Source organism: Serratia sp. MF1(2023), from assembly GCF_030954545.1.
In the GTDB taxonomy this organism is placed as follows: domain Bacteria; phylum Pseudomonadota; class Gammaproteobacteria; order Enterobacterales; family Enterobacteriaceae; genus Serratia; species Serratia sarumanii.
The window spans coordinates 57,672-114,489 of sequence record NZ_JAVHUX010000022.1 but is presented as its reverse complement, the minus strand read 5'-3'; the positions used below and the strand labels follow the sequence as shown (position 1 = coordinate 114,489).

General features: G+C 59.4%; 53 protein-coding genes (1 of these 53 running past the window's edge). 26 read left to right on the top strand and 27 right to left on the bottom strand.

Annotated features, from left to right (window positions below; genetic code table 11):
• The first annotated feature begins 188 nt into the window (after positions 1-188).
• The 4 genes from ydgH (at position 189) to REA38_RS13600 (ending at position 3,914) form a co-directional block, all read left to right on the top strand.
• On the top strand, positions 189-1,139 hold the full coding sequence (ydgH, locus tag REA38_RS13615) for a DUF1471 family protein YdgH (RefSeq protein ID WP_004938291.1): 951 nt from the start codon (positions 189-191) through the stop codon (positions 1,137-1,139).
• Between the two features lie 244 nt (positions 1,140-1,383).
• A complete protein-coding gene (locus REA38_RS13610) occupies positions 1,384-2,775 on the top strand; it encodes an amino acid permease (RefSeq protein WP_060430315.1) in 1,392 nt (463 codons plus the stop codon).
• A gap of 224 nt (positions 2,776-2,999) precedes the next feature.
• Complete coding sequence (locus REA38_RS13605; protein ID WP_033634651.1) at positions 3,000-3,485, top strand: hypothetical protein; 486 nt, start codon at positions 3,000-3,002, stop codon at positions 3,483-3,485.
• Positions 3,486-3,518: 33 nt separating this feature from the next.
• On the top strand, positions 3,519-3,914 hold the full coding sequence (locus REA38_RS13600) for a pyridoxamine 5'-phosphate oxidase family protein (protein WP_033653069.1): 396 nt from the start codon (positions 3,519-3,521) through the stop codon (positions 3,912-3,914).
• Positions 3,915-4,013: 99 nt separating this feature from the next.
• Here the strand turns inward: REA38_RS13600 and REA38_RS13595 are convergent, their stop codons facing one another.
• The gene (locus tag REA38_RS13595) at positions 4,014-4,424 is read right to left on the bottom strand and encodes a hypothetical protein (RefSeq protein WP_033648426.1); all 411 of its coding nucleotides are present in this window, start codon (positions 4,422-4,424) and stop codon (positions 4,014-4,016) included.
• Positions 4,425-4,608: 184 nt separating this feature from the next.
• Between REA38_RS13595 and folM the strand changes: the two genes are divergently transcribed.
• From folM to REA38_RS13575, 4 genes are all read left to right on the top strand, one after another.
• Positions 4,609-5,331, top strand: a complete 723-nt coding sequence (folM, locus tag REA38_RS13590; protein ID WP_033634654.1) for a dihydromonapterin reductase — start codon at positions 4,609-4,611, stop codon at positions 5,329-5,331.
• A gap of 75 nt (positions 5,332-5,406) precedes the next feature.
• A complete protein-coding gene (gene rstA, locus REA38_RS13585; protein WP_047567293.1) occupies positions 5,407-6,132 on the top strand; it encodes a two-component system response regulator RstA in 726 nt (241 codons plus the stop codon).
• A complete protein-coding gene (rstB, locus tag REA38_RS13580) occupies positions 6,129-7,433 on the top strand; it encodes a two-component system sensor histidine kinase RstB (protein WP_033648428.1) in 1,305 nt (434 codons plus the stop codon). Before rstA ends, rstB begins: the two co-directional genes overlap by 4 nt.
• A 34-nt stretch (positions 7,434-7,467) precedes the next feature.
• Entirely contained in the window at positions 7,468-8,967 is a 1,500-nt protein-coding gene (locus REA38_RS13575) for a carboxypeptidase M32 (RefSeq protein WP_033648429.1), read from the top strand.
• 169 nt (positions 8,968-9,136) lie between these two features.
• Here the strand turns inward: REA38_RS13575 and REA38_RS13570 are convergent, their stop codons facing one another.
• Complete coding sequence (locus tag REA38_RS13570) at positions 9,137-10,042, bottom strand: alpha/beta fold hydrolase (RefSeq protein WP_033648430.1); 906 nt, start codon at positions 10,040-10,042, stop codon at positions 9,137-9,139.
• A 185-nt stretch (positions 10,043-10,227) separates the two neighbouring features.
• On the opposite strand from REA38_RS13570, the gene asr reads away from it, so the two are divergent.
• Both asr and REA38_RS13560 read left to right on the top strand, forming a co-directional pair.
• Positions 10,228-10,503, top strand: coding sequence for an acid resistance repetitive basic protein Asr (asr, locus tag REA38_RS13565; protein WP_033648431.1), 276 nt, complete (start codon positions 10,228-10,230; stop codon positions 10,501-10,503).
• 293 nt (positions 10,504-10,796) lie between these two features.
• Complete coding sequence (locus REA38_RS13560; protein ID WP_033634660.1) at positions 10,797-11,609, top strand: serine protease; 813 nt, start codon at positions 10,797-10,799, stop codon at positions 11,607-11,609.
• Between the two features lie 293 nt (positions 11,610-11,902).
• Here REA38_RS13560 and REA38_RS13555 read toward each other — a convergent pair whose 3' ends face one another.
• Positions 11,903-13,399 (bottom strand): aldehyde dehydrogenase family protein, encoded by a 1,497-nt coding sequence (locus tag REA38_RS13555; protein ID WP_200761765.1) that lies wholly within the window; start codon positions 13,397-13,399, stop codon positions 11,903-11,905.
• A 608-nt stretch (positions 13,400-14,007) separates the two neighbouring features.
• A complete protein-coding gene (locus REA38_RS13550) occupies positions 14,008-14,673 on the bottom strand; it encodes a DUF3313 domain-containing protein (protein WP_060420917.1) in 666 nt (221 codons plus the stop codon).
• Between the two features lie 243 nt (positions 14,674-14,916).
• Here REA38_RS13550 and REA38_RS13545 point away from each other — a divergent pair, with 243 nt between their 5' ends.
• Entirely contained in the window at positions 14,917-15,540 is a 624-nt protein-coding gene (locus REA38_RS13545) for a TetR/AcrR family transcriptional regulator (protein ID WP_308333351.1), read from the top strand.
• 362 nt (positions 15,541-15,902) lie between these two features.
• Here REA38_RS13545 and hrpA read toward each other — a convergent pair whose 3' ends face one another.
• On the bottom strand, positions 15,903-19,790 hold the full coding sequence (gene hrpA, locus REA38_RS13540) for an ATP-dependent RNA helicase HrpA (protein ID WP_308886041.1): 3,888 nt from the start codon (positions 19,788-19,790) through the stop codon (positions 15,903-15,905).
• A gap of 269 nt (positions 19,791-20,059) precedes the next feature.
• On the opposite strand from hrpA, the gene azoR reads away from it, so the two are divergent.
• The gene (gene azoR, locus REA38_RS13535; protein ID WP_033634661.1) at positions 20,060-20,665 is read left to right on the top strand and encodes an FMN-dependent NADH-azoreductase; all 606 of its coding nucleotides are present in this window, start codon (positions 20,060-20,062) and stop codon (positions 20,663-20,665) included.
• 120 nt (positions 20,666-20,785) lie between these two features.
• Here the strand turns inward: azoR and REA38_RS13530 are convergent, their stop codons facing one another.
• The 4 genes from REA38_RS13530 to REA38_RS13515 form a co-directional block, all read right to left on the bottom strand.
• Positions 20,786-21,109, bottom strand: a complete 324-nt coding sequence (locus REA38_RS13530) for a YdbL family protein (RefSeq protein WP_033634662.1) — start codon at positions 21,107-21,109, stop codon at positions 20,786-20,788.
• An 8-nt stretch (positions 21,110-21,117) separates the two neighbouring features.
• Positions 21,118-21,315 carry a YnbE family lipoprotein gene (locus tag REA38_RS13525; RefSeq protein ID WP_041035256.1) on the bottom strand — a complete coding sequence of 66 codons (198 nt, stop codon included), beginning with the start codon at positions 21,313-21,315 and terminating at the stop codon, positions 21,118-21,120.
• Positions 21,312-23,924 (bottom strand): YdbH family protein, encoded by a 2,613-nt coding sequence (locus REA38_RS13520; protein ID WP_161726497.1) that lies wholly within the window; start codon positions 23,922-23,924, stop codon positions 21,312-21,314. The genes REA38_RS13525 and REA38_RS13520 overlap by 4 nt, the downstream gene beginning before the upstream one ends.
• Positions 23,925-24,241: 317 nt before the next feature.
• Complete coding sequence (locus REA38_RS13515) at positions 24,242-25,072, bottom strand: LysR family transcriptional regulator (RefSeq protein ID WP_308886040.1); 831 nt, start codon at positions 25,070-25,072, stop codon at positions 24,242-24,244.
• Positions 25,073-25,211: 139 nt separating this feature from the next.
• Between REA38_RS13515 and REA38_RS13510 the strand changes: the two genes are divergently transcribed.
• From REA38_RS13510 to hslJ, 3 genes are all read left to right on the top strand, one after another.
• Positions 25,212-25,502 (top strand): putative quinol monooxygenase, encoded by a 291-nt coding sequence (locus tag REA38_RS13510; protein WP_308886039.1) that lies wholly within the window; start codon positions 25,212-25,214, stop codon positions 25,500-25,502.
• Positions 25,503-25,644: 142 nt separating this feature from the next.
• On the top strand, positions 25,645-26,637 hold the full coding sequence (locus REA38_RS13505) for a 2-hydroxyacid dehydrogenase (protein ID WP_016927571.1): 993 nt from the start codon (positions 25,645-25,647) through the stop codon (positions 26,635-26,637).
• 50 nt (positions 26,638-26,687) lie between these two features.
• Positions 26,688-27,116, top strand: a complete 429-nt coding sequence (hslJ, locus tag REA38_RS13500; RefSeq protein ID WP_308886038.1) for a heat shock protein HslJ — start codon at positions 26,688-26,690, stop codon at positions 27,114-27,116.
• A gap of 29 nt (positions 27,117-27,145) precedes the next feature.
• On the opposite strand, the gene REA38_RS13495 is transcribed toward hslJ, so the two are convergent.
• Together REA38_RS13495 and ssmE are read right to left on the bottom strand one after the other, a co-directional pair.
• Complete coding sequence (locus tag REA38_RS13495) at positions 27,146-27,400, bottom strand: DUF333 domain-containing protein (RefSeq protein WP_015377999.1); 255 nt, start codon at positions 27,398-27,400, stop codon at positions 27,146-27,148.
• A gap of 499 nt (positions 27,401-27,899) precedes the next feature.
• Positions 27,900-28,232 (bottom strand): multidrug efflux SMR transporter SsmE, encoded by a 333-nt coding sequence (ssmE, locus tag REA38_RS13490; protein WP_033634669.1) that lies wholly within the window; start codon positions 28,230-28,232, stop codon positions 27,900-27,902.
• 238 nt (positions 28,233-28,470) lie between these two features.
• On the opposite strand from ssmE, the gene nifJ reads away from it, so the two are divergent.
• The 3 genes from nifJ to REA38_RS13475 all read left to right on the top strand — a co-directional run bounded on the left by nifJ (position 28,471) and on the right by REA38_RS13475 (position 33,714).
• Positions 28,471-32,004 carry a pyruvate:ferredoxin (flavodoxin) oxidoreductase gene (nifJ, locus tag REA38_RS13485; RefSeq protein WP_308886037.1) on the top strand — a complete coding sequence of 1,178 codons (3,534 nt, stop codon included), beginning with the start codon at positions 28,471-28,473 and terminating at the stop codon, positions 32,002-32,004.
• A gap of 226 nt (positions 32,005-32,230) precedes the next feature.
• Positions 32,231-33,169 carry a tRNA 2-thiocytidine(32) synthetase TtcA gene (gene ttcA / locus REA38_RS13480; RefSeq protein ID WP_308886036.1) on the top strand — a complete coding sequence of 313 codons (939 nt, stop codon included), beginning with the start codon at positions 32,231-32,233 and terminating at the stop codon, positions 33,167-33,169.
• Positions 33,170-33,315: 146 nt separating this feature from the next.
• The gene (locus REA38_RS13475) at positions 33,316-33,714 is read left to right on the top strand and encodes a VOC family protein (protein ID WP_033634674.1); all 399 of its coding nucleotides are present in this window, start codon (positions 33,316-33,318) and stop codon (positions 33,712-33,714) included.
• Between the two features lie 219 nt (positions 33,715-33,933).
• Here the strand turns inward: REA38_RS13475 and zntB are convergent, their stop codons facing one another.
• Positions 33,934-34,917, bottom strand: coding sequence for a zinc transporter ZntB (zntB, locus tag REA38_RS13470; RefSeq protein WP_033653059.1), 984 nt, complete (start codon positions 34,915-34,917; stop codon positions 33,934-33,936).
• Between the two features lie 50 nt (positions 34,918-34,967).
• Here zntB and REA38_RS13465 point away from each other — a divergent pair, with 50 nt between their 5' ends.
• The 3 genes from REA38_RS13465 to REA38_RS13455 all read left to right on the top strand — a co-directional run bounded on the left by REA38_RS13465 (position 34,968) and on the right by REA38_RS13455 (position 37,263).
• Positions 34,968-35,777 (top strand): hypothetical protein, encoded by an 810-nt coding sequence (locus tag REA38_RS13465; protein WP_308886035.1) that lies wholly within the window; start codon positions 34,968-34,970, stop codon positions 35,775-35,777.
• Positions 35,778-35,782: 5 nt separating this feature from the next.
• On the top strand, positions 35,783-36,820 hold the full coding sequence (locus REA38_RS13460) for a hypothetical protein (RefSeq protein WP_374213790.1): 1,038 nt from the start codon (positions 35,783-35,785) through the stop codon (positions 36,818-36,820).
• A 194-nt stretch (positions 36,821-37,014) separates the two neighbouring features.
• Positions 37,015-37,263 carry a hypothetical protein gene (locus REA38_RS13455; RefSeq protein ID WP_033648443.1) on the top strand — a complete coding sequence of 83 codons (249 nt, stop codon included), beginning with the start codon at positions 37,015-37,017 and terminating at the stop codon, positions 37,261-37,263.
• A gap of 158 nt (positions 37,264-37,421) precedes the next feature.
• Here REA38_RS13455 and REA38_RS13450 read toward each other — a convergent pair whose 3' ends face one another.
• Both REA38_RS13450 and REA38_RS13445 read right to left on the bottom strand, forming a co-directional pair.
• Entirely contained in the window at positions 37,422-39,056 is a 1,635-nt protein-coding gene (locus REA38_RS13450) for an ABC transporter substrate-binding protein (protein WP_308886034.1), read from the bottom strand.
• A gap of 158 nt (positions 39,057-39,214) precedes the next feature.
• Positions 39,215-39,565: a hypothetical protein gene (locus tag REA38_RS13445; RefSeq protein WP_015378006.1), complete on the bottom strand. Its 351-nt coding sequence runs from the start codon at positions 39,563-39,565 to the stop codon at positions 39,215-39,217.
• Positions 39,566-39,771: 206 nt separating this feature from the next.
• Here REA38_RS13445 and mpaA point away from each other — a divergent pair, with 206 nt between their 5' ends.
• On the top strand, positions 39,772-40,479 hold the full coding sequence (mpaA, locus tag REA38_RS13440; protein ID WP_308886033.1) for a murein tripeptide amidase MpaA: 708 nt from the start codon (positions 39,772-39,774) through the stop codon (positions 40,477-40,479).
• 3 nt (positions 40,480-40,482) lie between these two features.
• Here mpaA and ycjG read toward each other — a convergent pair whose 3' ends face one another.
• Positions 40,483-41,457: an L-Ala-D/L-Glu epimerase gene (ycjG, locus tag REA38_RS13435; protein ID WP_308886032.1), complete on the bottom strand. Its 975-nt coding sequence runs from the start codon at positions 41,455-41,457 to the stop codon at positions 40,483-40,485.
• A 225-nt stretch (positions 41,458-41,682) separates the two neighbouring features.
• On the opposite strand from ycjG, the gene tpx reads away from it, so the two are divergent.
• Positions 41,683-42,186 (top strand): thiol peroxidase, encoded by a 504-nt coding sequence (gene tpx / locus REA38_RS13430; RefSeq protein ID WP_004930536.1) that lies wholly within the window; start codon positions 41,683-41,685, stop codon positions 42,184-42,186.
• A gap of 57 nt (positions 42,187-42,243) precedes the next feature.
• Here tpx and tyrR read toward each other — a convergent pair whose 3' ends face one another.
• From tyrR to pspA, 7 genes are all read right to left on the bottom strand, one after another.
• Complete coding sequence (gene tyrR, locus REA38_RS13425) at positions 42,244-43,815, bottom strand: transcriptional regulator TyrR (RefSeq protein WP_049212551.1); 1,572 nt, start codon at positions 43,813-43,815, stop codon at positions 42,244-42,246.
• A 312-nt stretch (positions 43,816-44,127) separates the two neighbouring features.
• A complete protein-coding gene (locus REA38_RS13420) occupies positions 44,128-45,189 on the bottom strand; it encodes a YcjF family protein (protein WP_004930545.1) in 1,062 nt (353 codons plus the stop codon).
• A complete protein-coding gene (locus REA38_RS13415; RefSeq protein WP_197802100.1) occupies positions 45,186-46,583 on the bottom strand; it encodes a YcjX family protein in 1,398 nt (465 codons plus the stop codon). The genes REA38_RS13420 and REA38_RS13415 overlap by 4 nt, the downstream gene beginning before the upstream one ends.
• Complete coding sequence (gene pspD / locus REA38_RS13410) at positions 46,564-46,830, bottom strand: phage shock protein PspD (protein WP_031299672.1); 267 nt, start codon at positions 46,828-46,830, stop codon at positions 46,564-46,566. The genes REA38_RS13415 and pspD overlap by 20 nt, the downstream gene beginning before the upstream one ends.
• Positions 46,831-46,927: 97 nt before the next feature.
• Positions 46,928-47,287 (bottom strand): envelope stress response membrane protein PspC, encoded by a 360-nt coding sequence (gene pspC / locus REA38_RS13405; RefSeq protein ID WP_033643233.1) that lies wholly within the window; start codon positions 47,285-47,287, stop codon positions 46,928-46,930.
• Positions 47,287-47,514, bottom strand: coding sequence for an envelope stress response membrane protein PspB (gene pspB, locus REA38_RS13400; RefSeq protein WP_004930553.1), 228 nt, complete (start codon positions 47,512-47,514; stop codon positions 47,287-47,289). The genes pspC and pspB overlap by 1 nt, the downstream gene beginning before the upstream one ends.
• A 63-nt stretch (positions 47,515-47,577) precedes the next feature.
• Complete coding sequence (gene pspA, locus REA38_RS13395; RefSeq protein WP_033634686.1) at positions 47,578-48,243, bottom strand: phage shock protein PspA; 666 nt, start codon at positions 48,241-48,243, stop codon at positions 47,578-47,580.
• A 184-nt stretch (positions 48,244-48,427) separates the two neighbouring features.
• Here pspA and pspF point away from each other — a divergent pair, with 184 nt between their 5' ends.
• Entirely contained in the window at positions 48,428-49,435 is a 1,008-nt protein-coding gene (gene pspF, locus REA38_RS13390) for a phage shock protein operon transcriptional activator (RefSeq protein WP_308886031.1), read from the top strand.
• Positions 49,436-49,592: 157 nt separating this feature from the next.
• Here the strand turns inward: pspF and REA38_RS13385 are convergent, their stop codons facing one another.
• From REA38_RS13385 to folE2, 5 genes are all read right to left on the bottom strand, one after another.
• Positions 49,593-50,672: an MFS transporter gene (locus REA38_RS13385; protein ID WP_374213789.1), complete on the bottom strand. Its 1,080-nt coding sequence runs from the start codon at positions 50,670-50,672 to the stop codon at positions 49,593-49,595.
• A gap of 81 nt (positions 50,673-50,753) precedes the next feature.
• Positions 50,754-51,719, bottom strand: coding sequence for an SDR family NAD(P)-dependent oxidoreductase (locus REA38_RS13375; protein WP_207795590.1), 966 nt, complete (start codon positions 51,717-51,719; stop codon positions 50,754-50,756).
• A gap of 380 nt (positions 51,720-52,099) precedes the next feature.
• Entirely contained in the window at positions 52,100-53,287 is a 1,188-nt protein-coding gene (zigA, locus tag REA38_RS13370) for a zinc metallochaperone GTPase ZigA (RefSeq protein ID WP_049234346.1), read from the bottom strand.
• Positions 53,288-53,297: 10 nt separating this feature from the next.
• Positions 53,298-53,858, bottom strand: a complete 561-nt coding sequence (locus REA38_RS13365; RefSeq protein ID WP_033634689.1) for a carbonate dehydratase — start codon at positions 53,856-53,858, stop codon at positions 53,298-53,300.
• On the bottom strand, positions 53,848-54,774 hold the full coding sequence (folE2, locus tag REA38_RS13360; protein WP_033653048.1) for a GTP cyclohydrolase FolE2: 927 nt from the start codon (positions 54,772-54,774) through the stop codon (positions 53,848-53,850). The genes REA38_RS13365 and folE2 overlap by 11 nt, the downstream gene beginning before the upstream one ends.
• Before the next feature lie 204 nt (positions 54,775-54,978).
• Between folE2 and sapA the strand changes: the two genes are divergently transcribed.
• Positions 54,979-56,628: an ABC transporter substrate-binding protein SapA gene (sapA, locus tag REA38_RS13355; protein WP_033648454.1), complete on the top strand. Its 1,650-nt coding sequence runs from the start codon at positions 54,979-54,981 to the stop codon at positions 56,626-56,628.
• Positions 56,625-56,818 carry the 5' portion of a putrescine export ABC transporter permease SapB gene (sapB, locus tag REA38_RS13350; RefSeq protein ID WP_004930575.1) on the top strand. 772 nt of this gene lie beyond the right edge of the window, so 194 of the gene's 966 nt are visible here — the first part of the coding sequence; it begins with the start codon at positions 56,625-56,627; its stop codon lies beyond the right edge, outside the window. Before sapA ends, sapB begins: the two co-directional genes overlap by 4 nt.

Genomic DNA, 56,818 nt, shown 5'->3' with positions numbered 1-56,818 from the left:
CGTTATTATGGAAACTTATGGCTATGGCGCCATCCGTGCGCCCGGCGTCACCGTCGGCGATTTGTCGCACGGGATAACATAAAATGCTGAGACAGTTTTCAGAATTACATGTAATAATCGACGGCTGAATTACACTTAAACAGTTCAGTACGTTATAAACGTTAATGCGCTAGGCGAAAGGATTTTTTATGAAGCTGAAGACCACGATCATCGCGTCAGCCTTGTTATCACTCACCGCGCTGTCTGCTCATGCGGCGCAAGAGTTAACTCCTGAGAAAGCAGCGGCGCTGAAGCCGTTTGATCGCATCACGATTACCGGCCGCTTCAATGCCATCAATGAAGCCGTCGACGCCGTATCCCGCCGTGCAGACAAACTGGGTGCCGATTCCTTCTATATCCAGGACAGCAACAACAGCAACAACGGCGGCAACTGGCGCGTCACCGCAGACCTTTATCATAAAGATGCGCCAGAAGTGAGCAAAACACCAAAATACCGCGTATTTAACGGCGTGAACGAACTGCCTAAAGAGGAAGCCTATCTGCTGGAGCCTTACGATACCGTGAGCGTCAGCGGTTTCTACCGCAGCCAGCCGGACATCAACGACGCTATCTCCAAAGAAGCGAAGAAAAAAGGCGCCGCCTCGTTCTTCATCGTGCGCCAGGTTGACGCCAACTCCGGCGGCAACCAGTTCGTTACCGCCTACATCTATAAGGCCGATGCGCCAAAACGCCGCGTGCAGAGCCCGGACGCCATTCCGGCCGATTCTGACGCCGGCCGCGCCGCGCTGGCCGCCGGCGGCGCCGCTGCCGCGAAAGTCGAAATTCCTGGCGTCGCGTCTTCCGGTTCGCCAAGCCGCGAAGTGGGCCGTTTCTTTGAAACCCAGTCTTCTACCGGCCAACGCTATACCGTCACGCTGCCTAACGGCACCAAGATCCAGGAAGTGAACAACGTGACCGCCGCGCAGATGGTGCCGTTCGATTCCGTCACCTTCACCGGCCACTTCAACAGCATGACCGACGTGTCCACCGAAGTGGCGAAACGCGCGGCCGAGAAAGGCGCCAAGTACTACCACGTCACCCGCCAGTGGCAGAACAAGAGCGGCGGCAACCTGACCGTCAGCGCCGATCTGTTCAAATAAAACCCGCTTTTCGGTTTACCATCGGGCAGCCCTTGAGCTGCCCGTTTTTATTGCCGCTTTTTTCATCGCGCGTTGAATAGTTTTTTGTAAATTCCGCATATTCAATCATTGCATCTCTAATCATCCCTCCGTAAAATTTGCGCCAATTTTTAGGGCTATTGTCTATTCGCGCAGTGGTAGTTAATACATTGTTGCCACCAAGCAGTTCCCTTCCAGTTGTTTATTCTGCGTTCAGGATCCGTCATTGGAAAAAAAACTCGGTCTTACCGCGCTAACCGCTTTGGTGCTCAGCTCAATGCTGGGTGCCGGCGTGTTCAGTCTGCCGCAAAACATGGCGCAGGTCGCCAGCCCCGCCGCGCTGCTGCTGGGTTGGGGGATCACCGGCGTCGGCATTCTGTTTTTGGCCTTCGCCATGCTGTTGCTTACGCGTTTGCGTCCGGATCTGGACGGCGGCATTTTCACCTACGCCAAGGAAGGGTTCGGCGAGCTGGTGGGCTTCTGCTCCGCCTGGGGTTACTGGCTGTGCGCCGTGATCGCCAACGTCTCGTATCTGGTGATCGTGTTCGCGGCGCTGAGTATCTTCACCGATCGCGGCGGCAGCGTGATTCTCGGTGACGGCAATACCTGGCAGGCGCTGATCGCCGAATCCGCCCTGCTGTGGATCGTGCACGCGCTGGTGCTGCGCGGCGTGCAAACCGCCGCCAGCATCAATCTGGCGGCCACCCTCGCCAAGCTGTTGCCACTGGGAATGTTCGCCGTTCTGGCGACGATCGCCTTTAAAATGGACGTGTTCACGCTGGATTTCAAAGGCATCGCCCTCGGCAAGCCGGTGTGGGAACAGGTCAAGGACACCATGTTGATCACCCTGTGGGTGTTTATCGGCGTGGAAGGCGCGGTGGTGGTTTCCGCTCGCGCCCGCAATAAGAAAGACGTGGGCCGCGCCACTATGCTGGCGGTGCTGTCGGCGCTGGCGGTGTATCTGATGGTGACGCTGCTGTCGCTGGGCGTGGTGCCGCGCAGCGAACTGGCCGAAATGCGCAATCCGTCGATGGCGGTGCTGATGGTGGAACTCATCGGCCCGTGGGGTGACGTGCTCATCGCCGCCGGCCTGATCATTTCCGTGTGCGGCGCCTACCTGAGCTGGACCATCATGGCGGCGGAAGTGCCGCTGCTGGCCGCGCAGCACGGCGCGTTTCCGCGCGTGTTCGGCAAGCAGAACCGCCATCATGCCCCGTCCTCTTCGCTGTGGCTGACCAACATCGCGGTGCAGCTGGCGCTGGTGCTGATCTGGCTGACCGGCAGCAACTATAACTCGCTGCTGACCATCGCTTCGGAAATGATCCTGGTGCCTTACTTCCTGGTTGGCGCGTTTCTGTTCAAGGTGGCTTACCGCCGCCGCGACAAACGCCTGATCTTCGCCGCCACCGGCGCCTGCGTCTATGGCCTGTGGCTGCTGTACGCTTCCGGGCTGATGCACCTGCTGATGTCGGTGCTGCTGTATGCGCCTGGGCTGTTGGTGTTCATGTATGCCCGCCGCGGCCACCGGGACATCAATCTGCTCAACCGGCTGGAAAAGAGCAGCATCTTCTTGCTGCTGGCGGCCACGCTGCCTGCCGGTTGGCTTATGCTGCACTAAAATCGCCTGTCGATGCGGCTGCCCGTCAGCCGCATTTCGTTTCCCCTTCTTTCTTCTTTCCCCGTTACCCCGCTACCCGTTGTTGATCCGTCAGTTGCTCCTCTTGCGATCTTAAATGCAATTAATTATCATTATCATCTGAGCATTAACGGCAAGACGCGAGCGCCCCCTGCCGAGAGGCGTCAGGAGGCGGGTTTAGACCGGCTGAAAATGGAAGGCATTTCATGGCTGAAAAACTGCTGCACGCATTACCCTTGTTTACCGCCTGGGAAGCGCTGATCGCCGAGGGCAACACGGCATTCAATCAGCGGCGCGATCGCCTGGCGATGGCGCACTACCAGCAGGCGCTGGAGGCCGCTCAGGCGCTCGTCGCCGAGCGGCCCTGGCAAAACGCGGAATATACCGAACGGTTTGACGCACTGCATCTTTTCGAATCCGCCCTGGCCGCGCTGATCGTCACGTTCAACAACATCACCCATCTGCGCCTGCGGCAAAAGCCGCTTCGCGGCGTAGAACCCCACGTGCATCAGGCCCGGCTCGCCATCGAGCAACTGATGGACGACACCTCGCTGTGCGAACAGATGCAGCAGATCGCCGAACGGCACCTGCTGCGGTTCCGAATTGAAACGCTGCAGGCGCTGCGCGAGCACCGGCTGCCGGAAACCAGCGTCTGCGCGCCCGCGGCGAACCATTCCGCCACCGTGCATTAACAACGCCACCACGACCTGAGGGGTAATCTGCCAATGAATGAATTGAATGATGAGATGAAAAAGATGCTGGCCAAACAGCTGCCTGTGCAGGCGACCAGCAGCCCAAGCGGCATGCCCGATATCGGCCCCAAGCGCTCTTTGCGCCTGTATGACGACCGTACGCTGATTTACAACGAAAATACCGGCGGCCAGACGCTGCAAAATATCAGGGAAGGATCGAAAATGGCCGTCGTGGTTATCGATCGCGAGGCGCTGGACGGTTACCGCTTCGTCGGCACCCCGGAACTGTTCCTGGCGGGCAAGCCGTTTGACGATGCGCTGGCGTTTGCAGAAAAAAATGGAATAAAGCCGCCGAAATACGCAGTGCTGATTCATATAGACGGCATTTATACCCTACGCTCCGGCCCCAATGCCGGGACCCGGCTTTAAAGGCAGGCCGCTACGCGGCGCGGAATATCACGTTCATGGTTAGGCTATCGCGGCAAGTCAATTGCCTAACCATCAACGAGTGGCCGGGTTGATTCCCGGTCAGCTTTTAGGGGGAATGGTGACGGTCATGCGCTCACCCACCAGGGCGATCGCGATGCCTTCCGCGCACTCTTTCTGAATGGCCGCCAGCTGCTGCGCCTCCAGCTCATAGGGCAGCTGAATATCAAATACCGTCAGCCCCTGCTGCTGCGCCAGGTCAATCAGGCGCACAATGTTGGTTTCATCGCTGACCTGGGTTGACACCACCTGCAGCGCCAGCTCTTTCAACTGCTCTTTGCGCGTTTGTGACGTGGTCACGCGCGATTTCAACACCATGCCGAAGATCGGCATCACACCATAAATAGCATCAACAAAGCGCCAGTGCTTCCTGCACGATGCGGACAGAAAATCCATATAGTCGAAACAGATTTTCTCACTGCGCGCGATGGATGCAAGGTGATTGCTGTTCATCCCCTCATTCCTCTCATGGCCAGTGTTAACCCGTGGTCTTTCAAGCCGCCGCCGGGCGACAACCTGAAATGCATTGGGGATCTTACATCCAGAAATGGATAATCATGCGAAGCTTTAACGACTTTCCGCCGTATAATGGCATAATTCCCCTATTGTTTGCCAGTCTGTCCAGGAGCTTTAATCAATGGAACACCCCAACTCTGCCCCGGTGCTGATTACCGGGGGCGCGCGGCGCATCGGGCTGGCGCTCGCCAGAGCGTTTCTCCAGCGCGGCGTTCCCGTCATCATCGCCTATCGCAGCGAATATCCGGCGATGGCCGAGTTGAAAGCCTTGGGCGCCTGCTGCATTCAGGGCGACTTTTCCACGCACGAAGGCATCTACCGTTTCGCCGACCAGGTGCGGCAGGTGGCGCCCAAATTGCGCGCGGTGATCCACAACGCCAGCGCCTGGCAGGCAGAGTCGCCGCAGGTGCCGCCGGAACAGGTGATGGCGGCGATGCTGCAAATTCACGTCTATACGCCCTATTTGCTCAACCAACTGCTTGAAACCTGCCTGACCGGCCAGGGCCAGGCCGGCGCGGACATTATCCATCTCACCGACTACGTGGTGGAAAAAGGCAGCGACAAACATATCGCCTACGCCGCCAGCAAGGCCGCGCTGGATAATATGACCCGTTCGTTCGCACGCAAGCTGGCGCCGGAGGTCAAGGTCAACGCCATTGCGCCGGCGCTGATCATCTTCAATCCTGGCGACGACGAGGCTTATCGCCAGCAGGCGCTGGCGAAATCGCTGATGAAGGTCGCGCCGGGCGAGAGCGAAGTGGTCAACCTGGTGAACTACCTGCTGGAGAGCCGCTACGTCACCGGCCGCACCCACGGCGTCGACGGCGGCCGGCCGCTGCGCTGAGGCCAAGATCCGCATGGCGCATCGCCGCGGGCCGCGCTATGCTGAAATCCGCTTTTCTTATTAAAACACGGGCATATGCATAAAATTGTTTTTGTGGAAGACGATCCCGAAGTCGGCAAACTGATCGCCGCCTATCTGGGCAAACACGACATCGAGGTGCTGATCGAACCGCGCGGCGACAGCGCGCAGGCGCGCATCGCGCGCGAGCAACCCGATTTGGTGCTGCTGGACATCATGCTGCCCGGCAAAGACGGCATGACGCTGTGCCGCGATCTGCGCCCCACCTTCCCCGGCCCGATCGTACTGCTCACCTCGCTCGACAGCGACATGAACCATATCCTGTCGCTGGAGATGGGCGCCAACGACTATATCCTGAAAACCACGCCGCCGGCGGTGTTGCTGGCACGCCTGCGTTTGCACCTGCGCCAACACGGCCAACAGCCGAAAGAAGAGTCGGTTCAGCCGCTTACCCAGCACAACGCGCTGCATTTCGGGCTATTGTGCATCGATCCGGTCAACCGGCAGGTCACGCTGGGCGAGGAAACGATCACCCTGTCCACCTCGGATTTCGATTTGCTGTGGGAGCTGGCGACCCACGCCGGGCAGATCATGGATCGCGAGGCGCTGCTGCAAAACCTGCGCGGCGTGAGCTACGACGGTATGGACCGCAGCATCGACGTGGCGATCTCCCGCCTGCGCCGCAAACTGTACGACAACGCGCTGGAGCCGTTCCGCATCAAGACCGTGCGCAATAAAGGTTATCTGTTCGCCCCTAACGCCTGGGCATCGGTGCAACAATGAGGAAACTTTTCGTCCAGTTCTTCCTGTTGCTGTTCGTCTGTTTTCTGGTGATGGCGATGCTGGTCGGCCTGGTGTACAAGGTGACCGCCGAGCGCGCCGGCCGCCAGTCGATGGACGATCTGATGAAAAGTTCGCTGTACCTGATGCGCAGCGAGCTGCGCGAAATCCCGCTGAAGGACTGGAACAAGACCATCGCCACGCTGGATCTCAACCTGTCGTTCAAGCTGCATATCGAGCCGCTCGGCAAACAGGAGCTGAGCGAGGATCTGAAAAAACGGCTGCGGCTGGGGGAAATCATCGCCCTCGACGATCAGTACACCTTTATGCAGCGCATTCCGCGCAGCCACTATGTGTTGGTGGTCGGCCCCATTCCTTATCTGTTCTACCTGCATCAGATGCGCCTGCTGGATCTGGTGTTGCTGGTGTTTATCGGCATGTCGCTGGCGCTGCCGGTGTTTCTGTGGATGCGGCCGCACTGGCAAGACCTGCTCAAGCTGGAAAACGCCGCCCAGCGGCTCGGCGCCGGGCATCTGGATGAACGCACCCACTTCGATCCCACCTCCAGCCTGAGCCGGCTCGGCGTGGCGTTCAACCAGATGGCCGACAACGTCAATACCCTGATCGCCAGCAAGAAACAGCTGATCGACGGCATCGCCCACGAGCTGCGCACGCCGCTGGTGCGGCTGCGTTACCGGCTTGAAATGAGCGATAACCTGTCCGACAGCGAGCAGCAGGCGCTGAACCGCGATATCGGCCAGTTGGAGTCGCTGATCGACGAGCTGCTGACCTATGCCCGTCTGGACCGTCCGCAGGTTGCGTTAAACATTGAACCCATCGATCTGCCAAAGTGGCTCGAGGACAAGGTCGATGATATCCGCCTGATCCATCAGGATCGCGACATCCAGCTCGATATCCCGCACGTCGGCGACTTCGGCGGCGTCGATCTGCGCCTGATGGAGCGCGTGCTCGACAACCTGGTCAACAACGCGCTGCGCTATTCCGAACAGCGGCTGCGCGTTGGCCTGTGGTTTGACGGCGACCTCGCCTGCTTGCAGGTCGAGGATGACGGGCCGGGTATTCCGCCGGAAGAGCGCGAACGGGTGTTTGAACCTTTCGTCCGTCTCGATCCCAGCCGCGATCGCGCTACCGGCGGCTGCGGGCTGGGGCTGGCCATCGTCCATTCCATCGCCGTCGCCCACCAGGGACAGGTGTTCGTCGAAGGCAGTTCGCTCGGCGGCGCCAGCTTCCGTTTCTGCTGGCCGGTGAAGCCGACATTCAGTTTAAAAGCCGATCTGGCGTAATGCCGCCAGACCTTCTCATTGGAGCCGAATAATAATGACATCTGCACATTCCAACACGTCTGCTTACGATCACCTGCGCGCCCTGTTCAGCCGGCTGTCGCGTTTCGGCCACCTGTCCGCCATCGCCGGTTGGGACATGCAAACCATGATGCCGCCGGGCGGCAGCAAGGCGCGCTCCGAAGCGCTGGCCGAGCTGAGCGTGCTGCAGCACCAGATTTTAACGGCACAAAGCACCGGCGCGCTGTTGGATCGCGCGCAGCAAGAGACGCTGGACGAACTCGACCGCGCCAACCTGCGCGAAATGCGCCGCCAATATGAAGACGCCGTGCTGCTGCCGGCCGCGCTGGTCGAAGCCAAATCGCTCGCCGGCGCACGCTGCGAACACGCCTGGCGCGCCCAGCGCCCGGCCAACGACTGGGACGGCTTCGCCGACAACCTGCGCGAAGTGGTCAAGCTCAGCCGGGAAGAAGCGCAGATCCGCGCGCAGGCGGCCGGCACCAGCCGTTACGACGCCCTGCTAAACCTGTATGAACCGGGCATGCGCAGCAGCGATCTCGACCGCATCTTCGGCGATTTGAAAACCTGGCTACCGGATCTGCTGCAGCGCGTGGTGGCCAAACAGGCTAACGAGCCCTGCCAGGCGCCGCAGGGTCCGTTCAATGTAGACACCCAGCGCCAGCTTAGCCTCAGCGTGATGAAGCTGCTCGGTTTCAACTTCGACAACGGCCGCGTCGACGTCAGCGCCCACCCGTTCTGCGGCGGCGTGCCGGAAGATGTGCGCATCACCACGCGTTACAACGAGAAAGAGTTTTTGACCGCGCTGCTCGGCATCGTGCACGAAACCGGCCACGCCCGCTACGAGCAGAACCTGCCGCGCGATCTGCTCGGCCAGCCGGTCGCCCTGGCTCGTTCCACCGCTATCCATGAATCGCAAAGCCTGCTGTTCGAAATGCAGCTGGCGCGCGGCAATGAATTCCTGAAGATCTTGCGTCCGTTGGTCACCGCGCAGTTTGGCGAACAGCCGGCGCTGGAAGAGGCCAACTTTATTCGCCTCAACCAGCGCGTTAAACCGGGCCTGATCCGCGTCGACGCCGACGAGGTGAGCTATCCTGCCCACGTCATCCTGCGCTACGAAATTGAAAAAGCGCTGATCGAAGGCGATATCGAGGTGGAAGACATTCCGGCGCTGTGGAATGAGAAGATGCAGGCTTACCTCGGCCTCGACACCATCGGCAACTACCGCAACGGCTGCATGCAGGATATTCACTGGACCGACGGCGCCTTCGGCTACTTCCCGACGTACACCCTCGGCGCGATGTACGCCGCGCAGCTGTTCCACAGTGTGCGTCAGGCCCTGCCTTCGCTGAGCGAAGATATCGCCGCCGGCAACCTGCAGCCGCTGTTCCACTGGTTGCAGCACAATATTTGGCGCCACGGCAGCCGTTTCCCGACCGAAACGCTGATCGCCAACGCGACCGGCGAAGCGCTCAACCCGCGCTACTTCCGTCAGCATTTGGAAACCCGCTACCTGTAATCTCTCCTGGCGCGGCCCCGGCCGCGCCCTTTTCCCGCCTGCATGACCGGATAATGTTTCATAGCGCGCATTCCTTGCCGACAACGCCTTGGCCACAGAGTGGCGGCTGGCTACTCACCATAAGTATGTTGTAACTAAAATAGCAAAAAACGCCGGGCTTTCCGGCCTCTCATCCCAGCGCATGACGGGCGATCATCGCCGCCAGCTGCGGCCTCAATGGCGCGGGCAGGTCATGCCCCATACCCGGCATGATATGCAATTTGGCGTTGGCGACCGCACGGGCGATCGCAACCCCACCCGCCTTGCGCACCAGCCGATCGCGATCGCCGTGAATAACCAGCGTCGGCGCGGCTATGCGCCGGCTATAACGACGCAGATCGCCGCTGCCGAGCAACGCGGAAAGTTGCCGCTGCATGCCTTCCGGATCCACGCCCCGCTTCAGCAACCGCGTCACCAGCGTATCCAGCTCCGCCTCCTCCGGCGGATAAAATCGGGTGCCGAGCGCGCGCAGGAAGGTTTTCATCCCCTCGTGGCGCTGCTGCAGCGTCAAATCGGCCGCAGGCCGGCGCACCAACAGCCATAGCAGCGAAGGGGCCGGCGGCGGTAACAGCGGTTGATTGGTGCTGGAGAACAAGATGCATAACGAGGCGACGCGCTGCGGGTATTCGGCGGCCAGCACCTGGGCGATCATCCCCCCCATCGAAGCGCCCAGTACGTGAGCCTGCGGAATGCGTAAATGATCGAGCAGATGCGCCGCGTCCGCCGCCATGTCCGCCAGGGTATAAGGCACCGGCGTTTGCCAACCGAGCTGGGCGCGCAACATCAGCAGCCACAACGGCTGCGTACGTTGTGCCTGCGTTTTGCCGGAAAGGCCGACGTCTCGGTTGTCATAGCGGATCACCCGAAATCCCTTGGCCACCAGGGCGCGGCAGAAGTCGTCAGGCCACAGCAAAAGCTGTGCGCCGATCCCCATGATGAGCAGCAGCGGCGGGTGCGCCTCATCACCCCAGTCCTCATAGGCCAGCGGCACCTCGCCCTGTTCGGTCACGCCACAACGAATTGATATCTCGTTCATGTTAAATCCTTTTTACCGTGCCTGGCGGTCATTATAACAGCAATCCCACTCCCCACCGCCGCCCTGTACATTAGGTTACATGCCGAAACCAATCACTCACGGAAAGGCGGACGCCGTTTGCCTACTATCATTTCAACGGCCCCGCAGTGGGGTTGATACCCAAAAGCCATATTGAGGATTCTGCGATGAAAAAAGTATTAGCTCTGGTTGTTGCCGCTGCAATGGGTCTGTCTTCCGTAGCTTTCGCTGCCGAGGCTGCCACCACCGCACCTGCGGCTAGCGCAACCACCGCCACCGCTGCGCCGGCTAAAGCCCAGGTGAAACACCACGGCAAGAAAGCCCCGGTTCAGAAAGCTCAGGCGGCCAAAAAGCATCACAAAAAAGCCGGTGCGAAAGCCCCGGCCCAAAAAGCCCAGGCGGCTAAAAAACACCACAAGAAAGCCAGCCACAAAAAGGCGTAACAACGTGAGGGTCCCCTCACCGTTTCAGGCTTGACGTGTACAACACCCGGTTCGCCGGGTGTTTTTTTATCGGGGGTTCGCATTGATGCTGCGCCGCTACCTGTTCGAGATCGTTCTGACCGCCCTGATCCTTTGCGGACTGATCGCCGTCTTTTTTTACCTGTAGCCTGCCGCATCGCCGGCGGGAAATTATTGAAAAATCAATTATTGCCCATCCACACGGATGCTAAATCAGTCTATAGTTAGCATTCAGTGTGTTTATGGATGATCCGTATTTGTCAGGCAAGAGATCTATGCGCAAATCCGTTTTACTGTTGCTGTGCTCACTCCCGCTCATCGCTGCTCAGGCGGCACGCGCCGACGGCCCGTCCAAGGCCGAGCAAACGCGTCTGTTTTTCGGCAAAGATGAACGCATCAAGGTCACGGATACCACCGCCCAGCCCTGGCAGGCCATCGGCCAGGTCGAAACCGCCAGCGGCAATCTGTGTACCGCCACGCTGATCTCCCCACACCTGGCGTTGACTGCCGGCCACTGCGTGCTGGCGCCGCCGGGGCAACTGGATAAAGCCATCGCCCTGCGCTTCGTGGCGGGCGATAAATCCTGGCGGTATCAAACCGACAATATCGAAACTCTGGTCGACAGCAAGCTGGGCAAAAAGCTGAAGCCGGACGGCGATGGCTGGATCGTGCCGCCCGCCGCCGCCGCTTATGACTTTGCGCTGATCCGTCTGAAAGACAAAAAGCCGCTGCCGATCGCACCGTTGCCGCTGTGGCAAGGCGACAGCAAGGCGCTGACCCAGGCCCTGAAACAGGCCAAGCGGTTGATTACTCAGGCGGGTTACCCGGAGGATCATCTGGATGACCTCTACAGCCACCAAAACTGCAAGGTCACCGGCTGGGCCCAGCAAGGCGTACTGTCGCACCAGTGTGATACCCTGCCCGGCGACAGCGGCTCACCGCTGCTGTTGAAAACCGCCGACGGCTGGCAGTTGATCGCCATCCAAAGCTCGGCACCGGCGGCGAAAGATCGCTACCGCGCCGATAACCGCGCCCTGGCGGTGCCCGGCATCCGCGAAGCGCTGGACGCCCTGGCGGCAGGCAAATAGCCTTTATCTCCACAAGCGCTGGTTTCAGGCGATCTCCCTTAACCAGCGTTTAGTCCGAGAGAAAGAGGGTTTTAATGTTAAGAAACATGCCATTATCGCCTTGATTAAAACCCGACAGTTCTTTGTGTCATGCCAATGATTGAAAATATTGCCATGCTCTGGGGGAATAATCTGAGGCAATAATGACATATAAATAACTCTATCTCTTTGGTTCTAATAAAATGCTCAGAAATCTCATCGTGAAAACTCCTTATATTTCCCTTTACATAAAATCGATGCCGTATCAAATCAACTTATTTGGGTGTGAAATTGATATGTATATTCTTTTCCCTGGTAAAGGCCAAAAGCTCACCCAAACACTCTTCTCGGCCAATCCCAGACTGTTTTACACCACCAAATGGAGCACCAAGAAAATGTTTAGCCACATCATTTATCCACACAAACCCTGCCTCAACATCCTGAGCCAATTGATTCGCGTCTTGCAGGCTGTCAGTCCATATAGAACAAGTTAGCCCAAGATCCAACTGATTCACTTGTTGAATAAGACTTTTCTTGTCATCCCATTTTATAATGGACAACACGGGACCAAAAATTTCTTCCCGTGCAATATCCATATCCATGGTTACATCAGCAAATACAGTTGCTTCAAAAAAACAGCCGTTCTTTAGTGATTCATGTGCGGGCCTCGAGCCTCCGGCAATAAGCCGTGCCCCAGCGAGCTTTGCCTGCTCAACATAAGATTCCACGCGGCTTAATTGAGCCTGAGAAATCAATGCCCCCATGGTGGTTTCAGGGTCTGACGGTATGCCTGGTTTAAATCGAGTCACGCGCGATGCAACCTTTTCGATAACATCCTCATATATATCGCTATGAATGTATGCCCGGCTTGTTGAACCACATGATTGCCCGCACCACTCAAAATTCATACCACGTATCACAGCATCGGCAACTTGATCTGGATTAGTATCAGAGAAGGCAATGAGGGCATTTTTTCCACCTAACTCAAGCAGCACCGGTTTTATCGTTTCCGCGGCTGCACGCATTACCGCCCGCCCCGTAGGTATGCTTCCGACTACAGTGATCATTGAAACGCCTGGATGCTGCGAGAGTGCAGCGCCAACGGCCTTCCCTCCTGTCACCACATTGAAGACTCCTGGCGGCAACAGTTCGTGAAAGAGCTCAGCCAGTCTCAGCGCCGAGAGCGGACTTTGCTCTGAGGGTTTAATTATAACGGCATTTCCCGCCGCCAACGGCGCAGCTATTTTCCCCGCACACGTCAGGAGTGGGTGGTTGAAAGGAATTATTCGCGCAACAACACCATAGGGCTCCCGTGTCGAAAAATTAACGGTCCCGACTCCCATTGGGATTGAGCTTCCTTTCATCTCGGTGACAAGTCCCGCAAAGAAGTCCAGCAGTTCTGCCGCCGCAGCCACATCCCCATATAACATCTGCACAGGGTTTCCGCAGTCAATGGCATCAAGCAACGCCAGCTCGCGTAAATTGCTGCGGATTACAGCAGCCATTTTTCGAAGTGTTTTTGCTCTTTCGAGTGGCTTGACTTGACGCCACAGCTGAAATCCATTTCTGGCGGCGTCAATAACGGAAGATACATCGCGTTCGTCAGCTTCTGCAACTTTGCATAACTCCGTTCCGGTTCCTGGGCTATTCACTGCTCTGACTTCACCTCCGACGGGAGCATGCCAATTTCCGCCATAATACAGATTACGGGAAATGGGTAATACGCTCTGCCAAGAGGACGCTTGCGATTGCATACTATATTCATCTGCCATAATTAAGCTACTCCTATACAAATTTATCATTTAAATAATTCATCAAATATCACTGAGATTATGATGCCCTATCTTCTCCGATGAGAGGGTTAAATCTATCAGTAACCGTGGTTTGCCTTGCCTTGCTTTGCTTTCCGCCAACGAGCTCATCAAAAAGTTGGCAACTGACCATTTTTATAAAAAAGCCAGATAACATATCATTCCGCTTTCAAATACTGATGCGCGACTTCTTCAGAATAGGCGCCGCTGTGTGGAGCATAAGGCAAAAATGCCGTATTCCCATAATGCATCCAGAAAAACCCGCTGAGCTATCCATTGCCAATTATAAATATCAGTGTCGTTTACAAAATCAGTAAGACAACAAACACAAGAAATGAAATGTCTATGATTGTAAATATCACTATAAACCGGCCCACCGTCATCATCCCTCCTTGCACTGAGCTCAAACATATGTTCTCTGATAGCCGATGTATGCTATTGCACTGTCTCCGTGGTAGATTAATATACCCACTTGACTCACTCATGTTTATCTGTCGGCGGCTCTGGTAAAATATCTTTTCGCCATTAAGGGCGGTAATTCAGCTTCACCATCAGCACATTGAGCATAATTAATTCAACATCTCAGCCAGTTCTTCCGCACCTTTGTCAATTCCCACCTCGGCCGCGTTGAGCGAGCCGATACTTGCACCGATATTCATGGCATTCGGATACTGTCTGGCCACGTAGGCGTTGAGAAGGTTATGGTTAGAAGCATCATAAAGCTCCACAACGTAATTCACTGAGCCGTTGAATAATCCTTCCTCACCACGGATAGATTGCACAATATTGTAAGGCCCTCCCACCAGAGGGTCTAACTTAGTGATAGTGCCGATAAAAGACGTCGTCGTATCAGCACCTGTTAGCGTCAGTTTTAATCGGATAGTACCGGAAATTGGTGTGCTGACCTCCCGGAAGTGTGGACGCAAACTTTCGCTGAATTTGTTATACATATAATCCGCCAATAACTTGCGCTCTTCCGGTAAGAGATCGCCAAACTGGTGATCCCCCCCTTGATAAATAACGACCGGTTCGATAATGATATTGGTGTATTTACTCCAGTCCACTGGCGGGGCATAGCGGTAAGGAATACGGTTGGATTTATCATCAGTGTTAGGAGTGAGCAATGATGATGAATCAATGCTAGCATACCGTACCGGTGGTTTTGCCGAACATCCGGCCAAAATAACGGTAGGTACCGCAACAACCAAGAGAAAAGCGTTGATGTAATTAGACATTTAAGACTCCCGACCAGAGATATCATCGATACTGATTTTAACTGATTGTTTTTCCCCAGAAAAACAACCGAAATATGATGCTTAACAAGACTTTTTCTTTAGGTGGATGGTGGTGTATACAACCAAGAGCGATCACAAAAACACCAAAACAGTACCACCTGGTACACTTTTATCACAGTTTCATCGCGTGTCAAGAAAAAGCGTCTTGTCATGTAACCATTGCTTTAACGGTAAGGAATGCTAATGAAAGTACGTACTAAAGCACGCCGCGACGCTATCGTCGAAGAAGCGGCAGTGCTTTTTCAAGAAATGGGCTATGAACGAGCGTCAATGAATGAACTGGTCAAGCGGATTGGCGGATCGAAAGCGACTCTTTACCGTTATTTCCCTTCTAAAGAGGCGCTATTTGTCGCCGTTGTTCGTGAACATGCAACTCAGCACCTCACAGAAGCCGCTGAGGGACTGATGATTGATGCGCAAACTTTCACGCTGGAACAGACTTTGATGCGTTTTGCCGAGCGAAAGCTGCAGGTTGTTGCCAACGATAATAGCGCAATCGCCGTTTATCGGATGGTGGTTGCCGAGTCTGGTAATTCTGATATCGGCACTCTATTTTATGATGCAGGAATACGAGAAAGTGTAACAAAACTCTCGGAACTCATGGCGATAGCGATGGAGCGTAAGGAACTGCATTTGGCAGATCCGCACCTTAGAGCTTTACAATTTTTGTCGCTATTAACCGCAGAGGTTGATATGCGTGTGTACCAGCGCCAATTAACCCCGCTAAGTACACCGCAAATTCAGGAAATGGTTTGCCATGCAGTCCACATGTTTTTAAATGGAGCGGCATTCAGAGATAATGGCTGAAAAAAGGCCTCTGTACCTCAGGCATCCCTTATTTTTTCTTTCAACAATTCGTTTGAAATCACGCTGAATCATTAAATTCAGTGTAGTCACGCATCTGGTATTCGAGGTTTTCGAAACAGACTTTGAGACAAACATGCACCTGAAACATCCCCGTTCTCTCAGTAATGCAGCCTCCAGCGCACTCGAAGAGGGTTCGGCTCGCCTTTCATGCCATCGGAGCCGAGCCTGGACAGGCAAACGCCCCCTGGCAGAAATATGCCAGGGGAATGCCTCCACGGTGCCCCCTCTCGCCCGGCGGCCCAAAACCTTCTGCCCGGCCAGTTGTGCTGTCTGTCGTTCGACGCCGGCCGGCGCGCCCGAACTTAGCCCGAAAGCTGCTCGATAGTTTGCAGAATGCGCTTGTCGGAGATCGGGTACGGCGTGCCCAGCTGCTGCGCGAACAGGCTGACGCGCAGCTCTTCGATCATCCAGCGCACCGCTTTCACCTCTTCCTCCTGCTGCCGCTTTGGCGGCAGCTTATTCAGCCACTGCTGCCAGGCCTGCTGCACCTGCTCAACCCGCAGCATCTGCGCGCGATCGCGATGCGGATCGATGGCCAGTTTTTCCAATCGGCGTTCGATCGCCTGCAGGTAGCGCAGCGTGTCCGGCAGGCGTTTCCAGCCGTTGCCGGTGACGAAACCGCGGTAGACCAGGCCGCCAAGCTGGGTTTTGATGTCCGACAACGCCAGCGCCAACGACATGTCCACCCGGCCTTTCAGCCGTTTGTTGATGTTGAAGACCGCCGTCAGGATCTGCTCAACCTGCCTGGCCACCTCGACGACCGTGTCGTTCAGCTCGGCGCGGATCTGCTCCTGCAGGCGCGCAAAGCCTTCTTCTTGCCAGACCGGGCCGCCGTGTTCGGCGATCAGCTTGTCGATACCGCACGAAATGCAGTCGTCGATCAGCTCCAGCACCTTGCCGTACGGGTTGAAGTAGAGCCCCAGCTTGGCCTTGTTCGGCAGCTTTTCATGCAGGTATTTGATCGGCGAAGGAATATTCAACAACAGCAGGCGGCGCGTGCCCTGCCACATCGCCTGTTGCTGCTCGCTTTCGCTGTCGAACAGGCGGATCGCCACGCTGTCCTTTTCATCCACCAACGCCGGGTAAGCCTTCATCGAATAGCCGCCGCGCTTCTGCTCGTAAAACGCCGGCAGTTGGCCAAAGCTCCAGACATGCAGATTGCTCTGCTCCAGCCCATCGTCGGCCACCGCCGACAGCGTCTCCTGCACCTTCTCTTTCAGCTGCAGGCGCAACGCGGCCAGGTCTTTGCCTTCGCGCAGCGTCTGATTTTTCTCGCCCACCACGCGGAAGGTCATCTTCAGGTGATCGGGTACCTGATCCCACTGCCAGTCATCACGTGACACGGTCACGCCAGTCATGCGCCGCAGCTCGCGCTCCAGCGCGTCCAGCAGCGGCAATTCCAGCGCAGTGACGCGGCCAAGGAACGCCTCGGCGTAGTTCGGCGCCGGCACGAAGTTGCGGCGCACCGGTTTCGGCAACGATTTGATCAGCGCAATCACCAGCTCGCGGCGGATGCCGGGGATCTGCCATTCGAAGCCCTGCTCCTCCACCTGGTTGAGGATCGGCAGCGGAATGTGCACCGTCACGCCGTCGGCGTCGGTGCCCGGTTCAAACTGGTAGCTCAGCCGCAGCTTGAGGTTGCCCTGATGCCAAAAGTTCGGGTAATCGAGCGCGCTGATCTTGTTGGCGCCGTCCTTGATCAGCATCTCTTTTTCGAAGTTCAGCAGATCCGGCTGCTGTTTGGCCGCGCTCTTCCACCAGCTGTCGAAATGACGGCCGGAAACCACGTCGTTGGGGATGCGGCGATCGTAGAAGCCGAACAGCGTTTCGTCATCCACCAGAATGTCGCGGCGGCGTGATTTATGCTCCAGCTCCTCCACTTCGGCGCGCAGCTTTTGGTTTTCGCGGAAGAAGGCGTGGCGCGTCTGCCAGTCGCCCTCCACCAGCGCATGGCGGATAAACAGCTCGCGGCACAGCAGCGGATCGATGGAGCCGTAGTTGACCTGGCGCGCCGCGACGATCGGCAGGCCGAACAGCGTGACCTTTTCGCTGGCCATCACCGCCCCCTGCGACTTCGACCAGTGCGGTTCGCTGTAGCTGTGTTTCACCAGGTGCTGAGCCAGCGGCTCGATCCATTCCGGTTCGATGCGCGCGGCGATGCGCCCCCACAGGCGGCTGGTTTCCACCAGCTCGGCCACCATGGTCCACTTCGGCGGCTTCTTGAACAGGCCGGAGCCGGGGAAGATGGAGAAGCGGGCGTTGCGCGCGCCAGTGTATTCCTGCTTGTCCGCATCCTTCTGGCCCATGTGCGACAGCAGGCCGGTCAGCAGCGCGGTGTGCACGCTGCGGTAGTCGGAAGGCGTGCTGTTGATCGGCAGCCCCAGCTCTTTCACCACCTGGCGCAGCTGGGTGTAGATATCCTGCCACTCGCGCACCCGCAGGTAGTTGAGGAAATCGTTGCGGCATAGCCGGCGGAACTGGCTGGAGGAGTTCGCCTTTTGCTGCTCCTGCAGATAATCCCACAGGTTGACGAACGCCAGGAAGTCCGAGTCCTTGTCGGCGAAGCGGCGGTGTTTTTCATCCGAGGCCTGCTGCTTGTCCATCGGGCGCTCACGCGGATCCTGAATCGACAGCGCGGCGGTGATGATCATCACCTCGCGCACGCTGCCGCTCTTCTGCGCTTCCAGCACCATGCGCGCCAGACGCGGGTCGATCGGCAACTGCGCCAGCTGGCGGCCCTGCGGCGTCAGCTGATAGTGGCCGTTGTCGGCGGTGGCGATCGCCCCCAGCTCTTCCAGCAGGCGCACGCCATCCTGAATGTTGCGCTTGTCCGGCGCCTCGACGAACGGAAACGCGGCGATGTCGCCCAGCCCCAACGAGGTCATCTGCAGAATGACCGACGCCAGGTTGGTGCGCAGAATTTCCGGATCGGTAAACGCCGGCCGCGACAGGAAATCCTGCTCGGAGTACAGGCGGATGCACACTCCTTCCGATACGCGGCCGCAGCGCCCTTTACGCTGGTTGGCAGAAGCCTGCGACACCGGTTCGATCGGCAGGCGCTGCACCTTGGTGCGGAAGCTGTAGCGGCTGATGCGCGCGGTGCCCGGATCGATGACGTACTTGATGCCCGGCACCGTCAGCGAGGTTTCCGCCACGTTGGTGGCCAGCACGATGCGGCGGCCGTGGTGCGACTGGAACACCCGGTTCTGCTCGCTGTTCGACAGGCGTGCATACAGCGGCAGCACCTCGGTGTGCGGCAGATTGAGGCGGTTCAGGGCGTCGGCGGTATCGCGGATCTCGCGCTCGCCGCTCATGAAGATCAGAATGTCGCCCGGCCCTTCGCGGCCAAGCTCGTCCACCGCATCGAAAATCGCCTGCAGCTGGTCGCGATCGGTATCGTCGCCGTCGTCGACCACCGGACGGTAGCGCACCTCCACCGGGTAGGTGCGGCCGGAAACCTCGATGATTGGCGCATTGTTGAAATGGCGCGAGAAGCGCTGCGGATCGATGGTCGCCGAGGTGATGATCACCTTGAGATCCGGGCGCTTCGGCAGCAGTTCGCGCAGGTAGCCAAGAATAAAGTCGATGTTGAGGCTGCGCTCGTGCGCTTCATCGATGATCAGCGTGTCGTACTGCATCAGCAGGCGATCCTGCTGAATTTCCGCCAGCAAGATACCGTCGGTCATCAGCTTGACCAGGGTATTTTCTCCTACCTGATCGTTGAAGCGCACCTTGTAGCCGACGCTGCCGCCGAGCGGGGTTTCCAGCTCGTCGGCGATGCGGTTGGCGACGGTGCGGGCCGCCAGGCGGCGCGGCTGGGTATGGCCGATCAGCCCTTTCACCCCGCGCCCCAGTTCCAGGCAGATCTTCGGCAGCTGGGTGGTTTTCCCCGAGCCGGTCTCCCCGGCGACAATCACCACCTGGTGATCGCGGACGGCGTTTAATATGTCCTGTTTTTTTTGGCTGACCGGCAGGCTTTCCGGATAGGTAATGCGCGGGCAAGACGCGGCGCGCGCCTGCACTTTTTGCCGCGCCGCCGCGATGTCGCTTTCTACTTCGGCGGCCACCGCCAGCTGGGCATCGGGATTTTTGATTTTTCGTGCGCCCTGCAGGCGACGACGCAGACGTTGTTGATCGCGGAGCATCAGCTCACCCAGTTGGGCCGGCAGTGCCTCGAGCGGAGATTTCACGTTCGGTGTTCCTTGTTTCTTCGCCGCCAAGGCCAGGCTTGGCAACGGTTTGATGTTTTTTTAGCGATTTTTTTGCTTTAGCCGCACAGCCTATCACAAACGGCTTTCTCCCCCTACTTCCGCGAGTAAAGCCTCGCCATGTCATTCAATAAAATCGAACGAAGATCTCGAAATATTGCGCTATCACTGTTGGAGGAATGTGAATAGCATGTACTCCATGCAAGGGACGCTGAGTCCTGATGTCACTGTCACAACGTAAGGAATTATCGATGAGCAACGTATTGGTTCTGAAATCAAGCATCCTGGCGACCTACTCTCAGTCTAACCAACTGGCCGATTTCTTCGTAGAGCAATGGAGCAACGCCCACAGCGGCGACACCATCACCGTGCGCGATCTGGCCGCACAGCCCATCCCGGTGCTGGACGGTGAACTGGTCGGCGCGCTGCGTCCTTCCGATGCTCCGTTGACCCCGCGTCAACAAGAAGCGCTGGCCCTGTCGGACGAGCTGATCGCTGAGCTGCAGGCCAATGACGTCATCGTGATTGCCGCGCCGATGTACAACTTCAACATCCCGACCCAGCTGAAAAACTATTTCGACCTGGTTGCCCGCGCCGGCGTGACCTTCCGTTACACCGAAAACGGTCCGGAAGGCCTGGTGAAAAACAAACGCGCGGTGATCCTGACCAGCCGCGGCGGCATTCATAAAGGCACCCCGACCGACCTGGTGGAACCTTACCTGCGTCTGTTCCTGGGCTTCATCGGCATTACCGACGTGGAGTTCGTCTTCGCGGAAGGCATCGCCTACGGCCCGGAAGTGGCGACCAAAGCACAGGAAGACGCCAAGGCGGCCCTGTCTCAGGTGGTGTCTGCCTAAGATCCTGCGCAGGGGGCGCCGTGCCCCTGCCGGACAAGAAGCAAGTCCTGTCAAACCTGCACTACCCTCATAATAATCATCTATCCGTATCTCTTGGCGCGCCAGACGGCGCGCTTTTTTTTATTTCTTCAGCCACTGGCCGTTGATGCCGCGCACATACTCGCCGCTCTGCGCCCGCGTCACCAGCTTCTGCCCGGCCATGCGCGCCACTTCGTCGACGGCGATATGGTTGCCGTCCGCCACTTCCTGATACTTCTCGGCGCGGCCGGCGTTGATGCGCTTCACCAGCGCCAGCGTTTCCGCGTCCTGCTTCACCGGGGCGATATAGCCGCTCAGGGTTTCGCCCACCCGCCCTTGCTGCTTCGCCTCATCCAGCGTCAACGCCATCGCCACGCCGCTGAACAACCAGGCGGCGCCGGCCAGCCACAAATAACGTTTTTTCATGTCGGCTCCTAGAACAGACCGCTTTGGGTTTTCAGCAGGTTTTCGACGTCCTTATCCACCTTGATATGAATTTCATGCTCGATCTTGACGTTCATATTGATGGTGATCGGATCCTTCGGCGTCGCCACCTCGATGCGCGGCACGCAGCCGCTCAGCAGCGAAACGCACAGCAGCGCTGCCAGCGTCGACACACTCATGATTTTCATTGTTGCTCCCCAGGTTGTGAGAGGGCCTGCTCCAGCCACTCCTGTAAATTGTCGCCGAAGCGCAAACTGCGCCACAGCTGAAACACGTTTTCCTGATGCCGATAGTTCAGGATCACCTCGCGCTTGGCGTTCTTCTGCGGGTTGATGCCGTCGATACGCGCGCTCAGCGTCAGTTCGCCCAGGTTGTCGAGATCGACCCGGGCGTGCGAACGGTTGATTTCCATGTAGCGCAGCCAGTCGATCGCCGCGCCGGTCGCCAGGTTGTTGCTGCCGATGGCGTCGGCCATGTCTTTGTCCAGCCGCAGCGTCAACGTGCCGGCGTTGGCGATCCAGCCGTTCTGCACCAGCCATTTCGGGTGGTTCAGGAACAGCGGCAGCTCACCGTCGACCCGGCCGGACATGGCGAACTGCTTCGGCTTCAGGGCGGTAAACAGCGCGCTGAGATCGACCTTGTCCAGCTTCAGCACCGCGGCGTCATGCTGCGGCAACCGCAGCGCCGACAGGCTGATATGCCCGTTGAGCATGTCCACGCCGACGTTGCTCAACGTCAGCGGCTGCCCTTCGCTATAAGGATAGGTGCCCTGCAGATCGGCGGAAATGTTCTGCATCTCGAACAGGTTGCTGAAAGACTTGATGCGCAGCGACACCGGCTGTTTGGCCCCCAGCAGCCACTGATGCTGCTTGAACCGGTACGAAAGGATAAAGTCCAGGCCGCTCATTTCGCCGTCTTTCAGCCACATGCCGCCGTTTTTCACCACCCAGTGGCCGCCGGCTTCGAAGCCCTGCTCGCGAGCGGCGGAAAACGCCGACTGCGCATAAAACTCGCCATCGCGCAGCGTGAGATTGAGATCCGGCGCGAGCAGCGGCTGGAAGACCTTCAGCGACTGTTTCGGCCACCAGGCTTCACCGCGCAGGCGTTCGCCGTCCCAACGGCCGCGCAGCGCGATCGGCCCGATCTGCTGTGCCTGCAGTTTGCCCTGCAGCTGGAAACTGTCCGGCGAAAGGCCGTTCACCTGCAGCGCCAGCACCGGCGCCGGCAGATGGCCGCCGTCGCTGAAGCTGACCTTATCCGCCGCCAGTTGCAGCTCGCCGTTGAACTGCGGGCTTTGTTCATCACGCCGCCAGCGCAGCGGCCGGTTGAGGCTCAGGCGCGGCGCGGCGACCGTCACCAAACCATACTTCAATTTATCGAAACCGGTGGAGAGCTTGTCGAGCACCAGCTCGCTGTCCTGCCAGCGCCCGCTGCCGGCGACGTCCCAGGCGGCCTGCAGCGGCGGCAACCGGCCGTTGCCCCAGTAACGCCACTGCCAGTCGCCCTTGTCCGGCCAGAAATCCTGCGCCTGGCCGTCCAGGTGCAGCTTGAAGCGCCCCCAATAGCTATCGCTGGCGTTCAGAATCGCCTGCAGGCGGCCGGTGATACCGGCGGCAGTCACCTTCACGCCCGCCAGCGGCAAACGCGCCTCTTCCAGCGTCATTTCCGGCGTCACCTTGCCCCACAGGCGCAACAGCGACCCCGGCTGCAGCACCAGCGTCGGGTTGAGAATGCTGCCGCCGATCACGCCCGGAATCGACGCGGTGGCGGAGAAGTCGGCCAGATTGGCCTGACCGGTCAATTGGAAGCGCAGATCGCTGTCGGTCAACCCTACCTTGCCCGGCCCGAGGGTGAGCACCGCATTGCCCTTGCCGTTGTGGCCGGCGGTGATCACGTTCAGCCGCGCGCTGATCTCCGTTTCATCCCACCCTTTGCTCCAGTCGTGCAGCGCAACGCTCAGGCCGCCGTTCAACGGTTGCCCGCTGTACGGCCAACGCCACTCGCCCTGCCTGATGCTGACCCGCTGCGGCGCGACTTCCCACGGCAGCACCGCCAGCGGCCGATCGTCGCCTTTTTCGCTTACCGTCAACACGCCCTGCCGCTGTTGCCAGCGCATGTCCAGCAATACCGGTTTTTCCAGATAGGCGGTCTGCATTTCCCCCTGCAGCGCGCCCTGCGTCGGCAGGCTGGCCAGATCCAGCGGAATGGTTATCTTGCCGGCGAGACGCAGCGGTTGCGCGCTGTTGGGCGGGACGACGGTCAGGCTCTGCAACGTCAGCTGCTGTTTTTCATCCAGCTGCGCCTCGGCGCTGAGATTCGGCCCCTGATAATGCAGGCGTTGCCCGTCAGGGCCGGAGGAAAGCTGCAGCTTGCCGGCATAGCGCTGCCAGGGAACCAGCGTCAGGTCATTAATGGTGAGGTCCAGCGGCGGCAGCTGTTGCTGCAGCTGATCGAGCGCCAGCGGCGCGCTGTTGGCATCGCCGCCCGGCAGTTTTGACAAACAGGCGCTATCGACGCTGACCTTATCGCTCGACAGCTGCCAGCGGCCCTGGCGGTAAGCCAACCGCGTCGGCCCGACGTTGGCCAGCAGGCAATCTTGCGCGGTGAAACGCGCCCCCGCCAGCGCCAGGCCGCCCTGGCGCCAGTGCAATTTGCCCTGCAACTCCAGGCGGCTTCCCGCCGGCAACCAATGCGATAACACGCCCGGCAGCCAGCGCGGCAAAGTTTGCCACAACGCCAGCACCAGAATTGCGCAGCCCGCCACCGTCCCTATGAATACTTTTAATCGCCTGGTCATTAAATGGTTGCTTCGTTCCTGAGTTAGGCATTGGTTAAGTCTATGCCTGAATTGACAATAATGATGGCATGAATTTGACATAGGGTGAAGCTGAGCGGGGTCGCAGCGGCGATTTGCACCTTTTTGGCGCAAACGCGTGCGGAGTTGTAGATTTTCGTTACATATGCATCACATAAACAGGACAGTTTTCAGACTTTTGTTATTGTCGTTGCCATTGATGATTAATAGTCTTGCAACCATTCTAATAAAAGTTCAGCTGCTAGCTAACTGTGTACTAGAGAAGCCATTCCCCACACCCCCGTGGGGATTTTTTTGCCTTAATGCCGAATCACGGCGTCAATAAAATCGTGCAATATGCGGCTGTCGCTCGCTTTACGCCAGATAGCATAAATATCGCTGCGCATTTCATTCCCGCATTCTATGTATGCAACCTTTCGCTGCCGCGCCAGACTTTCGGGCACAAACGCATAGCCTAATCCCGCTGTTACGCAGGCAAATATCACGTCGTAGCATTCCACCTCCAGCAGCGCGGCGGGGATGACTTGCTGCTTCTGCAGCCAGGCGTCCACCAGATGGCGATAGTGGCATTGCCGCGAATAAACATAGAGATCGTTTTTTGCCAACAACGCCGGCCGACATGCCCCGCCAATGAAGACCAAACGCTCCTGGAAAGCACGCCGGCTCTGCATCTGCGGATGTTCGATCGGCCCATCTGAAAACACCACGTCCAGCGCCCCTTTTTGCAGCTGAAACTCCAGATCCAGCGAATATCCCTGCACCACACTCAGCTGAACGCGGCGATTTTGCGCACGGTAATGGGCCAACTTTTGCGGCAAATGATGACTCAACGCGATATCCAGCGCGCCAAGCCTCAGTTCGCCCTGCACCGGATCCTGTTCAAGCTGCGATCGCGCCCGCTCCTCGAGCGCCAAAAAACGCTTGGCCTTATGGTAAAGCGCCCGGCCTTCCGGCGTGAGCGACAGCCGATTGCGCTCACGCTCGAACAGCGTGACGCCGCACGCCATTTCCAGCTCTTTTAATTTCTTGGTCACGTTAGAGGGCACGCAAAACAGCCGCTCCGCCGCGGCCGTGAGACTCTCCGACTCCACCACCATGCAAAAGGTGGCTAACTGGGCACGTTTAAACATCTTAAGCCTTCACCAAAAGTGAACGATTCACGAACTTTATTTCACTTTTAGTCAGCCATCAAGTCCGTAAAATCCTCGCTGTCAGCACAATGCTGCCCCTGGAGATATCCAGTTTCATTACCGACCGAGGAAATCAATCATGATTACGCTCAACGTCTTTTTTCAGGTCAATCCGGCCAAGCGGCAAGCGTTTCTGAGCCTGCTCAACACCATGGTGCAGGAATCCAATAAAGAAACCGGCTGCTCTTTTTACCAGCTTTGGCAATGCCAGAGCGATGAGAACAGCTACGCGCTGCTCGAAAACTGGGACGATAAGGCGGCGCTTTCAGCACACCAGAAAACGCCTCATTGGATCGCCTTTAACGATGTCGTTAACAGTTATTTGACCCATGATTACGATGAGCATCATTACACGGAAATCGCTCGTTAAAACCGCGTGAACCGGCCCAATGCGGGCCGGTTTCACTCCCCTGTCTGATAGAACAAGCCCCGCGCGGGACAAACTGCTAACCAATTGTCGAATTTACTAAAATCTGTTAAATTGATCACAAAATCACGGTGGAGAAACCACGATGAAATTGGCGATATACAGTACCAAACAGTATGACCGTAAATATCTCGAACTGGTGAATCAGCAGTTTGGCTATGAGCTGGAATTCTTCGACTTTTTACTCAGCAAAAAAACCGCCAAAACGGCCGCCGGTTGCAAGGCGGTGTGTATCTTCGTCAACGACGACGGCAGCCGTGAAGTGCTCGAAGAACTGGCGGCGCTGGGCGTCGAAATTCTCGCCCTGCGCTGCGCCGGTTTCAATAATGTCGATCTGGACGCCGCCAAAGAACTGGGCATCAAGGTGGTGCGCGTGCCGGCCTACTCACCGGAAGCCGTGGCGGAGCACGCGGTAGGCATGATGATGTGCCTGAACCGCCGTATTCACCGCGCCTATCAACGCACCCGCGACGCCAATTTCTCGCTGGAAGGGCTGATCGGCTTTAACATGCACAATCGCACCGCCGGCGTGATCGGCACCGGTAAAATCGGCGTGGCGACGATGCGCATTCTGAAAGGCTTCGGCATGAAGCTGCTGGCTTACGATCCGTTCCCGAGCGAACAGGCGCTGGAACTGGGCGCGGAGTATGTCGACCTGAAAACGCTGTACGCGCAGTCCGACGTGATCACCCTGCACTGCCCGCTGACGCCGGAAAACCACCATCTGCTGAATGCCGACGCCTTTGCGATGATGAAAAACGGCGTGATGGTGATCAACACCAGCCGCGGCGCGCTGATCGACTCCACCGCCGCCATCGACGCGCTGAAGCAGCAGAAAATCGGCGCGCTGGGAATGGACGTTTACGAGAACGAACGCGATCTGTTCTTCGAAGACAAGTCTAACGACGTGATTCAGGACGACGTGTTCCGCCGCCTCTCGGCCTGCCACAACGTGCTGTTTACCGGCCATCAGGCCTTCCTGACCGAAGAGGCGCTGACCAGCATTTCGCAAACCACGCTGCAGAACATCAGCCAGTTGGATCGCGGCGAAGCCTGCCCGAACCAGTTGAACGCCTGAGCGTCACCTCGGGGCGCCCTTGCGGCGCCCTGTTTATTTGAGAGAACGCGATGAGAAAAACCACGGTAGCCGCCCTTGCGGCGCTGGCTTTAGCGGGGTGCAGCATGAAACCACATACGGCCGTCACGCCAGGCGATCTGCTGCATCACAACTTCGTGTTGCAGAGCGTGGATGGCGAAACGGCGAAGCCACCGGCGGGCGGCGGCCTGCTCAATCTGGAGTTCGGCGAGAACCTGCATGTCTCCGGCGCGATGTGCAACCGCTTCTTCGGCCAGGGGCAATTACGCGACGGCGTGCTGACGGTGAAACCGCTGGCCACGACGCGCAGGCTGTGCCCTGATGAACAGCGCAACCGCTGGGATCAAGTGATCGGCCCCGTGCTGGAAAACGGCGCCGAAGTGACGCTAAGCGCCCAGCAGCTGACGCTCAACGGCAGCGGCCACACGCTTATCTATACCCTGCGCGATTGGGTGTATTGATCCTGCGCGCCAGGCCTGGCACCGCGGGCTTACCCGGCGCAGCTGCCCAGGCCCAGCGTGCGTTCTTCGCACTGCTTGCCGTTCGGCATTTGGCACATGCGCAGCGCTTCACCGTTCAGGTTGTGCGCGATGGTGGTGACGCCGCCGACCGCCGCGCAACCGGCGCTGGTCTGCAACGTATTGATTCTGGCACTGTTGCCCTGCTGTACTGGCTCTTCGTTATTGCTGCTGCAGGCGGCTAAAAGCAGCACGGCGCTGGCAAGCAGCCATTTTGATGTCGTCATTATCCCACTCCTGAACCCGGAACTGCGCTGTGTAAAATCGCCATTGCTGATAACGCGCGTCACTTGGCGGACACGTTTCGCTATCTTTGATGCAAACTTGTTTAATCTAGCTCGATATATAAATAATGAAAATATATTCCAGCCATTATTTGTCGTTTTTTTGCGTCGGCCGGACATTTATTTTGTTTGCAGAATATTTCCGCACCGGCGCGCGGTGCCAAACGTGACGGCGCCACCCGCTGCCAGGCTTCGGCCGCACGCAGAAAGTGATAACGTCACCGCTGCCGACCAGGAAGTTTTTCCGGCGATATCGCTATTCATTATCTTCGCGTGCTTTCAGTAAAACGGCGCATTTTTTGCTACCGGAGAGGACGATATTTGCGTCTATGCTGGCGGCGCTAAGTAATTAGCATTCCACTATTTTCAGTGAATGATGGCTGAATTCTTCAACCGGCGCGACTCGCTGTCGCGCCGGCCTTTTTTCACATTAAAATAACACTCAGTGCACCGTGGCTTTGGACAGTAAATTAATCACCAGCACGCCGGCAATAATTAATCCCATGCCGACGATCGCCGGCCAATCCAATTTTTGCTGATAAACAAATACCGCGGCGACCGACACCAGCACGATCCCCATGCCTGACCAAATCGCATACACGATGCCCAGCGGCATACTCTTGACCACCATCGACAGCCCCCAAAATGCCACGCCGTAGCCCAGCACCACCAGCAGCGACGGCCACAGGCGGGTAAAGCCCTCGGAAGCTTTCAACATGGTGGTGGCGATCACTTCCGCAACTATCGCCATCGTCAAATACATAAATGCGCTCATGATTTTCTTCTGTCAGTTTGCCGATGCGCAATTATGACGTGCCGGAAATAAATTGTCTTTAAACGGTGAAAACAATTTATTGCCGCCGGCCCCCAATCGACGAGGAAATAGGCCTTTGACGATTTGTCACCCGCCACACAAACACGATAAAGCCGCGTTCAAACCCTCTGTTAGACTTTTTTCCATTACTGCGAAAGTGCGCTTTCGCGGCTTTGAGAGCAATGAAAAGGTAACGCCGATGATAACTACAGATGGTAATAATGCAGTCGCTTCCGTGGCCTATCGCACCAACGAAGTGATTGCCATCTACCCTATCACGCCGAGTTCCACCATGGCGGAGCAGGCGGATGCCTGGTCCGGTGATGGCCGGCAAAACATCTGGGGCGATATTCCCCGGGTAGTGGAAATGCAGTCGGAAGGCGGCGCTATCGCCACCGTGCACGGCGCCTTGCAAACCGGCGCGCTGTCGACCTCGTTCACCTCATCGCAGGGTCTGCTGTTGATGATCCCGACGCTGTACAAACTGGCCGGCGAGCTGACGCCGTTTGTGCTGCACGTCGCCGCGCGCACCGTAGCCACGCACGCGCTGTCCATCTTCGGTGACCACTCGGACGTGATGGCGGTGCGCCAGACCGGCTGCGCCATGCTGTGCGCCGGCAGCGTGCAGGAGGCGCAGGACTTCGCGCTGATCTCGCAGACCGCCACCCTCAACGCGCGCGTGCCGTTTATCCATTTCTTCGACGGCTTCCGCACCTCGCACGAAATCAACAAGATCGTGCCGCTCAGCGACGATACGCTGCGGCAAATGCTGCCGCAGGCGGCGATCGACGCTCACCGCAGCCGGGCGCTGTCGCCGGATCATCCGGTGGTGCGCGGCACTTCCGCCAACCCGGACACCTATTTCCAGTCGCGCGAAGCCACCAACCCGTGGTATGACGCCACCGGCCAGCACGTGATCGACGCCATGGAAGCCTTCGCCGCCCTCACCGGCCGCCACTATCGGCCGTTCGACTATTACGGCCACCCGCAGGCCGAGCGCGTGGTGGTGGTGATGGGCTCCGCCGCCGGCACCTGCGAAGAGGTGATCGACACCCTGCTGACCCGCGGCGAGAAAGTCGGCGTGCTGAAGGTGCGGCTGTTCCGGCCGTTCTCCGCCCAGCATATGCTCGGCGCGCTGCCGGACAGCGTGCGCAGCGTCGCGGTGCTCGATCGCACCAAAGAACCGGGCGCGCTGGCCGAGCCGCTGTATCTGGACGTGATGACCGCGCTGGCGGAAGCCTACAGCCGGGGTGAGCGCACCACGCTGCCGCGGGTGATCGGCGGCCGTTACGGCCTGTCGTCGAAAGAGTTCGGCCCCGACTGCGCGCTGGCGGTGTTCCGCGAGCTGGCCCAGCCGCAGCCGCGCCCGCGCTTTACCGTCGGCATCTTCGATGATGTCACCGGGCTTTCGCTGCCGCTGAGCGACGAAATCCTGCCGCAGCGCGCCTCGCTGGAAGCGCTGTTCTACGGTTTGGGCAGCGACGGCTCGGTCTCGGCCACCAAGAACAACATCAAGATCATCGGCAATGCCACGCCGCTGTATGCCCAGGGCTATTTCGTCTACGACTCCAAAAAGGCCGGCGGCCTGACGGTGTCGCACCTGCGCGTCAGCGAGCAGCCGATCAACTCGGCTTACCTGGTCAGCCGCGCGGACTTCGTCGGCTGCCACCAGCTGCAGTTTATCGATAAGTACCAAATGGTCGAACGCCTGAAGCCCGGCGGCACCTTCCTGCTCAATACCCCTTACGGCGCCGACGAGGTCTGGTCGCGCCTGCCGCAGGAGGTTCAGGCGCTGTTGCACCAACGCCAGGCGCGTTTCTATATCATCAACGCCGCCAAGCTGGCGCGCGAATGCCGGCTCGGCGCGCGCATCAACACCGTGATGCAGATGGCGTTCTTCCACCTGACGCAGATCCTGCCGAGCGACGTGGCGCTGCAACAGCTGCAGGACGCCATCGCCCGCAGCTACAGCAGCAAGGGCCAGGAGATCGTCGAGCGCAACTGGCAGGCGCTGGGCGCCACCCGGGCCGCGCTGACCGAGATCCCGCTGCAGCCGGTCGACGCCAGCAGCCCGATGCGCCCGCCGGTGGTCTCGGACGCCGCGCCGGACTTCGTCAAAACCGTCACCGCCGCGATGCTGGCTGGGCTGGGCGATGCGCTGCCGGTTTCCGCCTTCCCACCGGACGGCACCTGGCCGGTGGGCACCACCCAATGGGAAAAGCGCAACATCGCCGAAGCGATCCCGATCTGGCAGCCCGACCTGTGTACCCAGTGCAACCACTGCGTCGCCGCCTGCCCGCACTCCGCCATTCGCGCCAAGGTGGTTCAGCCGGCGGAGATGGAGCACGCCCCCGCCTCCCTGCAGTCGCTGGATGTCAAAGCGCGCGATATGCGCGGCCAGAAATACGTGCTGCAGGTAGCGCCGGAGGATTGCACCGGCTGTAACCTGTGCGTCGAGGTCTGCCCGGCGAAAGATCGCCAGAACCCGGAGATCAAGGCCATCAACATGGCTTCGCGCCTCGATAATCTGACGGCGGAAAAAAACAACTACGACTTCTTCCTGCAGCTGCCGGAAATCGATCCGGCGCAGCTGGAGCGCATCGACATTCGCACCTCGCAGCTGATCACGCCGCTGTTCGAGTACTCCGGCGCCTGCTCCGGCTGCGGCGAAACGCCGTACATCAAGCTGTTGACCCAGCTCTATGGCGACCGCTTGCTGATCGCCAACGCTACCGGCTGCTCGTCGATCTACGGCGGTAACCTGCCGACCACGCCGTACACCACCAACGCCGAAGGGCGCGGCCCGGCGTGGGCCAACTCGCTGTTCGAAGACAACGCCGAATTCGGCCTGGGCTTCCGTTTAACGGTCGATCAACATCGCGCGCGAGTGCTGCGCCTGCTAAATGCTCTGGCGCCGCAGCTGCCGGAGCGGTTGGTCAATGCCCTGCAGATGGGCGACGTGGCGCCGGAGCCGCGCCGTAAGCAGATCGCCGAACTGCGCACGCTGTTGGCCAATCTCGAAGGCGAAGACGCGCGCCAGCTGGCGGCCGGCGCCGACTACCTGGTGGATAAATCCATCTGGCTGATCGGCGGTGACGGTTGGGCCTACGACATCGGCTTCGGCGGTTTGGATCACGTCCTCAGCCTGACGGAGAACGTCAACGTGCTGGTGCTCGACACCCAGTGCTACTCCAACACCGGCGGCCAGCAGTCGAAGGCCACGCCGCTCGGCGCGGTGACCAAGTTCGGCGAACACGGCAAGCGCAAGGCGCGCAAGGATTTGGGCGTCAGCATGATGATGTACGGCCATGTCTACGTGGCGCAGATCTCGCTGGGGGCGCAGCTCAACCAAACGGTGAAAGCAATTCAGGAGGCCGAGGCCTATCCGGGGCCGTCGCTGATCATCGCCTACAGCCCGTGCGAAGAGCACGGCTACGATCTGGCGCTCAGCCACGATCAGATGAAACAGCTGACCGCCACCGGCTTCTGGCCGCTGTACCGCTTCGATCCGCGCCGCAGCGCCGAGGGCAAGGCCGCATTGGCGCTGGATTCGCGGCCGCCGAACAGCAGCCTGTCGGAAACGCTGCTGAAAGAACAGCGTTTCCGCCGCCTGAACGCGCAGCAGCCGGAAGTGGCCAGCGCGCTGTATCAGGCCGCCGAGAAAGAGCTGCAGGAGAAATACGATTTCCTCAGCCTGCTGGCCGGCAAGGCGGAAAAATCCGCCGCAGAGTAACCTCCCTCAAGGCGCGAGCGATTCGCGCCCTGTTCTTTTACCGCCGGCGTCAGCCGCAGCAAAAACCCGCTGGCATTCCTGCGCGCAATCCGTACCATACAGGCCTCGCGTCGGGCGCGTGGCAGCAGGATGATGAATAATGATCAAAAGCGGCCGGTTGAATGGTAAACTCGCGGCTACAACGCCATGCCCCTAGTGCCCCCCATTGAGAATGAGCACGATTTAAATGTCAGAAAAGCAATCCGTTAGCCAAAAAGAGCAGTACAACCTCAACAAATTGCAAAAGCGCCTGCGCCGCAACGTGGGCGAAGCGATCGCCGATTTCAATATGATTGAAGAAGGCGACCGCATCATGGTCTGTCTGTCCGGCGGTAAAGACAGCTACACCATGCTGGAGATCCTGCGCAATCTGCAGCAGAGCGCGCCGGTCAACTTCTCCCTGGTGGCGGTGAACCTCGATCAGAAGCAGCCCGGCTTCCCGGAGCATATTCTGCCCGCCTACCTGGAAAGCCTGGGGGTGGAGTACAAGATCGTCGAAGAGAACACCTACAGCATCGTTAAAGACAAGATCCCGGAAGGCAAAACCACCTGTTCACTGTGCTCGCGCCTGCGCCGCGGCATTTTGTACCGCACCGCCACCGAACTGGGCGCCACCAAGATCGCGCTGGGCCACCACCGCGACGACATTCTGCAAACGCTGTTCCTCAACATGTTCTACGGCGGCAAGATGAAAGGCATGCCGCCCAAGCTGATGAGCGACGACGGCAAGCACGTGGTGATCCGCCCGCTGGCCTACTGCCGCGAGAAAGACATCGAACGCTTCTCGATCGCCAAGGAATTCCCAATCATCCCATGCAACCTGTGCGGCTCGCAGCCTAACCTGCAGCGCCAGGTGATCGGCGATATGCTGCGCGACTGGGACAAGCGTTACCCTGGCCGGTTGGAAACCATGTTCAGCGCCATGCAAAACGTGGTGCCTTCGCACCTGAGCGACATCAATCTGTTCGATTTCAAAGACATTCACCACGGTAGCGCCGTAGTGGACGGCGGCGATTTGGCCTTCGATCGCGAAGACATCCCGATGCAGCCCGTCGGTTGGCAGCCGGAAGATTCGGACGACGCGGTGCCTGCGCCAGAGCGTTTGAACGTGCTGGAAATCAAATAAGCCCCTCTCGCCGCTTGCCCTCTGCAAGCGGCGGCATTCCCCTCTCTCGACGATCTCGATCCTGTTCACAGTTTGCGCAAAATTTACTGGGCGGTGCCGTTTTTACCCTATACTGTTTATTTATACAGTCATATGGAGATCGCGCAATGAATATCACCCCCTGCCTGTCCCACGTCTCGCTGGGCTCCAACGATTTCGAGGCCGCCGCCGCCTTTTACGATCGCACGCTGGCCGCCTTGGGTTGCCGACGCGTGCTGGAGCATCCCGGCGCCATCGGTTACGGCCGCGACTATCCGGAGTTTTGGCTGCAGGTGCCGATCGACGGCCGGCCGGCCTCGCCCGGCAACGGCACGCACGTCGGTTTTTTCGCCACCAGCAAGCAACAGGTGGATGAATTCCATCGCCAGGCGCTGCTGGCCGGCGCCGCCGATGAAGGCGCACCCGGTTCGCGGCCGCACTACGGCGAGGCTTACTACGGCTGCTTTGTCCGTGATTTGGATGGGCACAAGATTGAAGCCAGCTTCTGGGATGAAAGCGCGGCCTGAAGAAAAGAGGAAAGCCGAATAAAAAAATGCCGGTGATTAAACCGGCATTGTACGAATCAAATGTGCTATGCAGTAATTCAAAAATAAGAAAGTAAGACAATTATGGAGCGCAACGCCCATCGCTTGACGTTGCATTCACCTGCGAGAGAGATCATGCCCCATTTCCCCCGGCTAAATGTTGATATTGCTCAATGTTAACCGGGTTTTCGTCATTTTTGCCTACAGCCAGCGGCTGCGCTTCAGCCACCAGGCGACGCCAAGCACCAACCCGCCCAGCATCAGGCAAAACGCCGCAAAACCGAGAGGATTGCCGCCGCCCGGAATGCCGCCAAGGTTGACCCCGAACAGCCCGGTCAGGAAGGTGGTAGGCAGAAATACCATCGCCAACAATGACATGGTGTAAGTGCGGCGGTTCATCGCATCGGCCATCACCGTGGTGATTTCGTCGGACAAGATGGCGGTGCGCGCGATGCTGCCGTCCAGATCGTCCAATCCCCGCCCCAGGCGATCGGCGATGTCCTGCATGCGGCGGCGATCGTCGTCGCTCATCCACGGCAGGCGGTCGCTGGCCAGCCGCGCGAAGACGTCGCGCTGCGGCGCCATATAGCGGCGCAGCACGATCAGCTGTTTACGGATCAGCGCCAGCTGGCCGCGCTCCGGCACCTGCTGCTCCAACAAGGCGTCCTCCAGATCGATGATCTTGTCGTGCAGATCCTCGATAAATTCGCTGGTGTGATCGGTCAACGCATCGGAAATTTCCACCAGCCAGCTGCCGCTGTTGGTCGGCCCGGCGCCGCTTTGCAGATCGTTCACCACCTGATCGATGGAATACACCTTGCGGTGTCGGGTAGAGACAATCAGTTTATCGGTGATGTACACGCGAATGGTGACCAGCTGGTCCGGCCGGGAATTGGCGTTGAAGTTGATGCTGCGCAGGGTGATCATGGTGCCTTCGCCCTGGCGGCTGACGCGCGGCCGTGAGCTTTCGCCGGAGAGCGCTTCGCGCACCGAGTCCGGCAGCAGCGGCGTGGTGCTCAGCCATTCGGCGCTGGCCGGGTGCGCGTAATCAAGATGCAGCCAGCACGGCGCGTCGCAGGTGATCTTGTCACCCTGCTCGATCGGCGTGACGCCGCCCTTGCCGTCCAGCTGGTAGGCGTAAACCGCATCGGCGATCTGCAGCTCGCTCCCCTCAATCACATCCATTCATTTATCCCCTCAGTCTTGCTTATGTTGCTGAGTCTAGCGTTAACGCCTTGGAGATCAAAGGCCAAGCTGTAACGCCAGTTTTCACGTTGTCCTATAAGCGTGGTCTATACTTCTGCCGCAAGGAACGCAAGACAGCCCGAGAGGAGACTCGCATGTTACAAATCAGCGCCGCGGATATTTTGAAAATCGTCTTACCGACCGTCATTACGCTGTTTATCGCCGTCGTCAAAACCCCTTTTCGCATTCGGCGGGAAAACCGCGATAAGCTGCTGAACCTGCTCGAATCCGTCGAGAAGCGCCAGAGCGCCCCCATACGCCTGTTGCGATTTCGCGACTATCTCGGCAATAGCAGCGCCGGCCTTACTGCGCTGCAACTGCTGCTGGCATTGCCGGACAGCGTAGCGGCGCTGGAGCGTTATCGCTTCACCGGTGGCCGCCAGCAAATCTTGCGCGCCACGTCCGCGGGCTTCGTTTTGCGGCCAAGCGCCAATAACGCTTTCAAACGTTTCCTGCTTTCGTGTCGCTATTTTTTGCTGTATTTGCTGTTCGTCACGCTGCTGGTACTATTCCCCGCGTTGACTCAATGGGGACTGCAGCAGTCAGGGGTATTGATTACGCCCCATTCACTCAGCTATCTGCCTAATGCGCGCATCACCGACGGCTGGCAGCTGCTGTTCCCCGGCTTATTATTTATTATCATCATGTTCAGCCTGGCATACCTGACCTTCAGACAGCTGGAACGCGCGGGTAACCTCAGCTCGGAACGCGCCTTTTATCGCTACTACCAACGAGCGCGTGAGGAACAACGATGCCGGGAAGTCCTGAGACAAATGCGCACTGCGCTGCGCCGAGCCTGACGAGAATGCGCCGCCTGCGGTGCATCGCAATGGCCGCCCTGCTGCTGTTCGGCCAATCGGTTCGTGCAGAGCCGGTGTTGGAGCGCCTCGCCACGCCCTATCGCGCGCCGACGGCGGCCGGTTCCCTGCCTTATTTTGTCGCTCACGCTCAATCCCCCCAGCCGCGTAACGCACTGGTGGTGATGCACGGCCATCCACGCGACGCCGCCAGGACGTTGCAAGCGGCGATCGACGCCGCGCAGGACGCGGGAGACAGCAGCTTGCTGGTCGCCCCGCTGTTTCAGGTACCGGTAAAACTCGCCGCCCACTGCCATTCCGCCGGTCTGCCCCAGCCGCAAGACGGCGACGCCCTGTGGCGCTGCGGCTCCTGGATCGAGGGCGGCTTGGATAATGGCGGGAAGACCGGTTCGTTCAACGCCATGGATAACCTGCTGGCCGATCTGAAACGGCGCTGGCCGTCGCTGCAGTCGATAACCGTGGCCGGTTTTTCCGCCGGCGCCCAGTTCGTGCAGCATTATGTCGGCTTTGCCCAGCCGCCACGCGGAGTGCGTCTGCGCTATGTGGTGGCCGATCCCGGCAGCTGGCTCTATTTTGATCGCCTGCGCCCTCTGCCCACCAGTTGGGGAAACTGCAGCAGTGAAGAAACCTGCCGTTTTCGCTGGCAAACGCTGGACGCCGGCCATTGTCCGCAGGCCAACCGATGGAAATACGGTCTGGAAGCGTTTCCCGCTCACCTGCAGCGCACCGCCGACGCGGCCCGCCGGCGTTACGCCGCCGCCGATATCACCTATCTGGCCGCCGCCGAGGATACCGGCGCCGCGCCGGGCGCTTACTATCGGATACTCGACAAATCCTGCGCCGCCCAGTTGCAGGGCCCCTATCGATTGCAGCGCGCCCTGGCCTACGCCGACTACGATCGGCGTTACCTGGCGCCGGAGAAGCCGCATCGGTTAACGATCGTTCCCGGCTGCGGGCACAACGTCGCCTGCGTATTTTCCGCCCCGGCGGCCAGGCAGGCGCTTTTCCCCATTAATGCAGACTAATAATAACGGCAATGAAATAAACCTTTGCCGACAAATCAGGCAATATCGCCGATAAAACGCTGGCAATGCCGTTATTATTATGACTTAACATATTGCTATCATTTTTAATTCAAAATGATAATAATAAAACAACACAAAGCTGTTTCAGCGCAAATTTTAGGGGCATATACTTTTCTCACTACGAGGAGGTAGTTATGTTACGCGACCATTTAAAAATAAACGCCAGCGATACGCTGGAAAAAATCAGCAATATCCATTTGCAAAACCAGGGCCAGGAAGAGATCAGTGAGTTTGTGGTGAAAAACGCCGCCGGCCTGCAGATTGGCAAGGTCTCCGTCCACGATCGTTTCAGCACCCGACGCTCGTACCCCACCAGTTACCGCATCACTCAAACCGACATGAACGGCCGGGTGGTGGTGGATGCCATGCGGGACTGTCTATAAGCGTAACCACTCTCTGAAATAGCGAAAATACTGTGATGATGGTAACCCTGTTTATTATTAAACGGGGTTTATCGCGTGGAATAATTAATTATCCTCTTAGTTTCATCGTCGAAAAAAATAAAGCCCCCGCATTAGACGGGGGCGATAAATAAATCGACTCAGTGTTTGATGATATACATCGTCTGGCTGTAGGCCACGTCTTCCGGATTGGTGATCGGGTAGCCTTTTACCCACGGTTTGATCAGGCGGCCGTTGGTGTACTGGTAAATCGGCGCGATCGGCGCCTGATCGGCAATGATCTGCTCCATCTTGTTGTAATCGGCGGTCACCGCCGCCGGATTGGTTTCCCGCCCCGCCTGCGCCAGCAGCTTGTCGTAGTCCGCGCTCTTGAACTTGGCGATGTTGCCGCTGTGGGTCGAGGTCAGCAGCGACAGGAAGGTCGACGCTTCGTTATAGTCACCTACCCAGGAGGCGCGGATCACGTCGAAATTGCCGGTGTTGCGGCTGTCGATGTAGGTTTTCCATTCCTGGTTCTGCAGCTTGACGTCAATCCCCAGCTTCTTCTTCCACATCGAGGCCACGGCGATGGCGATCTTCTGGTGGCTTTCCGAGGTGTTATACAGCAGCGTCAGCTTCAGCGGGTTGTTCGGGCCGTAACCGGCCGCCTGCAGCAACGCCTTGGCCTGCGCGTCCAACTCCGCCTGCGATTGCTGTTGCAGCAAGCTCACTTCCGGTTTAAACCCGGCTGTCACGTCCGGCGTGAAGTGATAGGCTGGTTTTTCGCCGGTGCCCAGCACTTTTTCGGCAATAATCTTGCGATCGATGGCATAGGACAAGGCCTGGCGCACCCGCACGTCGTTGGTCGGCGCGCGCTGGGTGTTGAACGCGTAGTAATAGGTGCCGAGCTGATCCGGCGTATACACCTGCCCCGGAATGTCTTTCAGCAGCTTCTGATACATGTTTTTCGGGAAGGATTCGGTGATGTCAATATCACCCGCCAGGTAACGCTTGGTGGCGTTGGATTCCTGGTTGATCGGCACGAAGGTCACTTTGGTCAGCACGGTACGCGCATGATCCCAGTAATGGTCGTTAGGCGTCAGCACCAGCTTCTCGTTCACCACCCGCTCCTGCAGTTTGAACGCGCCGTTGCCCACCAGATTGCCGACCTTGGTCCAGTCGTTGCCGTATTTTTCCACCACCGCCTTATTCACCGGGAACAGGCTGAAGTTGGCCGTCAGGCTGACGAAATACGGCACCGGTTTGTCCAGTTGCACTTTAAGCGTGTAGTCGTCCGGCGCCGACACGCCCAAGCGATCGGCCGGCAATTTGCCGCTGATGATCTGCTCGGCGTTCTGGATCCCCGCCAGCTGCGCGAACCAGGCGAACGGCGACAGGTTTTTCGGCTCTACCAGCCGCTGCCAGCTGTAGACGAAATCCTTCGCCGTGACAGGGTCACCGTTTGACCACCGCGCGTCTTTACGCAGATGGAAAATGTAAGTCTGGTTGTCGCTGGTCTGCCAGCGCGTGGCCACGCCGGGGATCACTTTCCCGTTGGCGTCCTGATTGACCAGCCCTTCGAACAGATCGCGCGCCAGCTGGGCCTCCGGCAGGCCAACCGCTTTGATCGGATCGAGCGAGGCCGGTTCGTCTTTAATGTGGCGCACGATTTCCTGTTTGGCCGCCAGCGCGGTGCCCGGGGGAACCTGCGCCGCCATGGCGCTGCTCATACAGGCGCCGATCGCCGCCGCGCAAAGCGCCAAACGAAAACCCCGTTGCATTTTTCTTCCCGTCATTATGATGTTCCCCCGTTAACCATCTGAATTTTTTATCATATAGCACAAGATCCGTCCGGCCTAGCGCTCACGGTCGAGAAGTTGCAAAAAGTGCGATTCAGGCGATAAAAAACCCGTGCGGCGCGGGGCGGCACGGGCGGTGTTTGCAGCAGCGACCGTCAGTCGTACAGGTGGATGCTGTTGATGCGGTAGCTGAACTCTTCGCCTTCTTCTTCATCGAACACGGTGAAAAAGCCTTTCTCGGCCAGCGGACGGGCCGAGATATCGGTTTTTTGCAGCTGGCGCGCGTCGGCGTCGTCGTAACCGTAATCGAGGTAGAAGGCATCTTTCTGATAGTCGATATGCAGGGTGAACGGATAGTTCGATTCATCCCCGCGCCCGTCGTCGTTTTTCACCACGCCGAACCACTCCCCCTGGCGGATCTGGTTTTCAGCGTCCACGCCGCACAGCAGCGTGATGGTGTCATTTTCATTTTCGCTATAGCTGGCGATGATTCTGGCTACTGGCATGTTAAATCCTCTTGCGGGTGATTGGCTTAGCACTGCCGTTAGTATAACAACAGCGTCAGGCCAGGTGCGGTTTAATTGGCGTTTTCGCCGCCGCCGCGTCACAGATCGCGCAAACGCCGCACAATTGCGATGGGAAAGATGTCTCAAAGCGTAATACACTGAATAAAATGACAATGACTCTCGACCTTTAATCCAGGGACAACACCATGACCGAACATCGACCACGCAGTGAACGTGGCCAGTTGGCCATCGCAGGAGAGAACTACGGCAGCTCGCTGCTGGGCGCGCCGCTGCTCTATTTCCCGGCGGCGAGCAGCGGCCCGCAGACCGGGCTGATCATCGCCGGCACCCACGGCGATGAGAGCGCCGCCATCGTGACCCTGTCCTGCGCGCTGCGCAGCATCGCCCCCGAGCGGCTGCGGCACCACGTGGTGCTGGCGGTCAACCCCGACGGCTGCCAGCTGGGGCTGCGCGCCAATGCCAACGGCGTCGATCTGAACCGCAACTTCCCGGCCGCCAACTGGCGTTCCGGCGACACCGTCTACCGCTGGAACAGCGCGGCGCCGGTGCGCGACGTCAAGCTCTCCACCGGCGGGCGCCCCGGTTCCGAACCGGAAACCCAGGCGCTGTGTCACCTGATCCATCGCCTGAAGCCCCACTGGGTAGTGTCGTTCCATGAGCCGCTGGCCTGCATCGAAGATCCCGCCAGCTCGCGGCTCGGCGTTTGGCTGGCGCACAAGTTCGAACTGCCACTGGTGACCAGCGTCGGTTATGAAACGCCCGGTTCGTTCGGCAGCTGGTGCGCGAATCTGTCGCTGCCGTGCATCACCGCCGAATTCCCGCCGATCTCCGCCGATGCCGCCAGCGAGCGCTACATCGACGCGATGACCGAGCTGCTGACCTACCCGAATTAATCCTTACGGGGCGATATCGACGATCGCCCCGCATTCGAACGCCAGGCCTGGCTCGACGTCACGCGCCAGCCAGGTCGGGCCGTCCAGATCGACGAAGCGCGCCGCCGGCGCCAGCGGCAAGGCGGCGGATATCGCCCGCGACGTGCACAACATGCAGCCGAGCATGATGTCGAACCCTTGTTCGCGCGCGGCCTGCGCCAGCGCCAACGCCTCGGTCAAGCCGCCGGTTTTGTCCAGTTTGATATTGATCATCTGATAGCGCTGCGCCAGCCGCGGCAGATCGGCGCGGGTGTGGCAGCTTTCATCGGCGCAGATCGGCAGCGGATGAATAAAGTGCTCCAGCGCGGCGTCGTCACCGGCCGGCAGCGGCTGCTCCAGCATCGCCACGCCGAGATCGGCCAGCAGCTGGCAGCGCGCCGCCAGCCCTTCCGCCTGCCAGGACTCATTGGCGTCGACGATCAGCGTCGCCTGGGGTACCGCGGCGCGGATCGCCACCAGTCGTTCGCTGATATAGTGATCGTCGAGTTTGATCTTCAGCAGCGTGGCGCCCTGCTGCTCCAGTTCACGCGCGGCGAAGGCCATCGCTTCCGGCGTGCCGATGCTGACGGTCTGCGCCATACGGATATGCGCCGGTGCCGCCACGCCGCTGCGCTGCCACAGGCTCTGCCCGTGCAGGCGGCACTCCAGATCCCACAGCGCCGAATCCAGCGCGTTGCGGGCGGCGCCCGCCGGCATCTGCGCCAGCAGCTGCTCGCGGGTTATGCCTTGTGCGATCGCCGGCGCCATCTCTGCCAGCTGCGCCATCACCGATTCCTCGCTCTCGCCGTAACGCGGGTACGGCGTGCATTCACCGGTGCCACGCACGCCCTGCTGTTCGATTTCGACCACCACCACCCGGGCTTCGGTGCGGCTGCCGCGCGCAATCACGAAGGCGGTATGCAGCGGCCAGGCTTCCGGGTAAAAACGCATGTCTCTCATAACGGCTCCTGAGCGAAAACTGCGCATTCAGCCAGGCTGATGCGCCGGTGATGTTTTATAGAACAGCCTAATATATACAACTATTTAGCAAACTTTGATATCCAATCCGCCCCGGTTGTCATAAACTGGCGCCAGGGTGTGAACCTGATGTTAAATGCCGTTGCCGGCGCGCCGTTTCATCAGGTTCATACCCTTTGTATAAACACCTGTAAAAGGAATCTAGCAATGACTCAGACAGTACATTTTCAAGGCAATCCGGTCAGCGTAGCGGGCAAACTGCCACAGCAGGGCGAACAGGCCAAGGCCTTCTCACTGGTTGCCAAAGACCTGTCAGACGTAGCGCTGAGCAGCTTCGCGGGTAAACGCAAAGTCCTGAACATCTTCCCAAGCATCGATACCGGCGTCTGCGCGACGTCGGTGCGTAAATTCAACCAGCTGGCCAGCGGCCTGGATAACACCGTGGTGCTGTGCATCTCCGCCGATCTGCCGTTCGCTCAGTCTCGCTTCTGCGGCGCGGAAGGCCTGAGCAACGTGGTCACCCTGTCCACCCTGCGCGGCGCCGAGTTCAAGCAGGCGTACGGCGTCGAAATCGCCGAAGGCCCGTTGGCGGGCCTGACCGCGCGTGCAGTCGTGGTGCTGGATGGCCAGGACAACGTGCTGTACAGCGAGCTGGTGAACGAAATCACCACCGAGCCGGACTACGACGCGGCGCTGGCTGCGCTGAAATAATAAAGCCGGCGAACGCCGGCTCTGGAAACACGTTAAAGGCGCCGCAAGGCGCCTTTCTTATTCTTCGCCCTCGGTGCCGCCTTTGCGGCTGCTCAGGCCATACTCGCGCAGCTTGTTGGCGATGGCGGTATGGGAAACGCCCAGCCGCTTCGCCAGCTTGCGGGTGCTGGGATAGGTGCGATACAGGCGCGTCAGCACCGAGCGCTCGAAACGCTTGCTGATGTCGTCCAGCGAGCCGTCCAGCACCTCGTCGCCCAGCGACATCTCCACCTCGAACTCCGGCAACACGATATCCTGCGGCCGCAGTTCGTAGCCTTCGGTTTGCGTCAGCGCGCGGTAGATGGCGTTTTTCAACTGGCGCACGTTGCCCGGCCAGCCGTACTTGCTGAGGAAGCCGCCCAAATCGCTCGCCAGCTTGGGCCGCGCCACGCCCTGCTCATCGGCGAAGCGCGCCACGAACAGCTCGGTCAGCGGCATGATGTCCTGCGGACGTTCGCGCAGCGGCGGGATGGTGATGGTCAGCACGTTGAGGCGATAATAGAGATCTTCGCGGAATTCGCCGCGCTGCACCAGCTCGGTGAGGTTTTTCTGGGTGGCGCAGATCACGCGCACGTCGACGTGCACCTCATGCTCTTCGCCGACCCGGCGGAAGGTGCCGTCGTTGAGGAAACGCAGCAGTTTGGTCTGCATACGCGGCGACATTTCGCCGATCTCATCCAGCAGCACCGAGCCGCCATTGGCCTGCTCGAAGAAGCCCTTCTTGCCTTCCAGCGCGTTGGGATAAGCGCCCGGCGCATGGCCGAACAGCTCGCTCTCCACCACGTCATCCGGCAGTGCGGCGCAGTTCAGCGCCAGGAACGGCTGTTTGCCGCGCGGGCTGCGCAAATGGCAGGCGCGGGCCAGAATATCCTTGCCGGTGCCGGTATCGCCGACGATCAGCAGCGGCGCATCGAGCATCGCCAACTTGCGCGCCTGCTCCAGCACGTGACGCATCTTGGCGCTTACCGCGACGATGTGGTCGAATTCGGTATCGTCGTTCACCGACAGATTTTGCAGCTGGCGGCCCATGCGCGCGGTGGACTTCAGCATCACCACCGCACCGACCGCGGCCGGCTGCTGCTGTTCGTCTTCCAGATAGATGGGCGTGATGTCCATCAGGAAGTCCTGGCTGCGGATCACCACCCGCTCGGAGTGCGGCGCCGTATGCTCGCTCTCCAGCCAGCGGCTGAAGTTATAGCCGCCGATCAGCGCCCCGGCGGTCTGGTTGCGGATCTTGTCTTCGTTCAGGCTGAACAGCGCCTGCGCCGCCGGGTTGGCCAGCTCGACCTTGCCCTTCATGTCGATCGAGAACACCGGTTCCGGCATCGATTCCAGCAGCGCGCGCAGCGCGCGGTGCTCGCGTTCGGAAGGCATAAAGCTGACGGTGCGCACGTCGGTCACGCCGGCGATGCGGCGGATCTCCGCCATCAGCGCGCGGAAAGTATCGAACTCCAGCTGGGAGAAATTGAGGTAAATGCGGCCGATGGGATCGATCTCGATGCCACGTAAGTCAATGCTGCGCGATACCAAAAGATCGAGTAATTCTCGAGTGAGACCGAGGCGGTCTTCGCAAAATACTTCCAAACGCATCAGTGTTGGCCTTATCTCTGCAGGTGCGGGGATCGTTGACGATGATGATACTCCCTCGCACCGGGCGGTAGAAGCGATCTGTCAGCAAAAGTTGACAGAACTCTGATTTATTGCCGTGGTTGCTGATTTTAAACGCAAGCGAATAACAGCATCGGCGTCATTTTAGACTACAAACAGAGAGTTATCACAACCAGAATTAATTTTGCAGAGATTTATCACGCCCTCGCAGGGGGATCGACTGTCGTCAAGTCTCGATTACGTCCGGCGTCGGCGCCGTTGAGAAAGCGGCGCTCCTGAGAGCGCCGTGCGGGATTATTTGGCCTTGCCGTCGCTCTTTTTCAGCGTGTCTTTCAACTGGCCGATCAGCTGGCTGCGGAAATCGCCAAGCTTCGGCTTTTCCCCTTCCAGCCACGGCAGCGGGCGGCACAGTTCCATCGCCTTGATGCCCAGCCGCGCGGTCAGCAAGCCGGCGCCGATGCCCTGCGCCGCGCGCGCCGACAGCCGCGCTGCCAGATCCTGCGACATCCAGTCCATGCCCACTTCACGCACCAGTTCGGAAGCACCGGCGAAGGCGATGTTCAACAGCACCAGCCGGAACAGACGAATGCGGCTGAAGTAGCCCAGCTCGATGCCGTATAGCGCGGCGATACGGTTGATCAAACGGATGTTGCGCCAGGCGATAAACGCCATATCCACCAGCGCCAACGGGCTGACGGCGATCATCAGCGTCGATTCGGCGGCGGAGCGGCTGATTTCGCGCCGCGCCTGGTTGTCGAGCACCGGCTGCACCAGTTTGGCGTACAGCTCCACCACTTCACGATCGTTTTGCGTTTCATGCAGCGAGGCCTGCCAGCGCTGCAGCGCCGGATGCCCCTGATCCAGCCCGGCCTGACGCGCCAGCTTCTCGCAGAATTCGCGCCCCTGGCCCAGCCCGTGACTGTGCAACAGCTCGCGCGCCACGTCGCGCTCTTCCGCGCGCTGACGCAGCCGATACAAACGCCGCCACTCGGTGACCACCGAACCGACGCCGGCGAACACGATCAGGCCGCCGGCCACGCCGCCGCCCATGGCGATCCAGTCCTGCTGCACCCAGGCGGTATGCACCCACTGCACGCCCTGTGCCACCACGCTGACGCCGAACAGCGCCAGGCCGGCGGTGACCATTTTGCGCCACAGGCTGCGTTTCGGTTTCAGCGCGGCGTTAATGATGCCTTCGGCGCGCCCTTCTTCCTCTTCCTGCTGCAGCTCCGGCGCCGCCGGGAAAAAGCTTTCCGCCTGTTCGGCATCGAACGCGACGCCGGCGCGCAACGCCGGCTCCTGCGGCGGCTGCAGCGGCTCGTCAAAATCGATACGCGGTTTGATCGGCTCGCTCATCGCAATTTGTCTCCCAATAAAAACTCCATCACCGCATCCAGACGGATGTGCGGCAACGGACTGTCCACGCTCATGGCGCGTGGACGAAATTCATCGAAGTGGAACCCCTGGCTCTGCCAGAACGCCGGCCCCGGCAGGCGCGCGGGCACTTCGCCGGGGAACACCGTCAGCGGCGCGCCGTCACCGAGGCGGTTGCCCTTCAGCGCCGGAATGCGTTGCCCCTGATGATCGACGATGCCGCTCTCGGTCGCCTGCACCGAGGCCAGGCCGACGCAATCCATGCTGATGCCCTCGAACGCCGCATTCTGCCACGCCTCCTGCACCAGCTGTTGCAGCAACGACACCAGATTGGCGTGCTGATCGGCGGTGATATGATCCGCCTTGGTGGCGGCAAACATCAGTTTGTCGATGGTCGGCGAAAATAAGCGGCGAAACAGCGTGCGCTTGCCGTAATGGAAGCTCTGCATCAGTTGGGTCAGCGCCAGACGCATGTCGTTGAACGCCTGCGGGCCGCTGTTGAGCGGCTGCAGGCAGTCGACCAGCACGATTTGCCGATCGAAACGGACGAAATGTTCTTTGTAGAAGTTTTTGACGATCGACTGGCAATAGTAGTTGAAGCGAGCGCGCAACATGCCGATGTTGGTGTGTTTGTCGGCCTGCGCCAGCTTCGATTCGCCGAACGCGGCCACGTCGGGCCACGGGAAAAACTGCAGCGCCGGCGCGCCGGCCATGTCGCCCGGCAGCACGAAACGCCCCGGCTGAATGAAGTGCAGCCCTTCCCTTTTGCAGCGCAGCAGATAATCGGTGTAGGCCTGGGCGATCGCCGCCAGGCGGTTTTCGTCGGCCGGGGCCAGCGGATCGCAGGCTTTGCACAGCTCAAGCCAGGGTTTGGCCCATTCTGCGCGTTCGCCCTGCAGCAGCCCGGCCATCTGGCGCGACCAGGCCAGGTAATCCTGCTCGAGCATCGGCAGATCCAGCAACCATTCACCGGGATAATCGACGATCTCCAGATACAGCGTGGAGGTGTCTTTGAAGTGGCGCAGCAGCGAGTCGTTGGAGCGGTAGCGCAGCGCCAGACGAATTTCGCTGACGCCGCGCGTCGGCGTCGGCCAGGCCGGCGGCGTGCCGTACAGCTGCGCCAGCCCTTCGTCATAGGTGAAACGCTGGATGCCGAGATCGCGCTGCGGAATGCGTTTGACGCCCAGCAGGCGCTCTTCGCGCGCCGGTGAAAACAGCGGCATGCGCGCGCCGCTGTGCACATGCAGCAGTTGGTTGACGAAGGCGGTGATAAAGGCGGTTTTGCCGCTGCGGCTCAGGCCGGTCACCGCCAGGCGCAGATGGCGATCCATTCCGCGGTTGACCAGCGAGGTTAACTCATTTTGCAGTCGTTTCATTGCTCTCCTTGACGTAACGCCCGAATGCCTTGTTCAGGCCTTTACGGAACAGCGGTTCCAGCACCAGCGCCAGCACGAAGCGCACCGGTTTGCGGCCGACGGTCTTCAACAGCCAGCCGGCGGCGCCCGCCGGGCCATAGTTCAATAACGCTATGATGATGACTTTAGCCAATGTCTTCAACATTGCCGCCGCTCCTCGTTTAAATCCACCCGTTCTGGCGGTGTTCGCAACATCGATTTTATTCATGACAATGCCCTCCGGCACAAGACGATTAATTTCACATTCAACGGGATAACGGCGGCGAAGATGCCCGGCCTGCGCAGGCCGGGCATCGCAAGAAGGGTTACAGCTTGCGGAAACGGCTCTGCACGCCGAAGGTATCGGACGTTACGTAGCGCTCGACCTGACGCAGCTGCTGCTCGCCGCTGCCCAACTCATATTCCAGCTGATCGAGCAGCTGGCGCGGCGTCTTCTGATGCTCGCCTTCGAAACGGCTGGCCGGCGCTTCGTCCAACACGAACACCAGCGCGATATAGGCCACCAGCGTGAAGAAAAACAGCCCGAAGAACAGCGACAGCACCACCATCACGCGGATCAGGCGCACCGGCACGTCGAAATAGTGGGCCAACCCGGCGCAGACGCCTTTCACCATGCCTTCTTCGGGAACGCGATAAAGCTTTTTACTGCCCAGCGTCATGCTCATCAGGACTGTCTCCAGTTCGGGTGTTCCGCATCAAGGATCTCTTCCAGCGCCTGAATGCGTTCACGCATGCGTTTGGCGTCTTCCGCCAGCTGCGCCAGGCGCTGCATTTCTTGCTGACTCAGCTGGATGCCGGTCTGTTGCCGATTGCTGTAATGCAGCCAAAGCCAAATCGGCGCGACAAACAGCACGAAAATTGTCAGCGGAATGGCAAGTAATAAAGCACTCATTGTTATTCCTTCTTATCGGGTCCTGGATAGGCGGCCACCTCCGACGTGTGGCCGCGGTTCGCCTTACTCTGAGCGGTTCATCTTGGCTTTCAGCGCCGCCAGCTGCTCACTGATGGCGTCGTCAGCTTTCAGCTCGGCAAACTCTTGGTCCAGCGACTTCTTTTTACCGATGCTGATGCTTTCCGCCTCGGCTTCCATGTGGTCGATGCGGCGCTCGAACTGTTCGAAACGCGCCATCGCTTCATCCAGCTTGCCGCTGTCGAGCTGGCGGCGCACTTCACGGGAGGAAGACGCGGCCTGATGACGCAGCGCCAACGCCTGCTGCCGCGCACGGGTTTCGGTCAGCTTGTTTTCCAGCTCGCCGATTTCGCTCTTCATGCGCGCCAGCGTTTCTTCTACGGTCGCCACTTCTTGCGTCAGCGTGGCGATCAGATCGGCCACCTTTTGTTTTTCGATCAGCGCCGCACGGGCCAAATCTTCTTTATCTTTGCGCAGCGCCAGTTCGGCTTTTTCCTGCCAGTCGCCTACCTGGCTTTCGCCCTGCTCGATGCGACGCAGCAGCTGCTTTTTCTCCGCCAGCGCACGCGCCGACGTAGAGCGAACTTCAACCAGCGTGTCTTCCATCTCTTGGATCATCAACCGCACCAGCTTCTGCGGATCTTCCGCCTTGTCCAGCAGGGTGTTGATGTTGGCGTTCACGATGTCGGCAAAACGAGAAAAAATACCCATAATTCACTTCCTCTTGGTTCTGATGGCGTCTGAAGCGCCGCGTTAAGTCGTACAGCTTGCCCGAAGATATAATCAAAACCCGTGCCAACTTTTATATCATTGATAAATAATGGATAATATTTTTTGACTCTCTGCGCGCTTGCTGTAGAGTGATTATTTTCACCAAACATTGGCGAATTTCATCATGAACGAGCAGCCAGAGAATTTGTTGGGCGAGGCAAACGCCTTTGTCGACGTATTGGAGCAAGTCTCCCAGGTGGCAAAGCTGAACAAACCGGTGCTGGTGATCGGCGAGCGCGGCACCGGCAAGGAGCTGATCGCCCACCGCCTGCACTACCTTTCCAACCGCTGGCAAGGGCCGTTCATCTCGCTCAACTGCGCGGCGCTGAATGAAAACCTGCTGGATTCCGAACTGTTCGGCCACGAGGCCGGCGCCTTTACCGGCGCGCAGAAACGCCATCTGGGGCGCTTCGAGCGCGCCGATGGCGGCACGCTGTTTCTCGATGAGCTGGCGACCGCGCCAATGCTGGTGCAGGAGAAGCTGCTGCGGGTGATCGAATACGGCCAGTTGGAGCGCGTGGGCGGCAGCCAGCCGCTGCGGGTGGATGTGCGCCTGGTGTGCGCCACCAACGACGATCTGCCGGCGCTGGCGGCGGCGGGCAAATTCCGCGCCGATCTGCTGGATCGGCTGGCGTTCGACGTGGTGCAGCTGCCGCCGCTGCGCCAACGTCGGCCCGATATCATGCTGCTGGCCGAGCATTTCGCCATTCAAATGTGCCGCGAACTGGCGCTGCCGCTGTTTCCCGGCTTTACCGAACGCGCCAGGCAAACGTTGCTCGAATATGGCTGGCCGGGCAACGTGCGTGAACTGAAAAACGTGGTCGAACGTTCGGTCTATCGTCACGGCCACAGCGACAGCCCGCTGGACGAAATCATCATCAACCCGTTTGCGCCGCGTGAGGCGGCGCCGGTCGCCCCCGCCCCTGAAGGCGCCGGCGCGTTACCGGCGCTGCCGCTGGATTTGAAAAACTGGCAGCTGGAGCAGGAGAAGGTATTGATCGAAGCGGCGCTGCAGCAGGGGCGTTTCAATCAGCGCAAGGCGGCGCAGCTGCTGGGGCTCACCTATCATCAGCTGCGCGGCATGCTGAAAAAACATGCGCTGCTGCAAAACGGCGAGCAAGACGAGGATTAGTAACGCAGGGATTGGGTGCCGGTCTTTCCCGGCCGTCAGCTATTAGCCCCAGGTTGGGAGATGTGGCCTGAGGACGGCCGCCTGGAGATGTCGGCCTTTCCCGACGGTCACTTCACTGCGCGGGATTTTCCCGCCGATGAATCACCTTCTTGCAAGATCACTGCGGTATTTTCCCTGCCCGATAAATGACGCCGAGCGACAACGCGACGCAGACCAGAAAGGCATAGCGCAGACCGACAGTTTCGGATAAGAACCCGATTAACGGCGGCCCGATCAGCGTGCCCAGAAAGCCGATGGTCAACACCGCCGCGATGGCGGCGCTTGGCGCCATGGAAGAAGACCTTGCGGCCGCCCCCGCAACCAGCGGAATAATGACGCAAATGCCAAGCCCAACCAGGAAAAAACCGATTATCGATGTCACCAACCCCGGCAACCAGGTCGTTAGCGTCATGCCGGTGAACGCCAGCATTCCGCCCCACTGCAACGTTCTTCTCACTCCGATCCGATCAACGAACCGGTTCAACATGAGCCGACCGATCGTCATGGCCGCCATAAATACCGTAAAACCCAGGCCGATGTATTTTCGATCGACCGAGACGACATTCTGAAAATAAACGACGCTCCAGTCATACATGATGCCCTCACAAGCCATCGAGCAGAAAACGATCAGGCCATAGTTGAACAGCGAGCGGTCCGGGATGGCGAAAGCGCGCCCGGTCTGTTCCAACTCCGGTTTGTCGAACAATGCCCGCCGACACAGCAAGGCGGACACCAGAGCCACCGCCGCTATGCCAGTAAAGTGCAGCAGCAAGGCGACATCCCGACCGATCATTAGCGCCCCGATCCCTGCGCCGACGAACCCGGCCACGCCCCATATACCGTGAAAGAACGGCAGCCGCGTTTTACCGCTGACCGCCTCGGCGATACTGGCCTGCATGTTGTTAGAGACATTGACCGCGCTGTAAGCGAACCCGGAGAAAAACAGCAACGCCGCCAATTGAGGGACCGTCGCGGCAAAGGGCACCAGAAGCAAAAGCATGGCGTTGATCAGAATGGCCGCGACGCCGACCATCCTGCTGCCGAGTTTGGCGATCGCCCATCCCGATATCGGCAGCGACAAGACCACCCCGGCCGACATGGCGAACAGTACGCTGCCGAATACGCCGTCAGACAACGCGAGCCCTCCCTTGATCGTCGCCATCCTTGAGCTCAAACTGCCGAAACACAACCCCAACATGAAAAACATGCTGGATATCGCCAAGTTTTTTTCTTTCATCATCGACATCATGGTCGCCCCCTTATCCGATTAGCGGCCTGGTCAGGCGAAAGCATCAATGCCGGTCAGCGATGCCGAAAGCGCCCACAAACGCTGCGCCTGTTCCGGGTCGATCGCGTATTCCTTCACGCCGACCAGCGCCTGGCTGTCGTGCGCGGCGATGCCGGCAATATCGCCATCCTCGCAGTAAAGCCCCCCCAAACCTTGCAATTGCGGTGAAGTGGCGGCCCACACCTGAGTAGCGGCCCCCTGCTGAGGCGTTTTAAGAGCGTCGGGATCGGCCGGATTGCCGTCTTCGTCCATCCAGCCCAGGGCTATCATCTCTGCTCTCGATATGTGCCGCTGCAGCGGCGTGGCGATACTGCCAGGGTGAAGGCTAAATGCGCGGATCCCCCGCGAGCGGCCCAGAAGATCCAACCTGACGGCGAACAGGGCATTCGCCGTCTTCGACTGACCGTACGCCAGCCACTTGTCGTAACCGCGTTCGAACTGCACATCTTCCCAACGGATCGCCGAATGGTGATGCCCGGCGGAGGAGACGGTGACCACCCGCCCTCCATCGGCAATGGCCGGCCACAGCAAGTTGGTCAGCGCATAGTGGCCGAGGTGGTTGGTGGCGAACTGTCTTTCCCAACCTTGCCCCACCCGCGCCTCCGGGCATGCCATCACTCCGGCGTTGTTGATGACAATATCCGCCCGTAGGCTCGATGCGGAAAAGTCAGCGGCGAAGCGGCGCACGCTGTTCAAATCGGCGAGATCGAGTTCGGCGATCTCGACGCCGGCGCTCTGTCCTAACACCTCTTTGGCTGCCGCCGGTGCCCGGCAAGCAACGATGACACGTGCGCCGGCACCGGCCAGCGCCAGCGTCGTCTCCAGACCGAGACCTGAATGACCACCGGTGACGATGGCCTGCGAGCCTGACAGATCCAGGCCTGCGAGCACCTCGTCGGCGGTCGTTTTGGGCCCAAATCCTGACTTGATGGGGGTTTGTTGGGTAATCACAGGCATTCTCCTCACGGTTAACAGTGACCGGCCAAACGCAGCCAGCGCGTCGATGAGAAGAAGTATGAAATTCCGTCACGTGACTGTGAATGCATGAAACCCCGAACTTCTGTCGAGATCGTCCAGGTTACGCGGCGCAAAGAGAAGAGAAGTGGATCATGGCGGCTCGCCAAGCGAGATTTCCGGTCTTAGACAGGTAAAAAAAAAGCCAGCACCCGAGCTGGCTTAAAAAACACTGGAAGCAATGTGAGCAATGTCGTGCCTTCCACATCAGAGCCGCAAACTGTGGCCTTCCGTGAACTGCCAGGCGATGATAATAGTTATCAGTATCGTCTGTAAAGCACTTTGTTGAGAATTTTTCTCATTTCCACACGAAGATTGCGCAATTACCACTCAGGGAACGGGTCAGCCATGTCCAGCCAGTAGTCCACGCCGGCGGCCATTTCATCGTCGCTCAGCAGGCATTCGTCCAGCAAACGCACGATCGTCGCCTGCTGCAGATGCTGGCCGATAAACACCAGCTCCTGGCGCATGTCGCCGAACGGCTCCACCCATTTTTCCTGAATGTGCGCCCGCGCTTCGGGATCCTGCGGCCAGTTCTTTTGCGGGATGGCGCGCCAAAAGGTGCCCGCGAGGCCGTAGTGGGCGATGCCCCCTGCCTGGCTCCACTGCCCGGCCTGCCGCGGCCGCGTCGCCAGCCAGAAAAAGCCTTTCGAGCGCAGCAGCTTGCCGCCGCCCCAGTCGCCGTTGATCACGCGGTAAAACTTGTCAGGCGCAAACGGCCGCCGCGCCTGATAGACGAAGCTGCTGATGCCGTAGTTTTCCGTTTCCGGCACGTGTTCGCCGCGCAGCTCTTTCAGCCAGCCGGGCGCCTGCTGCGCCTTTTCAAAGCTGAAGCTGCCGGTATTCAGCACCGCCTCCAGCGGCAGCTTACCCGGCGCGATCGGCACAATGCGGGCATCGGGGTTCAGGCTGGCCAGCAGCGCCATCACTTCGCCCTGCTGGGCTGGCGTCAACAGATCGGTCTTGCTGACCAGCATCACGTCGCAAAATTCAATTTGCTCAATCAGCAGATCCGCCACGCTGCGCAGATCGTCCTCGCCCAGGCTTTGGCCGGCCTCCTGCAGGCTTTGCGCCTGCTGGTACTGCTGGATGAAATTCACCCCGTCGACCACCGTCACCAGAGTATCCAGCCGGGCGAACTGCGACAGGCTTTCCCCTTGTTCATCCTCGAAGGTAAAGGTTTCCGCCACCGGCAGCGGCTCGGAGATGCCGCTCGATTCGATCAACAGATAATCGAAGCGCCCGTCCTGCGCCAGCTCGCGCACCGATACCAGCAGGTCTTCGCGCAGCGTGCAGCAAATGCAGCCGTTGCTCATCTCTACCAGCTTCTCTTCCTGGCGATCGAGATGCACCGCATTTTCCACCAGCGCGGCGTCGATGTTCACTTCGCTCATGTCGTTGACGATCACCGCCACGCGCATGCCCTGCCGGTTGTTCAGGATGTGGTTCAGCACCGTGGTCTTGCCGGCGCCGAGAAAGCCGGAAAGCACGGTCACAGGAAGTTGTTTCATGGGAGCCTCATTAAAATTCATTGCGTAATGCCTGATAGCCGCGCACCAGCTCGACGTTGGTGGCGGCCACTTCTTCCGAAAACTGCAGCGCGCCGCGATCGACCTGGCGATAGCGCGACAGGTCGCTGTCCGGCCCTACGCGCTCGGTCGAGGGGATATAGCGGTTTTCCGGCAGCGTCACGCCGTCCACCACCGCGTTGTAACGCACCACGCAGCCGGACTGGATGTGGCAGTTGAACAGCACGCTGTTGAAACCGATAAACACCCGATCGTCGATGCGACATGGGCCGTGGACAATGGCGCGGTGGGCGATCGAGCTGTAACGGCCAATGATGACCGCCGCCCCGCTCTTGGAGTGGATCACCACGCCGTCCTGAATATTGGAGTGCGAGCCGATGACGATCGGTTCCATGTCGCCGGCGGCGTTCAACTCGTCGGCGCGGATCACCGCATACGGGCCGACGTAAACGAAATCTTCGACGATCACCCGGCCGCAGATAATGGCGGTGGGATCGATGTAGGCCAGCGGCGAGACCTGCGGCAGGTGGCCGCTGGGATTTTTACGCAGCATGATTTTCTCCCCGCCAGCTCAGCTCCGCCACCGCATTGTGGGCATGCAGGCTCTCCTGATGCTCGACGCGCAGCGAGAAGGCGCGGTAATCGCACTGGCTGCGCAGCATGCGATACAGACGGCGCGCCGCATCTTCGCAAAACATCAGGTTCTGACCGTTGGCCAGCGCGAAGGCCTGCTCGTCGCGGCGTTTCACCAGCGTTTGTACCGGCGTGCCCAGCGCGTGTTCGATGCGGTCGATCAATTTCACCGGTTCGAACGCCCGTTCATTCTCGGGCGTCACGGTGACCCAGGCCCAGCTGCGCTGGCTGTGAGGGGTGGCCGGCATTCCCTGCTCCAACAGCCACTCGCTCACCTGCCGTTGGCTGATCCGCTCCGCCGCCTGTTCAAAATCAAACTGAAACTGTTGCTGCGCCAGCTGGCGGCTGAGCGCCGCCGAACTCGGACAGGTGGAGGAGTAAGGTACGCCGACGGTCAGCGCCAGCGTCAGCCTGTCCGTCAGGGTGGCCTCGATGCGCAGCGGGTAAGCCTTCCAGCCGCGCTGCGGCGACAGCAACGCCGGGCGCGACAGCAGCAGCTCGCCGCTGAGCGTCAGGCTGGCGCGATCGCTGTGTTCCGGCTGCGAATCCAGAAAGGCCTGCAGCGTTCGGCCGAGGCGCTGCGGCGTCAGCTCGCCCTGCGTCAATTCGTCCAGCGCCAGATACAGCCGCGACATGTGAATGCCGCGTTCGCCCGCCGCTTCGGCGCGCAGGTTGATGCCGGCGTCGACCTTGGCCATCAGTGGCTTGCCGGCCAGCTCCAGCGGCAGCGCGATCCCTTGCATCCCGACCCAATCGAGCCCGACATCACTCATTTCGCCGCGCCATGCCTGAGCGTCCGGCAGCGAACGGCGTGGTGGAAGTGCAACTTCGTTCATACATCCCCTTGCGTTATTGTGACTTTGCCGGGGAACGGTATCATGATTTTGTTATGTTATAACATATCAAATAAGATTTTTTTCACGATCGCGAACGACCTGATTAATCAAGTCGCAGAAAACTCAGTGATTTTGCTCAATGGATTGGGCTGCCGGTCAGAGTGCGATACACTAACGCTATTGCTGATTAACCCATGAGCCTCTATGCGTGGTTTACCCCTTTGGATAGTGTCGTTGTGCTTTACCGGCTCCGCCCTGGCCACAACAACACCGCCCGCGCCCGCCGCGGCGCCGCTGCCGGACATTCGCCAGAGCGGCTTTGTCTATTGCGTCAGCGGCATACTGAATACCTTCAACCCTCAAATGGCCAGCAGCGGCCTGACGGTGGATACCCTGGCCGCCCAGCTGTACGATCGCCTGCTGGATGTCGATCCCTACACCTACCGGCTGATCCCCGAGTTGGCGCAAAGCTGGGAAGTGTTGGACAACGGCGCCACCTACCGCTTCCATCTGCGCAAGGACGTGCCGTTCCAGACCACCGCCTGGTTCACGCCCACCCGCAAGATGAACGCCGACGACGTGGTGTTCAGCTTCGCGCGCGTATTTGACCAAAAACACCCTTATCACGACGTCAACGGCGGCGAATACCCCTATTTCGACAGCCTGCAGTTCGGCGATTCGGTGCAGAGCGTGAGAAAGCTCGACGACTACACGGTGGAGATCCGCCTGCAGTCGCCGGACGCCTCGTTCCTGTGGCACCTGGCGACCCACTACGCGCCGGTGCTGTCCGCCGAGTACGCCGACACGCTGACGCGCGAAGGCCATCAGGAGCTGATCGACCGCGAACCGGTCGGCAGTGGCCCGTTCCTGCTCAACGAATACCGCTCGGGGCAATATATTCGCCTGGCGCGCAACGCCGCCTACTGGAAAGGCCTGCCGCGCATGCCGCAGGTGGTGATCGATCTGGGCGCCGGCGGCACCGGCCGCCTCTCCAAACTGCTGACCGGCGAGTGCGACGTGCTGGCCTATCCGGCGGCGAGCCAGCTGTCTATCCTGCGCGACGATCCGCGCCTGCGCCTGACGCTGCGCCCGGGGATGAACATCGCCTATCTGGCGTTCAACACCCGCAAGCCGCCGCTCGACAACCTCAACGTGCGCCAGGCGATCTCGCTGGCGATCAACAACCAGCGGTTGATGCAATCGATCTATTACGGCACGGCGGAAACCGCCGCCTCGATCCTGCCTCGCGCCTCCTGGGCCTACGACAACGACGCGCACGTCACCGAGTACGATCCGGCCAAATCGCGCGAAATGCTGCGGCAGGCCGGCGTCGGCCAGCTGAACCTGAAGCTGTGGGTGCCGACCGCCTCGCAGTCTTACAACCCGAGCCCGCTGAAGACCGCCGAACTGATCCAGGCCGATCTCGGCCAGGTGGGCATCAACGTCACCATTGTGCCGGTGGAAGGCCGCTTCCAGGAGGCGCGCCTGATGGAGATGAACCACGATCTGACCCTGACCGGCTGGGCCACCGACAGCAACGACCCGGACAGCTTCTTCCGGCCGCTGCTGAGCTGCGCGGCAATCCGTTCGCAAACCAACTATGCTCACTGGTGTGACCCGGGCTTCGACGAGGTGCTGCAGAACGCGCTGCTGTCGCAGCAGCTGTCTCAGCGCATCGACAACTACCGCAAGGCGCAGAAGATCCTCGAGCAGCAATTGCCGGTGCTGCCGCTGGCCTCTTCCCTGCGGCTGCAGGCCTACCGCTACGACATCAAGGGATTGGTGCTGAGCCCGTTCGGCAACGCCTCGTTCGCCGGGGTGTACCGTGAATCCGCGCCGGAGGTGAAAAAGTGATTATCTTTACCCTGCGCCGCATTCTGCTGCTGCTGATCACGCTGTTCTTCCTGACGCTGGTCAGCTTCAGCCTGAGCTATTTCACGCCGCGCGCGCCGCTGAACGGTGCCGCCCTGCTGGACGCCTATCAGTTCTACTTCGTCAGCCTGCTGCACTGGGACTTCGGCGTCTCCAGCATCAACGGCCAGGC

Bases quoted from the DNA above. Each gene is read 5' to 3' on its own strand.
- ydgH (WP_004938291.1), top strand. From the start codon at position 189: ATGAAGCTGAAGACCACGATCATCGCGTCAGCCTTGTTATCACTCACC.
- REA38_RS13605 (WP_033634651.1), top strand. From the start codon at position 3,000: ATGGCTGAAAAACTGCTGCACGCATTACCCTTGTTTACCGCCTGGGAA.
- REA38_RS13600 (WP_033653069.1), top strand. From the start codon at position 3,519: ATGAATGAATTGAATGATGAGATGAAAAAGATGCTGGCCAAACAGCTG.
- REA38_RS13595 (WP_033648426.1), bottom strand. From the start codon at position 4,424: ATGAACAGCAATCACCTTGCATCCATCGCGCGCAGTGAGAAAATCTGT.
- folM (WP_033634654.1), top strand. From the start codon at position 4,609: ATGGAACACCCCAACTCTGCCCCGGTGCTGATTACCGGGGGCGCGCGG.
- rstA (WP_047567293.1), top strand. From the start codon at position 5,407: ATGCATAAAATTGTTTTTGTGGAAGACGATCCCGAAGTCGGCAAACTG.
- rstB (WP_033648428.1), top strand. From the start codon at position 6,129: ATGAGGAAACTTTTCGTCCAGTTCTTCCTGTTGCTGTTCGTCTGTTTT.
- REA38_RS13575 (WP_033648429.1), top strand. From the start codon at position 7,468: ATGACATCTGCACATTCCAACACGTCTGCTTACGATCACCTGCGCGCC.
- REA38_RS13570 (WP_033648430.1), bottom strand. From the start codon at position 10,042: ATGAACGAGATATCAATTCGTTGTGGCGTGACCGAACAGGGCGAGGTG.
- asr (WP_033648431.1), top strand. From the start codon at position 10,228: ATGAAAAAAGTATTAGCTCTGGTTGTTGCCGCTGCAATGGGTCTGTCT.
- REA38_RS13560 (WP_033634660.1), top strand. From the start codon at position 10,797: ATGCGCAAATCCGTTTTACTGTTGCTGTGCTCACTCCCGCTCATCGCT.
- REA38_RS13555 (WP_200761765.1), bottom strand. From the start codon at position 13,399: ATGGCAGATGAATATAGTATGCAATCGCAAGCGTCCTCTTGGCAGAGC.
- REA38_RS13550 (WP_060420917.1), bottom strand. From the start codon at position 14,673: ATGTCTAATTACATCAACGCTTTTCTCTTGGTTGTTGCGGTACCTACC.
- REA38_RS13545 (WP_308333351.1), top strand. From the start codon at position 14,917: ATGAAAGTACGTACTAAAGCACGCCGCGACGCTATCGTCGAAGAAGCG.
- azoR (WP_033634661.1), top strand. From the start codon at position 20,060: ATGAGCAACGTATTGGTTCTGAAATCAAGCATCCTGGCGACCTACTCT.
- REA38_RS13530 (WP_033634662.1), bottom strand. From the start codon at position 21,109: ATGAAAAAACGTTATTTGTGGCTGGCCGGCGCCGCCTGGTTGTTCAGC.
- REA38_RS13525 (WP_041035256.1), bottom strand. From the start codon at position 21,315: ATGAAAATCATGAGTGTGTCGACGCTGGCAGCGCTGCTGTGCGTTTCG.
- REA38_RS13520 (WP_161726497.1), bottom strand. From the start codon at position 23,924: ATGACCAGGCGATTAAAAGTATTCATAGGGACGGTGGCGGGCTGCGCA.
- REA38_RS13515 (WP_308886040.1), bottom strand. From the start codon at position 25,072: ATGTTTAAACGTGCCCAGTTAGCCACCTTTTGCATGGTGGTGGAGTCG.
- REA38_RS13510 (WP_308886039.1), top strand. From the start codon at position 25,212: ATGATTACGCTCAACGTCTTTTTTCAGGTCAATCCGGCCAAGCGGCAA.
- REA38_RS13505 (WP_016927571.1), top strand. From the start codon at position 25,645: ATGAAATTGGCGATATACAGTACCAAACAGTATGACCGTAAATATCTC.
- hslJ (WP_308886038.1), top strand. From the start codon at position 26,688: ATGAGAAAAACCACGGTAGCCGCCCTTGCGGCGCTGGCTTTAGCGGGG.
- REA38_RS13495 (WP_015377999.1), bottom strand. From the start codon at position 27,400: ATGACGACATCAAAATGGCTGCTTGCCAGCGCCGTGCTGCTTTTAGCC.
- ssmE (WP_033634669.1), bottom strand. From the start codon at position 28,232: ATGAGCGCATTTATGTATTTGACGATGGCGATAGTTGCGGAAGTGATC.
- nifJ (WP_308886037.1), top strand. From the start codon at position 28,471: ATGATAACTACAGATGGTAATAATGCAGTCGCTTCCGTGGCCTATCGC.
- ttcA (WP_308886036.1), top strand. From the start codon at position 32,231: ATGTCAGAAAAGCAATCCGTTAGCCAAAAAGAGCAGTACAACCTCAAC.
- REA38_RS13475 (WP_033634674.1), top strand. From the start codon at position 33,316: ATGAATATCACCCCCTGCCTGTCCCACGTCTCGCTGGGCTCCAACGAT.
- zntB (WP_033653059.1), bottom strand. From the start codon at position 34,917: ATGGATGTGATTGAGGGGAGCGAGCTGCAGATCGCCGATGCGGTTTAC.
- REA38_RS13460 (WP_374213790.1), top strand. From the start codon at position 35,783: ATGCGCCGCCTGCGGTGCATCGCAATGGCCGCCCTGCTGCTGTTCGGC.
- REA38_RS13455 (WP_033648443.1), top strand. From the start codon at position 37,015: ATGTTACGCGACCATTTAAAAATAAACGCCAGCGATACGCTGGAAAAA.
- REA38_RS13450 (WP_308886034.1), bottom strand. From the start codon at position 39,056: ATGACGGGAAGAAAAATGCAACGGGGTTTTCGTTTGGCGCTTTGCGCG.
- REA38_RS13445 (WP_015378006.1), bottom strand. From the start codon at position 39,565: ATGCCAGTAGCCAGAATCATCGCCAGCTATAGCGAAAATGAAAATGAC.
- mpaA (WP_308886033.1), top strand. From the start codon at position 39,772: ATGACCGAACATCGACCACGCAGTGAACGTGGCCAGTTGGCCATCGCA.
- ycjG (WP_308886032.1), bottom strand. From the start codon at position 41,457: ATGAGAGACATGCGTTTTTACCCGGAAGCCTGGCCGCTGCATACCGCC.
- tpx (WP_004930536.1), top strand. From the start codon at position 41,683: ATGACTCAGACAGTACATTTTCAAGGCAATCCGGTCAGCGTAGCGGGC.
- tyrR (WP_049212551.1), bottom strand. From the start codon at position 43,815: ATGCGTTTGGAAGTATTTTGCGAAGACCGCCTCGGTCTCACTCGAGAA.
- REA38_RS13420 (WP_004930545.1), bottom strand. From the start codon at position 45,189: ATGAGCGAGCCGATCAAACCGCGTATCGATTTTGACGAGCCGCTGCAG.
- REA38_RS13415 (WP_197802100.1), bottom strand. From the start codon at position 46,583: ATGAAACGACTGCAAAATGAGTTAACCTCGCTGGTCAACCGCGGAATG.
- pspD (WP_031299672.1), bottom strand. From the start codon at position 46,830: ATGAATAAAATCGATGTTGCGAACACCGCCAGAACGGGTGGATTTAAA.
- pspC (WP_033643233.1), bottom strand. From the start codon at position 47,287: ATGAGCATGACGCTGGGCAGTAAAAAGCTTTATCGCGTTCCCGAAGAA.
- pspB (WP_004930553.1), bottom strand. From the start codon at position 47,514: ATGAGTGCTTTATTACTTGCCATTCCGCTGACAATTTTCGTGCTGTTT.
- pspA (WP_033634686.1), bottom strand. From the start codon at position 48,243: ATGGGTATTTTTTCTCGTTTTGCCGACATCGTGAACGCCAACATCAAC.
- pspF (WP_308886031.1), top strand. From the start codon at position 48,428: ATGAACGAGCAGCCAGAGAATTTGTTGGGCGAGGCAAACGCCTTTGTC.
- REA38_RS13385 (WP_374213789.1), bottom strand. From the start codon at position 50,672: ATGTTGGGGTTGTGTTTCGGCAGTTTGAGCTCAAGGATGGCGACGATC.
- REA38_RS13375 (WP_207795590.1), bottom strand. From the start codon at position 51,719: ATGCCTGTGATTACCCAACAAACCCCCATCAAGTCAGGATTTGGGCCC.
- zigA (WP_049234346.1), bottom strand. From the start codon at position 53,287: ATGAAACAACTTCCTGTGACCGTGCTTTCCGGCTTTCTCGGCGCCGGC.
- REA38_RS13365 (WP_033634689.1), bottom strand. From the start codon at position 53,858: ATGCTGCGTAAAAATCCCAGCGGCCACCTGCCGCAGGTCTCGCCGCTG.
- folE2 (WP_033653048.1), bottom strand. From the start codon at position 54,774: ATGAACGAAGTTGCACTTCCACCACGCCGTTCGCTGCCGGACGCTCAG.
- sapA (WP_033648454.1), top strand. From the start codon at position 54,979: ATGCGTGGTTTACCCCTTTGGATAGTGTCGTTGTGCTTTACCGGCTCC.